The organism is Kocuria aegyptia (genome assembly GCF_039530085.1).
In the GTDB taxonomy this organism is placed as follows: domain Bacteria; phylum Actinomycetota; class Actinomycetes; order Actinomycetales; family Micrococcaceae; genus Kocuria; species Kocuria aegyptia.
The window spans coordinates 1-55,787 of the sequence record NZ_BAAAOA010000029.1 but is presented as its reverse complement, the minus strand read 5'-3'; the positions used below and the strand labels follow the sequence as shown (position 1 = coordinate 55,787).

Annotated in this window: 51 protein-coding genes (1 of these 51 running past the window's edge); 27 read left to right on the top strand and 24 right to left on the bottom strand. The window is 74.6% G+C overall.

The features are described 5' to 3' along the window. Positions 1 to 987 carry the 3' portion of an FG-GAP repeat domain-containing protein gene (locus ABD220_RS12120; protein WP_344122914.1) on the top strand. Its footprint begins 300 nt before the window's first position, so 987 of the gene's 1,287 nt are visible here — the last part of the coding sequence; its start codon lies off the left edge, out of view; it ends in the stop codon at positions 985 to 987. An 18-nt stretch (positions 988 to 1,005) separates the two neighbouring features. On the opposite strand, the gene ABD220_RS12115 is transcribed toward ABD220_RS12120, so the two are convergent. Together ABD220_RS12115 and ABD220_RS12110 are read right to left on the bottom strand one after the other, a co-directional pair. Next, complete coding sequence (locus ABD220_RS12115) at positions 1,006 to 1,431, bottom strand: ChaB family protein (protein ID WP_344122911.1); 426 nt, start codon at positions 1,429 to 1,431, stop codon at positions 1,006 to 1,008. A 36-nt stretch (positions 1,432 to 1,467) separates the two neighbouring features. Further along, complete coding sequence (locus ABD220_RS12110; protein ID WP_344122909.1) at positions 1,468 to 2,370, bottom strand: SDR family oxidoreductase; 903 nt, start codon at positions 2,368 to 2,370, stop codon at positions 1,468 to 1,470. A gap of 189 nt (positions 2,371 to 2,559) precedes the next feature. Between ABD220_RS12110 and ilvD the strand changes: the two genes are divergently transcribed. Next, a complete protein-coding gene (ilvD, locus tag ABD220_RS12105) occupies positions 2,560 to 4,251 on the top strand; it encodes a dihydroxy-acid dehydratase (protein ID WP_344122907.1) in 1,692 nt (563 codons plus the stop codon). Between the two features lie 96 nt (positions 4,252 to 4,347). Here the strand turns inward: ilvD and ABD220_RS12100 are convergent, their stop codons facing one another. From ABD220_RS12100 to ABD220_RS12085, 4 genes are all read right to left on the bottom strand, one after another. After that, complete coding sequence (locus ABD220_RS12100) at positions 4,348 to 5,205, bottom strand: SRPBCC family protein (RefSeq protein ID WP_344122905.1); 858 nt, start codon at positions 5,203 to 5,205, stop codon at positions 4,348 to 4,350. A 99-nt stretch (positions 5,206 to 5,304) separates the two neighbouring features. Then, positions 5,305 to 5,790, bottom strand: a complete 486-nt coding sequence (locus ABD220_RS12095; protein WP_344122904.1) for an Lrp/AsnC family transcriptional regulator — start codon at positions 5,788 to 5,790, stop codon at positions 5,305 to 5,307. Positions 5,791 to 6,019: 229 nt separating this feature from the next. Beyond that, entirely contained in the window at positions 6,020 to 6,811 is a 792-nt protein-coding gene (locus ABD220_RS12090; RefSeq protein WP_344122903.1) for a nitroreductase family protein, read from the bottom strand. A 25-nt stretch (positions 6,812 to 6,836) separates the two neighbouring features. Continuing rightward, positions 6,837 to 7,223, bottom strand: a complete 387-nt coding sequence (locus tag ABD220_RS12085; protein ID WP_344122902.1) for a hypothetical protein — start codon at positions 7,221 to 7,223, stop codon at positions 6,837 to 6,839. A 129-nt stretch (positions 7,224 to 7,352) separates the two neighbouring features. Here ABD220_RS12085 and ABD220_RS12080 point away from each other — a divergent pair, with 129 nt between their 5' ends. The 4 genes from ABD220_RS12080 (at position 7,353) to ABD220_RS12065 (ending at position 11,697) form a co-directional block, all read left to right on the top strand. After that, the gene (locus ABD220_RS12080) at positions 7,353 to 8,096 is read left to right on the top strand and encodes a methyltransferase domain-containing protein (RefSeq protein ID WP_344122900.1); all 744 of its coding nucleotides are present in this window, start codon (positions 7,353 to 7,355) and stop codon (positions 8,094 to 8,096) included. A 71-nt stretch (positions 8,097 to 8,167) separates the two neighbouring features. After that, positions 8,168 to 9,382: an NAD-dependent epimerase/dehydratase family protein gene (locus tag ABD220_RS12075; protein WP_344122898.1), complete on the top strand. Its 1,215-nt coding sequence runs from the start codon at positions 8,168 to 8,170 to the stop codon at positions 9,380 to 9,382. A gap of 8 nt (positions 9,383 to 9,390) precedes the next feature. After that, entirely contained in the window at positions 9,391 to 10,650 is a 1,260-nt protein-coding gene (locus ABD220_RS12070) for a glycosyltransferase family 4 protein (protein ID WP_344122896.1), read from the top strand. A gap of 222 nt (positions 10,651 to 10,872) precedes the next feature. Further along, positions 10,873 to 11,697, top strand: a complete 825-nt coding sequence (locus ABD220_RS12065; protein ID WP_344122895.1) for a hypothetical protein — start codon at positions 10,873 to 10,875, stop codon at positions 11,695 to 11,697. Between the two features lie 64 nt (positions 11,698 to 11,761). Here ABD220_RS12065 and ABD220_RS12060 read toward each other — a convergent pair whose 3' ends face one another. Beyond that, a complete protein-coding gene (locus ABD220_RS12060; protein WP_344122894.1) occupies positions 11,762 to 12,838 on the bottom strand; it encodes an FUSC family protein in 1,077 nt (358 codons plus the stop codon). A gap of 76 nt (positions 12,839 to 12,914) precedes the next feature. Between ABD220_RS12060 and ABD220_RS12055 the strand changes: the two genes are divergently transcribed. From ABD220_RS12055 to ABD220_RS12035, 5 genes are all read left to right on the top strand, one after another. Beyond that, positions 12,915 to 13,325 (top strand): FluC/FEX family fluoride channel, encoded by a 411-nt coding sequence (locus tag ABD220_RS12055; protein WP_344122892.1) that lies wholly within the window; start codon positions 12,915 to 12,917, stop codon positions 13,323 to 13,325. Further along, a complete protein-coding gene (locus tag ABD220_RS12050) occupies positions 13,322 to 13,693 on the top strand; it encodes a fluoride efflux transporter FluC (RefSeq protein ID WP_344122890.1) in 372 nt (123 codons plus the stop codon). Before ABD220_RS12055 ends, ABD220_RS12050 begins: the two co-directional genes overlap by 4 nt. 153 nt (positions 13,694 to 13,846) lie before the next feature. After that, a complete protein-coding gene (locus ABD220_RS12045; RefSeq protein ID WP_344122887.1) occupies positions 13,847 to 16,366 on the top strand; it encodes a glycoside hydrolase family 3 protein in 2,520 nt (839 codons plus the stop codon). A 62-nt stretch (positions 16,367 to 16,428) separates the two neighbouring features. Then, the gene (locus tag ABD220_RS12040; RefSeq protein ID WP_344122885.1) at positions 16,429 to 17,070 is read left to right on the top strand and encodes a TetR/AcrR family transcriptional regulator; all 642 of its coding nucleotides are present in this window, start codon (positions 16,429 to 16,431) and stop codon (positions 17,068 to 17,070) included. A 156-nt stretch (positions 17,071 to 17,226) separates the two neighbouring features. Further along, positions 17,227 to 17,484, top strand: a complete 258-nt coding sequence (locus tag ABD220_RS12035) for a hypothetical protein (RefSeq protein WP_344122884.1) — start codon at positions 17,227 to 17,229, stop codon at positions 17,482 to 17,484. 81 nt (positions 17,485 to 17,565) lie between these two features. On the opposite strand, the gene ABD220_RS12030 is transcribed toward ABD220_RS12035, so the two are convergent. Further along, complete coding sequence (locus ABD220_RS12030; protein WP_344122882.1) at positions 17,566 to 18,408, bottom strand: VOC family protein; 843 nt, start codon at positions 18,406 to 18,408, stop codon at positions 17,566 to 17,568. A 368-nt stretch (positions 18,409 to 18,776) separates the two neighbouring features. On the opposite strand from ABD220_RS12030, the gene ABD220_RS12025 reads away from it, so the two are divergent. Next, a complete protein-coding gene (locus tag ABD220_RS12025) occupies positions 18,777 to 19,775 on the top strand; it encodes a zinc-dependent alcohol dehydrogenase family protein (protein ID WP_344122880.1) in 999 nt (332 codons plus the stop codon). 107 nt (positions 19,776 to 19,882) lie between these two features. Beyond that, positions 19,883 to 21,469: a DUF4389 domain-containing protein gene (locus tag ABD220_RS12020; protein ID WP_344122879.1), complete on the top strand. Its 1,587-nt coding sequence runs from the start codon at positions 19,883 to 19,885 to the stop codon at positions 21,467 to 21,469. A 152-nt stretch (positions 21,470 to 21,621) separates the two neighbouring features. Here the strand turns inward: ABD220_RS12020 and ABD220_RS12015 are convergent, their stop codons facing one another. After that, the gene (locus tag ABD220_RS12015; protein ID WP_344122878.1) at positions 21,622 to 22,383 is read right to left on the bottom strand and encodes a DUF6920 family protein; all 762 of its coding nucleotides are present in this window, start codon (positions 22,381 to 22,383) and stop codon (positions 21,622 to 21,624) included. 392 nt (positions 22,384 to 22,775) lie between these two features. Here ABD220_RS12015 and ABD220_RS12010 point away from each other — a divergent pair, with 392 nt between their 5' ends. Both ABD220_RS12010 and ABD220_RS12005 read left to right on the top strand, forming a co-directional pair. Next, positions 22,776 to 23,009: a hypothetical protein gene (locus tag ABD220_RS12010; RefSeq protein WP_344122875.1), complete on the top strand. Its 234-nt coding sequence runs from the start codon at positions 22,776 to 22,778 to the stop codon at positions 23,007 to 23,009. A 289-nt stretch (positions 23,010 to 23,298) separates the two neighbouring features. Next, a complete protein-coding gene (locus ABD220_RS12005; RefSeq protein WP_344122874.1) occupies positions 23,299 to 24,534 on the top strand; it encodes an FG-GAP repeat domain-containing protein in 1,236 nt (411 codons plus the stop codon). A 144-nt stretch (positions 24,535 to 24,678) separates the two neighbouring features. Here ABD220_RS12005 and ABD220_RS12000 read toward each other — a convergent pair whose 3' ends face one another. The 5 genes from ABD220_RS12000 to ABD220_RS11980 all read right to left on the bottom strand — a co-directional run bounded on the left by ABD220_RS12000 (position 24,679) and on the right by ABD220_RS11980 (position 31,442). Then, positions 24,679 to 25,686: a DNA topoisomerase IB gene (locus tag ABD220_RS12000; RefSeq protein ID WP_344122873.1), complete on the bottom strand. Its 1,008-nt coding sequence runs from the start codon at positions 25,684 to 25,686 to the stop codon at positions 24,679 to 24,681. Positions 25,687 to 25,961: 275 nt separating this feature from the next. After that, positions 25,962 to 26,141: a hypothetical protein gene (locus ABD220_RS11995; protein ID WP_344122872.1), complete on the bottom strand. Its 180-nt coding sequence runs from the start codon at positions 26,139 to 26,141 to the stop codon at positions 25,962 to 25,964. 74 nt (positions 26,142 to 26,215) lie between these two features. Then, a complete protein-coding gene (locus tag ABD220_RS11990) occupies positions 26,216 to 28,591 on the bottom strand; it encodes a GNAT family N-acetyltransferase (protein ID WP_344122870.1) in 2,376 nt (791 codons plus the stop codon). After that, a complete protein-coding gene (locus tag ABD220_RS11985; RefSeq protein WP_344122868.1) occupies positions 28,588 to 29,973 on the bottom strand; it encodes a lysine N(6)-hydroxylase/L-ornithine N(5)-oxygenase family protein in 1,386 nt (461 codons plus the stop codon). Before ABD220_RS11985 ends, ABD220_RS11990 begins: the two co-directional genes overlap by 4 nt. Then, positions 29,973 to 31,442, bottom strand: coding sequence for a pyridoxal phosphate-dependent decarboxylase family protein (locus ABD220_RS11980; protein ID WP_344122866.1), 1,470 nt, complete (start codon positions 31,440 to 31,442; stop codon positions 29,973 to 29,975). Before ABD220_RS11980 ends, ABD220_RS11985 begins: the two co-directional genes overlap by 1 nt. A 212-nt stretch (positions 31,443 to 31,654) precedes the next feature. On the opposite strand from ABD220_RS11980, the gene ABD220_RS11975 reads away from it, so the two are divergent. Genes ABD220_RS11975 through ABD220_RS11955 form a run of 5 tightly spaced genes read left to right on the top strand, consistent with a single transcriptional unit; the run spans position 31,655 to position 36,926 of the window. Then, positions 31,655 to 32,755, top strand: coding sequence for an iron-siderophore ABC transporter substrate-binding protein (locus ABD220_RS11975; protein WP_425552555.1), 1,101 nt, complete (start codon positions 31,655 to 31,657; stop codon positions 32,753 to 32,755). Positions 32,756 to 32,768: 13 nt separating this feature from the next. Next, the gene (locus tag ABD220_RS11970) at positions 32,769 to 33,860 is read left to right on the top strand and encodes a FecCD family ABC transporter permease (RefSeq protein ID WP_344122861.1); all 1,092 of its coding nucleotides are present in this window, start codon (positions 32,769 to 32,771) and stop codon (positions 33,858 to 33,860) included. Next, positions 33,857 to 34,936: a FecCD family ABC transporter permease gene (locus ABD220_RS11965; protein ID WP_344122859.1), complete on the top strand. Its 1,080-nt coding sequence runs from the start codon at positions 33,857 to 33,859 to the stop codon at positions 34,934 to 34,936. The genes ABD220_RS11970 and ABD220_RS11965 overlap by 4 nt, the downstream gene beginning before the upstream one ends. Next, positions 34,933 to 35,877, top strand: a complete 945-nt coding sequence (locus ABD220_RS11960) for an ABC transporter ATP-binding protein (RefSeq protein WP_344122857.1) — start codon at positions 34,933 to 34,935, stop codon at positions 35,875 to 35,877. Before ABD220_RS11965 ends, ABD220_RS11960 begins: the two co-directional genes overlap by 4 nt. Further along, the gene (locus ABD220_RS11955; protein WP_344122855.1) at positions 35,874 to 36,926 is read left to right on the top strand and encodes a siderophore-interacting protein; all 1,053 of its coding nucleotides are present in this window, start codon (positions 35,874 to 35,876) and stop codon (positions 36,924 to 36,926) included. Before ABD220_RS11960 ends, ABD220_RS11955 begins: the two co-directional genes overlap by 4 nt. 42 nt (positions 36,927 to 36,968) lie before the next feature. Here the strand turns inward: ABD220_RS11955 and ABD220_RS11950 are convergent, their stop codons facing one another. Next, complete coding sequence (locus ABD220_RS11950; RefSeq protein WP_344122854.1) at positions 36,969 to 38,150, bottom strand: DUF418 domain-containing protein; 1,182 nt, start codon at positions 38,148 to 38,150, stop codon at positions 36,969 to 36,971. A 64-nt stretch (positions 38,151 to 38,214) separates the two neighbouring features. Then, a complete protein-coding gene (locus ABD220_RS11945) occupies positions 38,215 to 39,387 on the bottom strand; it encodes a PQQ-dependent sugar dehydrogenase (RefSeq protein ID WP_344122852.1) in 1,173 nt (390 codons plus the stop codon). 93 nt (positions 39,388 to 39,480) lie between these two features. On the opposite strand from ABD220_RS11945, the gene ABD220_RS11940 reads away from it, so the two are divergent. Then, a complete protein-coding gene (locus ABD220_RS11940) occupies positions 39,481 to 40,407 on the top strand; it encodes an EamA family transporter (protein WP_344122850.1) in 927 nt (308 codons plus the stop codon). A gap of 288 nt (positions 40,408 to 40,695) precedes the next feature. Here the strand turns inward: ABD220_RS11940 and ABD220_RS11935 are convergent, their stop codons facing one another. From ABD220_RS11935 to ABD220_RS11925, 3 genes are all read right to left on the bottom strand, one after another. Next, a complete protein-coding gene (locus tag ABD220_RS11935) occupies positions 40,696 to 42,276 on the bottom strand; it encodes an alpha/beta hydrolase (RefSeq protein WP_344122849.1) in 1,581 nt (526 codons plus the stop codon). Positions 42,277 to 42,492: 216 nt separating this feature from the next. Further along, entirely contained in the window at positions 42,493 to 43,923 is a 1,431-nt protein-coding gene (locus tag ABD220_RS11930; protein WP_344122847.1) for an MFS transporter, read from the bottom strand. Positions 43,924 to 43,945: 22 nt separating this feature from the next. After that, the gene (locus ABD220_RS11925) at positions 43,946 to 44,290 is read right to left on the bottom strand and encodes a UBP-type zinc finger domain-containing protein (RefSeq protein WP_344123111.1); all 345 of its coding nucleotides are present in this window, start codon (positions 44,288 to 44,290) and stop codon (positions 43,946 to 43,948) included. Between the two features lie 200 nt (positions 44,291 to 44,490). On the opposite strand from ABD220_RS11925, the gene ABD220_RS11920 reads away from it, so the two are divergent. Next, the gene (locus ABD220_RS11920) at positions 44,491 to 45,417 is read left to right on the top strand and encodes a DUF5996 family protein (RefSeq protein ID WP_344122845.1); all 927 of its coding nucleotides are present in this window, start codon (positions 44,491 to 44,493) and stop codon (positions 45,415 to 45,417) included. Between the two features lie 6 nt (positions 45,418 to 45,423). Here the strand turns inward: ABD220_RS11920 and ABD220_RS11915 are convergent, their stop codons facing one another. Next, the gene (locus tag ABD220_RS11915) at positions 45,424 to 45,861 is read right to left on the bottom strand and encodes a GNAT family acetyltransferase (RefSeq protein ID WP_344122843.1); all 438 of its coding nucleotides are present in this window, start codon (positions 45,859 to 45,861) and stop codon (positions 45,424 to 45,426) included. A 112-nt stretch (positions 45,862 to 45,973) separates the two neighbouring features. Further along, positions 45,974 to 46,294, bottom strand: a complete 321-nt coding sequence (locus tag ABD220_RS11910) for a putative quinol monooxygenase (RefSeq protein WP_344122840.1) — start codon at positions 46,292 to 46,294, stop codon at positions 45,974 to 45,976. 135 nt (positions 46,295 to 46,429) lie between these two features. Between ABD220_RS11910 and ABD220_RS11905 the strand changes: the two genes are divergently transcribed. Genes ABD220_RS11905 through ABD220_RS11895 form a run of 3 tightly spaced genes read left to right on the top strand, consistent with a single transcriptional unit; the run spans position 46,430 to position 49,656 of the window. Beyond that, on the top strand, positions 46,430 to 46,810 hold the full coding sequence (locus tag ABD220_RS11905) for an avidin-fold protein (RefSeq protein WP_344122838.1): 381 nt from the start codon (positions 46,430 to 46,432) through the stop codon (positions 46,808 to 46,810). Positions 46,811 to 46,853: 43 nt separating this feature from the next. Further along, complete coding sequence (locus tag ABD220_RS11900) at positions 46,854 to 47,567, top strand: FadR/GntR family transcriptional regulator (RefSeq protein ID WP_344122836.1); 714 nt, start codon at positions 46,854 to 46,856, stop codon at positions 47,565 to 47,567. A gap of 7 nt (positions 47,568 to 47,574) precedes the next feature. Next, positions 47,575 to 49,656, top strand: coding sequence for a bifunctional anthranilate synthase component I family protein/aminotransferase class IV (locus ABD220_RS11895; RefSeq protein WP_344122834.1), 2,082 nt, complete (start codon positions 47,575 to 47,577; stop codon positions 49,654 to 49,656). On the opposite strand, the gene ligM is transcribed toward ABD220_RS11895, so the two are convergent. The 3 genes from ligM to ABD220_RS11880 form a co-directional block, all read right to left on the bottom strand. Next, positions 49,653 to 51,062: a vanillate/3-O-methylgallate O-demethylase gene (gene ligM / locus ABD220_RS11890; RefSeq protein ID WP_344122832.1), complete on the bottom strand. Its 1,410-nt coding sequence runs from the start codon at positions 51,060 to 51,062 to the stop codon at positions 49,653 to 49,655. The genes ABD220_RS11895 and ligM overlap by 4 nt on opposite strands. A 61-nt stretch (positions 51,063 to 51,123) precedes the next feature. Further along, positions 51,124 to 51,978 carry a formyltetrahydrofolate deformylase gene (purU, locus tag ABD220_RS11885; protein WP_344123109.1) on the bottom strand — a complete coding sequence of 285 codons (855 nt, stop codon included), beginning with the start codon at positions 51,976 to 51,978 and terminating at the stop codon, positions 51,124 to 51,126. A gap of 17 nt (positions 51,979 to 51,995) precedes the next feature. Further along, entirely contained in the window at positions 51,996 to 52,868 is an 873-nt protein-coding gene (locus ABD220_RS11880; protein WP_344122830.1) for a methylenetetrahydrofolate reductase, read from the bottom strand. Between the two features lie 213 nt (positions 52,869 to 53,081). Between ABD220_RS11880 and ABD220_RS11875 the strand changes: the two genes are divergently transcribed. Both ABD220_RS11875 and ABD220_RS11870 read left to right on the top strand, forming a co-directional pair. After that, complete coding sequence (locus ABD220_RS11875) at positions 53,082 to 54,215, top strand: L-talarate/galactarate dehydratase (protein WP_344122828.1); 1,134 nt, start codon at positions 53,082 to 53,084, stop codon at positions 54,213 to 54,215. Between the two features lie 146 nt (positions 54,216 to 54,361). Beyond that, a complete protein-coding gene (locus ABD220_RS11870) occupies positions 54,362 to 55,636 on the top strand; it encodes an ABC transporter substrate-binding protein (RefSeq protein WP_344122826.1) in 1,275 nt (424 codons plus the stop codon). Positions 55,637 to 55,787: the final 151 nt, after the last annotated feature.

Genomic DNA, 55,787 nt, shown 5'->3' with positions numbered 1-55,787 from the left:
CGGGACTTCGGGGTGGCCCAGGGCTGGCGCACGGGTCCTCACCCCCGGATGCTGGCCGACCTCGACGGGAACGGCACGGACGACGTCGTCGGATTCGGCAACCGCGGAGTGTTCGTCTCCTACGCCGGTCCCGGTGGGACCCTGGCGGCAGCGCGGGGGCCGGCGGCGACGGTGCGCAACTTCGGGGTGGACCAGGGCTGGCGCCCCGACCGCCACCTCCGGGAGCTGGCCGACCTCCAGGGGGACGGACTGGTCGACGTCGTCGGCTTCGGGGACGACGGGATCCATGCGGCCTCCGGGAGGCCGGCCGGGAGCCCTGCCGCCTTCTCGCCCTCCACCCGCCGGCTGGCGGACTACGGCTGGAACCAGGGCTGGCGCCCCGACCGCCATGTCCGGCAGCTCGCCGACGTGACCGGCGACGGGGTGCTCGACGTCGTCGGCTTCGGGGACGCCGGGGTGCAGGCGGCCCGGGGCCGCGCCGACGGGACCTTCTCCACCCCCGCCCTCGTGCTGCGTGAGTTCGGCTGGGCCCAGGGCTGGCGCGTCGAGCACCACCCCCGGCGCGTGGCGGACGTGAACGCGGACGGCCGCGCCGACATCGTGGGCTTCGGCCACGCCGGCGTGTGGGTCTCGCACGGGACGGCGGACGGGACCTTCGGCCCGCCGTCGATGACGCTGCGGGACTTCGGGGCGGCACAGGGCTGGCGGCCCGATCGCCACCAGCGGGAGGTCCTCGACCTGAACGGTGACGGCCGGGCCGAGATCGTAGGCTTCGGCAACCCCGGCACCTTCGTGTCCTACGCCGGGTTCGACGGGAACTTCGCCGTCTCCACGCGCAACCTGAGCGACTACGGCTGGCACCAGGGCTGGCGACCGGGCCGCCACCTGCGTCAGCTGGCGGACGTCACCGGGGACGGCCTTCCGGAGGTGGTGGGCTTCGGCGAGCGCGGCACCGCGGTCACGGAGTGGCTGAGCTCCTCCCGGTGACCGCCCCGGCGCGGAGGGTCAGCCGCCCTCCCGCGCCCGGCGTGTCGCGGCGTCGCTGGCCTTGCGGATCGCGTCGACCAGCTCCTTCTTGGTCATGTAGGAGCGGCCCTCGACGCCGAGACGCTTGGCCAGCTCGTAGAGATGCTGCTTCGAGGCGTTCGCGTCGACCCCGCCGGCGGTCTCCGCGCGGGAGTCGCGGCCGCCCGCGGCGTGCTCGTCGGAGGGCCCGTACTCCTCCTTGGCCTCCCAGTGGTCCCCGACCTTCTCGTGGGTGTGCTTGAGCGCGCTGTAGGCCGTGCGCGCCGCACGCTCCTCGTCGCCGTACTCCTCGAGGGCGGAGTCGTAGGTCTTGGCGAACGTGTCCTGCGCCTTCTGGCCCGAGCGCTGCAGGGTGGAGGGCAGCTCGCTCCTCTTGGCGTGGTCGTCCTTGCCGGTCTTGGGCACGGGGTGATCCTTCCGTAGGGGGAATGGGGGCGCCGCTCAGAAGACGGGCATGCCACCGGTGACGCCGAGGACGATGCCGCTGACGTAGCTGGCCTCGGCCGGGCAGGCCAGGAAGACGTAGGCGCCGGCCAGCTCCGCGGGTTGGCCGATCCGGCCCAGGGGCGTCTCCTTGCCCATGTTCGCGACCGCCCCGGGCTCCTTGGTGGCCGGTCCGAGCGGGGTCCAGACGGGCCCGGGGGCGACCGCGTTGACGCGGATCCCCTCGGGGCCGAGCTCGGCGGCGAGGTTGGCGGTGACGTTGTTCAGCGCGGCCTTCGTGGCCGCGTAGTCGACCATCGACACGGAGGGGTCGTAGGCCTGCACGGACGTGGTGTTGATGATGCTGTCCCCGCGGCCGAGGTGCGGCAGTGCCGCACGGCTGACCCAGAGGGTGCCGTAGAGGTTGGTGCGCACGGCGCGCTCGAGGTCCTCCGTGGCGAGCCCCTTGAGCCCTGCCTCCCCGCGGGCCCAGTGGAAGCCCGCGTTGTTCACGACGACGTTGAGCCCCCCGAGGCCCTGGACCGCCCGGTCCACGATCTCCTGGCAGGTCTGCTCCTCGCGCACGTCCCCGGGGACCAGGACGGCCGTGCGGCCCGCCTTCTCGATCCACCCCGCCACGTCCTGGGCGTCCTCCTGCTCCTCGGGCAGGTAGTTGATCGCGACGTCGGCGCCCTCCCGGGCGAACGCGATCGCCACGGCCCGGCCGATCCCGGAGTCCCCGCCGGTGATCAGGGCCTTGAGCCCCTCGAGCCGGCCCCGGCCCTCCCAGGACGCCTCTCCGTGGTCGGGCACAGGGTCCATGGCGGCGGTCAGACCCGGGGGCGTCTGCTGCTGCTCGGGCATCCCGCCCTCGTCGTCGGCCATGGCGCGGGCGTGCTGGGAGACGGGTGCCTCAGGCATGTCGGGCTCCTTCAATCAGGTTGCTTAGCTTTTGTTGTTCCCACCCTAGGAGGGCGGGGCGTGCCTTGTCTTCCCCCGGGCGGCACAAACTTCCGGGCGGGACGTGGACATCCCTCGACGCTGTTCGACTTCCGTTGATAGGTTCGCGGCACGCACCCCACCGCGCACCGACGATCCGGGAGAGACCGCATGAGCCCCGACATGAAGCCCCGCAGCCGTCAGGTCACCGACGGCATCGACGCGACCGCCAGCCGGGGCATGCTCCGTGCCGTCGGCATGGGCGACGACGACTGGGAGAAGCCCCAGGTCGGCATCGCCAGCTCCTGGAACGACATCACCCCGTGCAACCTGTCCCTGGACCGGCTGGCCCAGGGCTGCCGGGAAGGAGTGCACTCCGGGGGCGGCTACCCCCTGCAGTTCGGCACGATCTCCGTCTCGGACGGCATCTCCATGGGCCACATGGGCATGCACTTCTCGCTGGTCTCCCGCGAGGTGATCGCCGACTCCGTGGAGACCGTCGTGCAGGCCGAGCGGCTCGACGGGTCCGTGCTGCTGGCCGGGTGCGACAAGTCCCTGCCGGGCATGCTGATGGCCGCCGCCCGCCTGGACCTGGCGTCCGTGTTCCTCTACGCGGGGAGCATCGCCCCGGGCTGGGTCAAGCTCGGCGACGGGACGGAGAGGGAGGTCACGCTCATCGACGGGTTCGAGGCGGTCGGCGCCTGCAAGGCGGGGCTCATGGGCAAGGCGGACCTCGACCGCATCGAGCGGGCCATCTGCCCGGGTGAGGGCGCCTGCGGCGGGATGTACACGGCGAACACCATGGCGTCGATCGCGGAGGCCATGGGGATGAGCCTGCCCGGTTCCGCGGCCCCTCCCTCGGCGGACCGGCGGCGGGACCAGTTCGCCCACCGCTCCGGGGAGGCCGTCGTCGAGATGCTGCGCCAGGGCATCACCGCGCGGGACATCATGACGCGGGAGGCCTTCGAGAACGCCGTCACGGTGCTCATGGCCCTCGGCGGGTCCACGAACGCCGTCCTGCACCTGCTCGCCATCGCGCACGAGGCGGAAGTGGACCTCGGTCTCGAGGACTTCAACCGGATCGGGGACCGCGTGCCCCACCTGGCGGACCTGAAGCCGTTCGGCCGGTACGTGATGAACGACGTCGACCGCCACGGCGGCATCCCCGTGGTCATGAGGGCCCTGCTCGACGCGGGGCTGCTGCACGGGGACGTCCTCACCGTGACCGGCCGGACGCTGGCCGAGAACCTCGCCGCCCTGGACCCCGGTCCCCTCGACGGGCAGGTGATCCGCACCCTCGACAACCCGATCCACCGCACGGGCGGGATCACGATCCTGCACGGCTCGCTGGCCCCGGAGGGGGCGGTGGTGAAGTCCGCGGGCTTCGACGCGGAGGTGTTCGAGGGCCCGGCCCGCGTCTTCGAGCGCGAGCAGGCCGCGATGGACGCCCTCGAGGCCGGGGAGATCACGGCCGGGGACGTGCTCGTCATCCGCTACGAAGGCCCCAAGGGCGGCCCCGGCATGCGCGAGATGCTGGCCATCACCGGGGCGATCAAGGGCGCCGGCCTGGGCAAGGACGTCCTGCTGCTGACCGACGGCCGGTTCTCGGGCGGGACCACGGGCCTGTGCATCGGGCACATCGCCCCCGAGGCCGTCGACGCGGGGCCGATCGCCTTCCTGCGCGACGGCGACCGCATCCGCGTGGACCTCGCCGGCCGCAGCCTCGACCTGCTGGTGGACGCCGAGGAACTCGCCGAGCGCCGCGCGGGCTGGGCCCCATTGCCGCCCCAGTACGGGGGCGGGGTCCTCGGCAAGTACGTGAAGCTGGTGCGCTCGGCGTCGCTGGGTGCCGTGACCGGCTGACCGGCCGGTGCCGCCGCTGCTCCGCACCGGGCGTCCCGCTCGCGCGCCGGGCCCCGACCGCGTGCGGTCGGGGCCCGGCGCGCGAGCGGGATCGGCTCAGAGCGGCCCGTCCGCGGGGCGGTCGTCGATGCGCCGGGTGGTGGGGTCCGCGTCCAGGTCCGTGTCGACGGTGTCGTCGGTGAGGGCCTCGTCCACGCTGGGGATCGGCGGGACCTCCCCGGTCACGGTCTCCCCGGTCACCGTCCCTCCGGGCACGGCCTCCCCGGGCGCTCCCGGTGACACGGGTGCCGCCGGCGCGGCGGGCGGTGCGGTCGACTCGAAGGTGACCGGCTCCGTGTCCGGACCGGAGTCCTTCTGCTTCGCCGCTGCGGCCACCCCGGCCGCCGCCACCCCGGCCGCGGCGACGCCCGCGGCGACCGCCTTGCCCGACACCCCGGCCTTGCCGTCGTCACCGCGGGAGGCCGCGGCGTGCTCCACACCGGGTGTGCCGACCGGGGCGCCCTCGTTGACGGAGCCCCGCCAGGCGCCGGTCGCGTAGCCCTCGTCCTCGATGAACTTCTTGAACCGCTCGAGATCGCCCTCGGCCTGGCTCTCGACCACGTTGAGCTTGTCGCCGATCTTCTCCACGAGGCCCTCGGGCTCGTACTCGAGGACCAGGTGCACCTCGGTCCGGCCGTTGCCCGCGTCCCGGAACGTCACCGCGCCGGCATTGGTGGCGCCCTCCGTCGCGGCCCAGGAGACCCGGCTGTCCGGGACCTGCTCCACGATCTTCGCCTCCCACTGCCGGCGGACGCCGCCGAGCTCGGCGACCCATTCGAGGCGGTCGTCACCGAGCTGGGTCACGCTCTTCACACCGTTCATGAAATGGGGGAAGTCCTCGAACTGGGTCCACTGGTTGTACACGGTGCTCAGCGGCACGTCGACCACGACTGTCTTCTCGACCTTGGTGCTCATGGCATCTCCTTCGATCCGTCTCGGCGATCAGGGATGGCGAACGTCCAGCATTTCGCCAGTGTGCTTACGGTACCTTCCGGTCCGGCCCCGTGGCCAGCGTCACATCCGGCCCTCGAGCAGCGGCGCCACGCGGTACGGGATGACCGTGCGCAGGAACATACTCGTGGAGGTCCGCAGGATGCCGGGGCAGAGCCGGATCTCCTCGGAGACCCGGTAGAGGTCCTCGGGATCCCTGGCCACCACCCGGCACAGCAGGTCCGTCTGACCCGCGGGGGCGAACACCTCGATGACCTGGGGAATCGCCTGCAGACCGGCGATCGCCTCGTCGAGCTGGTGCTGGTCGAGCTCCACGGCCACGCTGGCGGCCAGACCGTAGCCGAGCGCCGCGGGCGTCACCCGGGTGCTGTGCGGGCGCAGCGCGGGGCTCGCGCGATAGCGCTCGAGCCGGGCGTGGATCGTCCCGCGCGCCAGGCCGGTGCGCTGGGCCAGGGCCAGCACGGTCATCCGCGGATCCTCGTCCAGCGCCGCCAGGATCCTCCGGTCCGTCGCGTCCAGCGGACCCGCACCGGCCTCGCCGTTCGTCATGCTGACCACCGCAGCCCCACTTCCCCGTCCCGATCTGATCGATCTGACCAGTTTCAGAGTAGACGTTTGCGCACCCTGTCGGCCAGGGTGTCAACTGATGGTCATACGGTGCGCCTGCTGACCCGGTTCGGCGCATCCCGGCCGGCGCCGGCCGCCCACGAAGCGTCCCGCGTCCCGCGCTGCTCGGCACCCCGCAGCGGCACAGGCCCGCTTCCGGCCCGGACGGCGCTCAGTCGTCCCAGCCCTCCTGCGGCGTGGCGCAGGACTCCCGGAAGACGTACTGGGAGATCCTCCGCCGCTCCCGGCTGGACCAGTCGATGGCCGGACGGCGGTGCTCCTCCGGGACGTAGCCCAGGCGGTAGACGGCCATGAGCTCGAGCTCCTCGGGCACGTCCAGGAGGTCCACGATCTCGGCCCACCGGGCGGGGGCCTCCATGGGGAAGGAGATGAACTGGATGCCCATGCCGAGCTCCACGGTGGTCAGCCAGAGGTTCTCCATGGCCGCGCCCATCGAGAAGAGCGAGTAGAACCCGGACAGCTCCCCGGGCCGGTACTCGCGGCGGTCGAGCATCACACCGAGCAGCAGCGGCGCCCCGGCCACGAGCTTGTGGTTCTCCGAGCCCAGGGTCTGGGGCACCCGCAGCCGGTTCATCATCGCCTGCCCGCCCGGGGTGAACGCCTTCTTGGTGAAGGGCCGCAGCACCGCGGGCAGCTTGTCGAAGAGCATCCCGAAGCGCTGCTCCTCCATCTCCTGACTGCTGAACCGGAAGTAGCGCTTGTACCGGTCGAAGAACGTCCCCTCGGCCATCACCTGCGTCATCGACTCGGCGCTGATCCGGGCGATCCGGTCGATGGTCCCCCGGTCCTCGATCAGCACGAAGCGCCACGGCTGGCTGTTGAACTGGGAGGGCGCGGCCGCGGCCGTGCGCAGCAGCAGCTTCTGGTGGTCCGGGGACACCCGGTCCGGCAGGAACGGGCCGTTGGTGGTGCGGCGGTTGAAGACGACGTCGAGGAACTCCATGTACTCTCCGGTCAGATCGGACGGATCAGCCCGTGCGGGTGGCGCGGGCTCGGAACAGTGCGGTGGCGTAGAACGGTGCCGCGGACAGCGCCGCGAGCGCGTGGCGGCGCGGGTGCCCCTGGGCGGGCGTGCCGATGTGCGGCAGGACGGCCAGGGGCAGCAGCGCCGGCGCGAGGGCCCGGCCCGCCGCGCGCCCGGAGGCGGTGGACGAGGCGGCGGAGAGGGCCGCGGCCAGCGCCGTCGTCGTGGTGGTGGTGATGTAGAGGGCGTGGTGGATCCAGCGGAACCGGCCCGTGTGCACGAGCCCGGCGCCCACGGACGCCCCCAGGGCGGCGTTGGCGGCCCAGCACGCGCTCGCGAGACCGATCCACGGGCCGGGCCGCGAGCCCACGGCACGCACGCTGTGTCCCACGCGGTCCCCTCCTGCCGTCCGGTCGTGCCCGGCACCGGCCGGGAGCCCCAGTCTAGTGACGGCGCGGCACGCCGCTCCCGGCCCGCCGTGCTCCTTGGCGGATCTTGGCGGCCCGCGCAGAATGGGCAGATGCCCTCCGTCCTGTCCCACGCCCGGCCCGACCTCTCCCGGCGGGACGCCGAGCTGCGCGAGCTCATGGACGACCCCTGCTGCGACCTCGCCGCGCTGCGGCGCACCTACGCGCGCTTCGACGTCGTGAACTCCCTGGTCGCCGGGTGGTCCGCGACCTACCGGCGCCGGATCCGGCCCCTCGCCGAGCCCGGCCGGCCGCTGACCCTGCTGGACATCGGCTCCGGCGGCGGGGACGTGGCCCGCGACCTGGCCCGGTGGGCGCAGCGGGACGGGGTGGAGCTGCGGATCACCGGCATCGACCCGGACGCCCGCGCCCACGACTGGGCCTCGGCACGGACCGTCCGCTGGTCGGCCCGGCACCCGCGGACACCGCCCCCGGTCTTCCGGCGGGTCACCAGCCGGGAGCTGGTCGCGGCCGGCGAGACGTTCGACGTCGTGGTCTCCAACCACCTGCTCCACCACCTGGACCCCGGGCCCCTGCGGGACCTCGCCGCGGACTCGGAGCGACTGGCCCGCCGGCTCGTGGTGCACAACGACCTGGTGCGCAGCCCGGCGGCCTACCGGCTGTACTCGGTGGGCGTGCTGCCCCTGGCCCCGGGGTCCTTCCTGCGCACCGACGGGCTGCGGTCCCTGCGCCGCGCCTATCTGCCCCACGAGCTGCTCGAGCTCGCCGGGCCCGGCTGGCGGGTGCCGCCCGGGTCGTTCGCCCACCAGCAGATGACCCTGGACGTTCACCCCTGATTCATGCCTGCCCCGCAGACTGGCACCGACACGACGGGCCCGGCACCGGCCGGCCCGGGAACGGAGCACTCGTGAAGATCGCGGTCCTCGGCGGCGACGGCTTCTGCGGCTGGCCCGCCGCACTGCACCTGTCCGCGCGCGGCCACGACGTGGTGGTGGTCGACAACCTCTCCCGCCGCGCCATCGACGTCCAGCTGGGGACGGAGTCCCTGACCCCCATCCGCGGCCTCGACGAGCGCCGCGCCGCCTGGCAGGAGCGGACGGGCCGGCGGATCGGCAGTGCCCAGATCGACCTCGCCGAGGACCACGAGGCGTTCCTCGACCTCCTCGTCGTCGAGCGCCCGGACGCCGTGGTGCACTTCGCGGAGCAGCGTGCCGCGCCGTACTCCATGCGCACCCCGGCCACGAAGCGCTACACCGTGGACAACAACGTCAACGCCACGCACAACGTGCTGTGCGCGGTCGTGGAGTCCGGTCTGGACGTCCACCTCGTGCACCTGGGCACCATGGGGGTCTACGGGTACGGCACCGCCGGGATGCGGATCCCGGAGGGCTACCTGGACGTGGAGGTCCACGGGCCGCAGGGCGGCGTGACCCAGCAGATCCTCTATCCCTCCCAGCCCGGCTCGCTCTACCACATGACCAAGGTGCTGGATCAGACCATGTTCGCGTTCTACGCGAAGAACGACCGGCTGCGGATCACCGACCTGCACCAGGGCATCGTCTGGGGCACCAGCACCGCGGAGACGGCGCTCGACGAGCGGCTCGTCAACCGCTTCGACTACGACGGCGACTACGGCACCGTCCTCAACCGCTTCCTCGTCCAGGCGGCGGTCGGCCACCCGCTGACCGTGCACGGCACCGGCGGGCAGACCCGCGCGTTCATCCACATCCAGGACATGGTCCGGTGCGTGGAGCTGGCCCTGCTCCACCCCCCGGCGGCCGGGGACCGCGTGAAGATCTTCAACCAGATGACGGAGACCCACCGGGTCCGCGACCTCGCCCGGCTCGTGGCCGGGCTCACCGGCGCGGAGGTCGAGCTGGTCCCCAACCCCCGCCAGGAGTCGGCGGAGAACGAGCTGCACGTCGACAACGGCGCGTTCCTGGACCTCGGCCTGCGGCCCACGACCCTCTCGGAGGGGCTGCTACTCGAGGTCGAGCAGACCGCCGTGCGCTGGGCCCACCGCGTGGACCTCGCCCGCATCCCGGCGAGGTCCGTGTGGAACGCCCGCCGGCGCCCGGGGATCCCGGCACGGCCGGCCCGCCCCGCGGCCGTGGGCGCCTGAGCCGGCGGATGCGGATCGCGCTCTGGACGGACGTCTTCGTCCCGAACGTCGACGGCGTGGTGACGCGCCTGACGCGCACCCTCGACGAGCTCGGGCAGCTCGGCCACGAGGTGCTCGTGCTCACGCCCGGGGAGCCACCCGCGCGCTGGGGTCCGCACCGGGTGGTCAGGGCCCCGTCCGTGGCGTTCCCCTGGTACCGGGAGATCCGGGGAGGCCTGCCGTCCCCGCGCGTCGAGCGCGCCGTGTCGGCGTTCCGCCCCGACGTGGTGCACGCCGTGAACCCGGTGTGGTTCGGCGCGTGGGGCGCGCTCTCCGCCCGGACGCGGGACCTCCCGCTGCTGGCGTCCATCCACACCGACGTGCCGCAGTACATGAGCGTGCTCGGGCACGGGCTCGGCGCCCTGCGCCGGCCCGTGGAGCGGTGGATCCGCACGACCCACGATCTCGCCGAGGTCAACCTGTGCACGTCCGGGCCCATGCTGGAACGGGCCGCGGCCCTGGGGGTGCGCCGTGCGGCGCTGTGGCCCAAGGGCGTGGACACCGACCTGTTCCACCCCGCCAAGACCTCCGCGGTGATGCGGTCCCGGCTCACCGCCGGGCACCCCGGGGAGAAGCTGGTGCTCTCCGTGGGACGGCTGTCGAGGGAGAAGGACGTGGCGGCGCTGCTCGAGCCGATCCGGCGGCTACCCGGCACCCGGCTCGCCGTGGTGGGCGACGGCCCGCACCGGCCGGAGCTCGAACGGCGCTTCGCCGGCACCCCCACGGTCTTCCCGGGACGGCTGGCCGGGGAGGAGCTGGCGGCCGCGTTCGCCTCGGCGGACGTGCTCGCGTTCCCGTCCACCACGGAGACACTGGGGCTCGTGGCCCTGGAGTCCCTGGCGAGCGGGGTGCCGGTGGTCGGCGCGCGGGCCGGCGGCATCCCGTTCGCGGTGGACGACGGGCGGACCGGGCTGCTCGTGCCGCCCGGCGACGCGGACGCGCTCACCGGGGCCCTGGCCCGGCTGCTCGACGACGCGGGCCTGCGCGCACGGATGGGCGCGGCCGGCCGGGCCGAGACCGAGGGCCTCGGCTGGCGTGCCGCGACGGAGTTCCTCGTGGCCGCCTACGGCGAGGCGGCCGACCGGCACCGGCGCCGCCACCGGGGCGCGGCGTCCGGCGGATCCCCGGGCTCCGTCCTGCGCGCGCAGGACGGAGCCCGGGGACGTCCTGCCACCCCGGAGCCCCGGCGCCGGAGGTACGAGCCGTCCCTGCGCCGATCCACGCGTTAACTATTGCCAACAAAGGCTACCGGAACGTATTTTGGCGGCACAGCAGTCCGCCGGACGCGCCGGCTCTCCGCGAGCTCCACGGTGCGCGCCGCACGACCAGCAGCACGGCATTTCCTGTCGCCCCGCCACCGCGCGGATCGGCGACGCGGGGGGAGGTCAGGCCGCGCGCTGCCGGCCGCGGGGTGACCCCGGGGCGACGACCGAGCACAGGAGACACAGGACATGACTGCTGGAAAGACATGGGCGGCCGCGGGCGCCTCGGCCGCGATGCTGGCCGGAGGGCTCTTCCTCGCCGCCCCGGCCGCCGTCGCGGCCCCCGGGGACCCCGCCTGCCTGCAGGCCACCGCGCAGCTGGACGCGGCGCTGGCCGGGGCCGGCCTCACACCCGGGTCGCTCGGCGCACTCGATCTGTCGGCCGAGGCCGTGGCCGCCGCCGAGGCCCAGTACGCCGCGCTCGTCGAGGGCGCCGGCGGGCCGAGCCTGCAGGAGCTCGAGGCCGCCGCGGCCGCACTGATGGCGGCGCAGGAGTCCGGCGACCCGGCAGCCGTCGCCCAGGCCGAGGCCCGCCTCGTCGAGCTCGACCAGCAGCTCACCGCCGCGCTGGGCGCGCTCGACCCCGCCGTCGCCGAGCAGGCCCTCGCCGACGCCGCCGTGGCGTTCGAGGCGCTGCTCGCCGAGCTGGCCCTCGACGAGGCCACGGTCGACCAGCTTCTCGGACTCCTCGAGCAGGCCGTCGTGGCCTGCGAGGGACCCGCCGCTCCGGCCCCCGTGGTAGCCCCGGCGCCGGCGCTCCCCGCTCCGGTCGGGGCCGCACCGGTCGAGGCCGCCCCGGTCGAGGCCGCCCCGGTGGAGGCCGCCCCGGTGGAGGCCGCCCCGGCGCCCGTGGAGGCCCCGCCCGCGGCCGTCAACCCGGGCCTCAACATGCAGACGGCCGCCGCGGAGCACGAGCGGCGCCCGGGTGCCGGCCTGCTGGCCGGGCTGCTGGCCGCGGGGATCGCCGCGAGCGCGGCGGGCGCGCTGCGCCTGCGGCGGGGCGCCCGGTCCTGAGCCGCCCGCCGTCCCGGGGACCCACGGGCCCCGGGACGGCGCGGCCCCCGGGCCGGCGGACGCCTCAGCCGCGGGTCACCGCGCTGCTGCCGGCCGGCGGGGCGCTCGGCGGGTCCAGGACCGCCACGAGCCGGGCGAGGTCGCGGGCCGCGGCCAGCACGAGCTGGTCCTCCGTCCGGGAGAGGTCCGTGAGATCGGCGTGGAGCCGGCCGCCCAGGGAACGGACCCGTTCGGCCGCCTCCTCGGGATCCTCACCGGCGGCCCACGCGCGCACCGCGTCGGCGGCGGACTGCGCCGCCTCGGCCAGCCGGGCGCTCAGGGCCGTGGACACCAGCCAGTCGTGCTGCTCGTGGTCGTAGAGCTCCCGGACGGCATCCGTGAAGCCGCGGAGGTGGAAGACGACGTTCTCGAGCTTCAGCAGCGAGTCGTAGCCGGGGTCCCCCGGGTCCGCGGTGCGCCGCCGCCGGAGCACCATCCTCGGGTTGGCGCGGGCGCTGCGCGCGGACTCGTCGACCGCCTCGCGCACCTCGCCCGTGATCCGCACCAGGGCGTGGTTGCGCCGGCGCCAGTCCCGGCCCCCGGTGGTCCCGGGCTCCGCGAGCTCCCCGGCGACGTCCTCGAGATAGTCGACGACGACGCGCTGCAGCCGGTCGAGCTGGAGGCGGGCGGTGCGGAAGTCCAGCGGCGGGAACACCGTCACGTTGACGATCAGCCCGATCGCCACGCCCACCGACATCTGCACGAGGAAGCCCACCGAGAAGCCCTCGGCGTCCTGGCCCCCGATGATGAGCACGAACAGCGCGCCGACCGGGACGTACTCCGCGCCCGCCCCGAGCCGGCGGATGCCGGCCAGGAGCACGCCCACGCCGACCGCCACGGCCACCGTCACCAGGTTGGGGTCGCCGAGCAGCAGGACCCCGGCCGCCAGGAGGATGCCCAGGGCGATGCCGGCCACCGTCTGCAGCCCAGCGCGCACCGAGCCCAGCACGGTCGGGTACATCGCGGAGATCGCGCCCAGCGGAGCGTAGTAGGGATACTCGTCGAGCACCCCAGGCATCCGCTGTGCCACGGCCCAGGACAGGGCCACGGCGAGCGAGGTCTTGAGGGCCAGGAGGATCCGGGCGCCGCGTATCGTCTGCACCCGGACATCCTACGGACCCGCCGGTAGGATCGAGCCGCCGACCGCTCCCCCAGGAGCCCGCCCCGAGGAGCACCCCATGAGCCGACCGCCGCACCGGCGTCTGCTGCTGGTCCTCGCCGTGGGGGCGGGCGGGGCACTGGGCACCGGCGCCCGCCACGGTCTCGCCCTGCTGCTGCCGGCGGCGGCCGGCTGGCCCCTGGCCACCCTGACGGCGAACCTGCTCGGGGCGTTCCTGCTCGGGGTGCTCCTGGAGGCCCTCCTGCGGCGCGGCGAGGAGACGCCCCGCAGGATGCTGCTGCGCCTCGGCGCGGGCACCGGCGCACTGGGCGGGTTCACGACGTTCTCGTCGCTCGCCCTCGAGGCGGAGCGGCTGCTGGCCGGCGGGGCAGCAGGACAGGCGCTGGCCTACGTGGGGATCTCGCTGGGCGGCGGGTTCCTGGCCTGTCTCGCCGGCACCGTCGTCGCGGCCCGGGGGCGGCGCGCGTGACCGCCGTGCTGATCTGCCTCCTCGGCGGGCTGGGGGCGATGGCCCGGTTCGCGGTGGACGGGGCCGTGCGGCAGCGGTGGGGGACGTCCTTCCCGGCCGGCACCGTGGTCGTCAACGTGAGCGGCTCGTTCCTGGCCGGGCTCCTCTCCGGCGCCGCGCTGGCCGGGACACTGGGCGGGCCCGCGGCGGCGGCCGCCGTGACCGGCTTCTGCGGCGGATACACCACCTTCTCCACCGCGATGGCCGACACCGTGCGGCTGGCCCGGGACGGGAGACCGCACCGGGCGGTGCTCAATGCGGCGGGCACCGGCGCACTCACCGTGCTCGCCGTCGTCGCGGGGCTGACCGCGGCCGCACCGCTGCTCTGAGCGACACCTCATGACTCCCTGCCGCACCGGCAGTGCTCCGGGTCACGTGCTAGAACAGGAAGCCTTTACTATTCACGGCTCCGGAAGTGCGCGCGAGGTCCGGAGGCCCGGCCGCGGTCCTCGCGGTCCACCCGTCAGGAATGAGAAGCGATCATGGCCGACCCCCGCCGCACCCTCGACCGCACCGCCCGCCTCGCCGAGCTCGTCGGCCGCCTCTCCCTGGCGGAGAAGGTCCACCTGCTCACCGGGGAGACCGCGTTCACCCTCCCCGGCAACGACCGGATCGGCCTGGCTCCCCTGGCCTTCTCGGACGGGCCCACCGGGGTGCGCGGGCTGAAGTTCGTCGGCGGCGACGCCGTGGCGCTGCTCCCCAACGCCACCCTGATCGCCGGCTCCTTCGACGACGAGGTCGCCGCGGAGGTCGGCCGGCTGCTGGCCGAGGAGGCCCAGCGCCAGCAGATCCACGTGGTCCTCGGCCCCACCGTCAATCTGCACCGCAGCCCGCTGGGCGGGCGGCTGTTCGAGGCCTACTCCGAGGACCCGTACCTGACGGGGCGCACCGCCGCCGCCTACGTGCGCGGCATGCAGGAGCACGGGACCGCAGCGTGCCTGAAGCACCTGGTGGCCAACGAGTCCGAGACGCTGCGCAACTTCATGGACTCCCGCGTCTCCGAGACGGCGCTGCGCGAGCTGTACCTCCTCCCGTTCGAGATGGCCGTGGCGGACGCGGGCGCCTGGTCGATGATGGCCGCCTACAACGACGTCAACGGGGTGCCGGCCACGGAGCAGGACCACGTGCAGAACAGGATCGTCAAGGGCGAGTGGGACTGGGACGGGCTGATCATGAGCGACTGGTTCGCCACCAAGCGCACCGTGGCCTCGGCCAACGGCGGCCTGGACCTCGTCATGCCCGGCCCCGACGGACCGTGGGGCGCCCGCCTCGTCGCCGCCGTGCGCGCCGGCGAGGTTCCCGAGGAATCCGTGGACGACCACGTGCTGCGGCTGCTGCGCCTGGCCGACCGGGTCGGCGGGCTCACCCCCGAGGGGCAGCAGCCCCGGCGGTGGGCGCAGGACCAGCCCACGGTGGACTCGCCGGTCCGCCGGGAGCAGCTGCGGCGGATCGCCGCCCGCGGCATGACGGTCGCCACGAACAACGGCGTCCTGCCGCTGGCCGTGGACGCCGGCGGCGCCGTGGCGCTGATCGGCCGGCACGCGATCGACACCGTGGACATGGGCGGGGGCTCCGCCACGGTCAATCCGCCGTACCGGTCCACCGTGGCCGAGGGGCTGAGCGCGCTGCTCGGGGACCGCGTGCACGTGACCGACGGCGTGGCCGTGCGGGCCCGGCCCGTCGCCGCGGACCCGGCCTTCCTGACGGATCCGGTCACCGGCACCCCCGGGATGCAGGTGGTGCTGCTCGCCGCCGACGGCACCGAGCTCTCCCGCTGCCACTCGGACTCCTCCACGATCTCGATCGGCTGGGACGACGAGTTCGACCAGGACCCGGCCACCGCGGTGCTCACCACGACCCTGGCCAACGACGCCGGTCCGGTGCTGCTGGGCGCGATCGGCACCGGCGACTGGACCGTGGCCGGCGGCGGCGCCGAGGTCTCGGCACGGCTGCGCGTCGCCGGCCAGGACCCGGGCGGGACGATGCTGCGCCCGCCGGCCTTCGCCGGGACCGTGGAGCTGCCGGCCGCGGCGACCGTGACCGCCACCGTGGCCCTCCACCCGGTCGACTGGCGGGAGCTGCTCCTGCGCGAGCCCTCCCTGGGCCTGGCCGAGGAGAGCCACCTGCTGGACATGACCGCCCTGGGCCGCACGGCCCTGGTGGCCGCCCCGGCCCCGCGCCACGACGACGAGCTGATCGCCGCCGCCGAGGCCGCGGCGGCCGGTGCCGGCACGGCCGTGGTCGTCGTCGGGCTCACCGAGGAGGACGAGACCGAGGCCGCGGACAAGACGACCCTCGCCCTGCCGGGGCGCCAGGACGAGCTCGTCCACCGGGTCGCGGCCGCCGCCGGGCGGACCGTCGTGGTCGTCAACGCGGCCACCCCCGTGCTCATGCCGTGGCTGGCGGAGGTGGACGCGGTGCTGGTCGCCGGGCTGCCGGGCCAGGAGGGCGGGCACGCCGTGGCCGCCGCCCTGACCGGCGCGCTGGAGCCCACCGGGCGCCTGGTCACGAGCTGGCCCGCCGCGGACGGTGCGGCCCCGGCCTGGGACGTGGTCCCAGGCGAGGACCTGGCCCTGCCCTACGACGACGGCACGTTCATCGGCCACCGCGGCTTCCACGCCGGGCACGCCCCCGCCCCGCTGTTCTGGTTCGGGCACGGCCTGGGCTACGGCAGCTGGGAGTACGGGACCGCGCAGGCCCACGAGAGCCCGGACGGGCTCGAGGTCACGGTCGAACTCACCAACACGTCCGCCCGGGACTCGCGGGAGACCGTGCAGGTGTACCTGGATCCCGCCGAGGAGGACCAGCCGATCCGCCTGGTCGGCTACCGGGGCGCAGACGTGGCCGCCGGGGCCACCGCCGCGGTCACGGTGACCTGCGACGCCCGGCTGCTCCGCCGCTGGGACGAGGCCACCGGCACCTGGTCGCCCCTGGCCGGGGGCGGGGAGCTCGTGGTCGCCCGGGGGCTGGGCGACGTCCGGGCGCGGGTATCGTTGGCCTGAGCACCGGCCCGGGGCCGGCCGCCCCGACCGGGCCGTCCCTGCCCGTCCGTCAGGAGATCCCCATGGCCCCCGAGCCCACGTCCCCACGGCCCCGCCGCGGCCCGGGACGCCCCCGGGGCGCCGACAGCACCGCGCGGCGGGAGGACATCCTGGCGACGGCCGCGGAGGTCTTCTCCGCGGAGGGCTACCGGGGGACCTCGATGAGCGAGGTGGCCCGGGCGTGCGGGATGAGCCAGACGGGGCTCATCCACTACTTCCCCACCAAGGACGTGCTGCTGCAGGCCGTGCTGGACCGGCGAGACGAGATCGACCTCGCCCGGGTCCGGCCCCCGGGCGCCGGGCGCCCGCGCGGCTGGGCGTTCCTCGACAGCCTGGTGGAGCTCGTCCGGCACAACCAGGGCCGGCCCGGCATCGTGCGGCTGTTCACCACCGTGGCCGCCGAGGCCGTGGATCCCGGGCACCCCGCCAACCCCTGGTTGCGTCACCACCACCGCAGCACCGCGGAGCAGCTCCGCGCGGCGCTGGCCGAGGCCGACGACGACGGCCGGCTGGTGGAGGACGCACCGGTCGAGTCGATCGTGCGCTGCGTCATCGCCGCGGTGGACGGCCTGCAGGTCCAGTGGCTCGCCGATCCCGGCCACCTGGACATGGCCGAGGACTTCGCGGTGCTGGTCGACGCCCTCCGCGGCCGCTGGGGCCGCTGAGCCGCTCGTCCGGCGGTCCGGATCCCGGGCCCCGGACCCTGGCCGGGTGCCCTGGGCGGCGGCCTCCGGACGGGAGAGGGCCTGTTTCGCCAGCACGCTTGCTATCCTGCTGGAAGCACCCGTCCCAGCACGTCCGACCGGAGAAAGCAGGACCCCGTGGCCGAGATCAATCCCGAGAACGCGCGCAACGACCCGAAGAAGGCCAGCGACGCCTTGAACGAGGAGTCCGGCCTCAGCATCGAGGGGGACACCCCGCCCGACGCCGGTGTGGGCGTGGGGCCCAACAACCCCGACCTGGACGTCGACCACCCCGGGGACTCCGCGAAGGGCAAGATCGCGCTGGCGGTGATCATCGGCCTCGTGGCGCTGTTCGTGGTGCTGTGGTTCGTCGGCGCCCTCGTGGGCATGTTCTGAGGCGTCCGTCCTGAGGCGCCGGTGCGCCGGCGCCGGACACCGCGGGTCTCCCATCGGCCGAGGCCGGCGAGGGGCCCGCGCTCACGGCTGACCGTCGTCCTCGTCGGTGTCCTCGCCGTCCACCTCGGTCCAGTCCTCCGAGGACGGGCCCATCATGGCGAAGCGCTCGCCGTCCGGGCCGGCGGCGAACACGAGTTCCCCGTAGCCGAACTCCTCCGGCTCCTGGACCAGCGTGCCCCCGGCGGCGACCACCCGCTCCGCCGCGATGTCGGCGTCGTCGACCTCGAAGCAGACCCACCACAGCGGCGGCGCCTCCTGCAGGTGGTCGACGTCCTCGGCGGGCACGCCGATCCCGCCGGCCGAGCGGTCCATCCCCGGGACCGTGAACACGGCATACGCCTCGTGCCGGGTCCCGATGTCCTGGTAGGTGTAGCCGAAGACCTCGGCGTAGAACCGTTCGGCGGCGGCCTGGTCCGACGTCAGGAGGTCGCACCAGGCCACGGTCCCGTGCTTGCCCACGATGCTGAACCCGGTGTGCTCCTGCGGCTGCCACACCCCGAAGGCCGCGCCCGTGGGATCGACCCACACGCCCATGGTGCCGAAGCTGCCCACGGCCATCGGCTCGAACAGCTGCCGGGCGCCGGCCGCCACCGCGGCCCTGCCCGTGGCCACGATGTCGTCGGACGCGAGGTAGACCGCCCACGCGTGCGGGTCGTCCTCCGTCTCGGGCAGCGCCGGCGACATTCCCGCCACCGGCTCGCCGTCCACCAGGGCGTTGCAGTAGCCGCCGTAGCCCGGGTCCGAGGGCGTGAACCGCCACCCGAGCACGGTGGCGTAGAAGTCCATGGAACGGTCCAGGTCGGAGACCATGATGTCCACCCAGCACGGGGCTCCTGTGGGCCATCGGTCGATGCGCTCGGTCATCCCTGAGTCCTCTCGTCGCGGGCCGGAACAGGTTCCGCCCGGGTGACTGCGACGCCGACCGCACCCGCGCGGCCCTTCGTCCCCCCATGGTCGTCCCCCGGGCCCCGGTTGGGAACACCTCCGCCGTCATCTGCGGGGTACCGGCGCGGGGACCGGCGGTCCTGATGCTCGCGAGCGGCGCCGTCCGCCGTCGTCCTGGTGACGGTGCTCCGCGCCGTCGGCGGCGAGGAGGAGGACCGCGGTCCCCGGGGGAGCATTAACATTGCTCGTTTCCTGACGGGGCCCGCGATCCGTTCCTAGACTCGGAGCCAGGACAGAGGCCACGGCCGAGGCCGGAGCCCTCCCCGGGGGGGATCGACGAGGACAGCATGCGTGCGTGGTGGATCCATGAGCCCGGTCCCGCCTCCGGCGGGCCGATGCGGTTCGGGCAGTGTCCCGACCCCGTGCCGGGTGCCGGGGAGCTGCTCGTCCGGGTGCGGGCCTGCGGGGTGTGCCGCACCGATCTGCACCTCGTGGAGGGCGATCTCCCGCTGCACCGGGCGGGGGTGATCCCGGGCCACGAGATCGTCGGCGAGGTGGTGGACCGGGGCCCGGGCTGCGCCCGGTTCCGGAGGGGCGAGCGCGTGGGCGTCGCGTGGCTGCGGCACACCTGCGGGCGCTGCCGGTTCTGCCGACGCGGCCGGGAGAACCTCTGCACGACCCCGCGCTTCACCGGCTGGGACCAGGACGGCGGCTACGCGGAACTCACCCTGGTCCCCGAGGCCTTCGCCTACCGCCTGCCCGAGGAGTTCGACGACGAGCACGCGGCCCCGCTGCTGTGCGCCGGGATCATCGGCTACCGGGCGCTGCGGCGGGCGCAGCTGCCCCCCGGAGGCCGGCTGGGCATCTACGGCTTCGGCGCCTCCGCCCACCTGGCCGCCCAGGTGGCCCTGCACCAGGGCGCGGAGGTGCACGTCATGACCCGCTCGGAGGCGGCGCGGGAGCTGGCCCGCGAGCTGGGCGCGGCCTCCGTGGGCGAGGCCGACGAGCCTCCCCCGGCGCCGCTGGACGCGGCGATCCTCTTCGCCCCCGCAGGCACCCTCGTGCCCCCGGCGCTGCGCGCCCTGGACCGGGGCGGCACCCTCGCCCTCGCCGGGATCCACCTCAGCGACATCCCGGCCCTCGACTACGCCGCGGAGCTCTTCCAGGAGCGGCAGCTGCGCAGCGTGACCGCCAACACGAGGCAGGACGGCGAGGAGTTCCTGCGGCTGGCCGCCCGGCTGGGGCTGCGCCCCACGACCGTCCCCTATCCCCTGCGTGCGGCGGACCGGGCCCTCGCCGACCTGGCCGCGGACCGGGTCACGGGCGCCGCCGTGCTGCGCCCGTGAGCCGCGACGCCGGTCCCGCGCGCGGGGCCGTGACATCGCCGCCGACCTCTGCTGCCCGGACGCCCCGCACGGGGCTCCGCCCACCGTCCGACTCCCCAGGAGCGTCCATGAACGACCACTCCGTCTCCCGCCCATCCCATCCGTCCGACCGGCAGGGCGCCCCCCGCCGCACCAGACCCGGGCAGTGGGTGCTGCTGGTCCTGGGCGCCCTCCTGACCGCCCTGGGCCTGGCGGCCCTGGTCGGCGGTCTCGTCCTGGCCGGCGCCGCAGCGGCCCAGCAGGACGGGCGCTTCCTCACCGCGCCCCCGGACCGGCACCAGACCATCACCTACGCCCTGGTCGGCCCGCCCGCCGTGCTCGACGTCGGCGGCGCCGGGCTGTCCCCCGTGCCCTTCCTGGATCGGCTGGGTCAGGTGCAGGTGCGCGTGACGGCGGCGGATCCGCAGCAGGACATCTTCGTGGGCGTGGCCGAGACCGCCGACGTCGAGCGGTACCTCGAGGGCGTGGCCCACGCCGAGCTGGGCAGTGCCACGGAGTCCGAGGACGACACCCGCTCCCGGGTGCCCGGCGAGCGGGTGCCCGACCGGCCCGGGAACCAGACCTTCTGGACCGACTCCGACCAGGGTCCCGGCACCCGGGAGCTGACCCTGGACGTGCGCTCGGGCAGCTGGACGCTGGTGGTGATGAACGCTGACGCCACCCGGCCGGTCTGGGCGGACCTGCAGCTCGGGGCGCGCTCCGAGCTGCTGGGCCCCCTGGCCGGCGGCCAGCTGGTGGGCGGCCTGACCGGTCTGGTCGTGGGCGTCCCGCTGCTGCTGCTCGGCGCCGCCGGACTGGGCCGTGACATCGACCCGCGCACCCCGCCGCGCGGCACAGGTCCGGGCGCGGCCCTCGCCGCGGCCCCGGGGCGGGACGGGGGGACCCCGCCACCGATGTACCCGGTGCGCCTGGCCGGCTTCCTGGACGCCCGGCTGTCCCGCTGGCTATGGCTGGTCAAGTGGTTGCTGGTGATCCCGCACCTGATCGTGCTGGCCGTGCTCTGGTTCGCCCTCCTGGTGACCACGGTCGCCGCCGGGTTCGCCGTCCTGTTCACAGGCCGGTACCCGCCCTCGTGGTTCTCCTTCTGCGTGGGGGTCCTGCGGTGGAGCTGGCGGGTGGCGTTCTACTCGTACTCGGCCCTGGGCACCGACCGGTACCCGCCCTTCACCCTGGCGCGCGCGGACCATCCGGCGGAGCTCGAGGTCGCCTATCCGGAGCGCCTGTCCCGGGGCCTCGTGCTCGTGAAGTGGTGGCTCCTGGCGATCCCCCACCTGCTGATCCTGGGGGTGCTCACGGGCGGCGGCGGCACGTGGAGCACCAGCCGCAGCGGCGACGACGGCACGACGACCACCAGCTGGGGACCGTCGCTGCTCGGGCTGCTCGTGCTCGTGGCCGCCGTGATCCTGCTCTTCACGGGCCGGTACCGTCCCGAGCTGTTCGCGCTGATCATGGGCATCAACCGCTGGGTCAACCGGGTCCTCGCCTACGTCCTGCTCATGCGGGACGAGTACCCGCCGTTCCGGCTCGACCAGGGGCCCGTCGAGCCCCCGCCCCACGCGCCGGCGCCCTGGTCCGCTCCGGAGCAGGACCGGCCGCACGACCGGCCGCAGGACCGGCCCGAGGACGGGCGAGGCGGTCGGGACCCGGTCCGCTGAGCAGGACGTCCTCCCATATCGGCCGTTCCGGAAGGACCGTTCCGGGAGGGCCGTTCCGGGAGGGCCGTTCCTGGAGAGCCGTGCCCGGAGCGCGGCGCCCGGAGCGCGGCGCCCGGAGCACAGTCCCATGGCGACCGGCCCCGGAGAGCCGCTCAGCGGAAGCGGACGTCCTGGATCCGCGCCCGGAAGAACTCGCCCTCGGCCTGCCGCTCGGTGCCCCACGCCCAGCCGGCGCGCAGGACGGTGGCCACGCGCACGCCGGCGACCTCGGCCTCCTCGGACAGGGCGACCCCGAAGGGGTGGCGGCCGTATCCGGTGCCGCCGGGATCACCCCACCGCTGCATGCTCAGCTCCTGGAGCCGGCCCTCCGGGTCGACCCGGATCAGGGCGTCCTCGCGCTCCCTGTCGAGGACCCAGGACATGACGGCGGTGTCCGGCGAGGGCCCCTCCGACCAGGTGGCGCCCAGGCAGGCCGTCGGCACGGTGACCCCCTCGCCGGCGAGCCGCCCCGCGGCGCTGCGGGTGACGTCCGGCCCCGCGGCGGACAGCACGGGCAGGAGGCCCAGCAGCCGCCACCGCATCTCGCCCCCGCCGGGGCCGTACCGGTCGTAGCCCGCGGCCGGCAGGCCGCGGACCCGGGTGCGGGCGGCCCACACGAAGCCGATCCCGGGAGCGATGATCTGCCGGGCGGAGAAGGCCCGCCACGAGCCGCCGAGCCGGATCTCGCCGCGCATCGACAGCTCTGCCGCGGCCCATGCCGGGGTGCCGGGCGGCACGGCACGCCCCAGCCAGCGGCGCGCGGGCTCGGGCAGGCCGGCGATCGCCGCAGTGTCCACCGGGGGCGGCACCAGGTGGCCCGGGCGCTCCAGGTCCGCCCAGTGCCGGCGGGCGCCGCGCGGCAGCCGCCCGGTCACGGCCGGCTCCTGAGCATCACGACGGCGGCGGCCGGCAGGTACCACAGGACGGGCACGGGAGCGGAGCGCGACAACGTCCGGGACCGGGTCATGCTCCCAGGCTAGACCCGCGGCCCGCGCCGGTCCTCCCGGGGCCGCCGGACACCGCGGAGCTCCGGCATCCTCGGTCACACTCGGACACGGGCCTGTTCGTCTCCGTCAACGGCGACGGCGTCCGCGCGCTCAGCACCGCGGTGCTGCGGCAGCGCCTGGCCGGCACGATCCGGCGCCGCGGTGGCGCACCGGAGTCCGGGCGTTGACGGACCGCTGGGACCGCACCAGCATGAGTGCCACGGGCCGCCGACGGAGCGGCCGGGCGGGACTCCGGGTCCCCGAGCAGCGGGAGGACGATCATGACGCGCACCGGCACCAGGAGGAGCACCCGGTGGAAGGACCTCACGCCGGGGCAGCAGACCGCGCTGCTGACCCTGGCGTCCGTGCAGGTCTCATTGGCGGCCACCGCCTGGGCGGACCTCGCCCTGCGCCCCGCGGCGGAGGTCAACGGCAGCAAGGGGAAGTGGGCGGCGGTCATCGCCGTCAACTTCGTGGGACCGGTCCTGTACTTCCGGCGCGGCATCCGGCGCTGAGTGGCGCCGGACGGCACTCCGCACGCGCGGCCGGGGGCGCCGTCCGAGGTTACGGGATAACGATTCAGCACGGTACGGGAAGTGCTTAGCGATCGCATACGCGCGGACTAGACTGGTCCCACCTGCAGTTCCGTCCGCTCCGCAGGAGCCGGGCACCGGTGGACCGAGGTCCCGGGCCCCCTCTTGAGCGCACGGCCAGTCGCCGGCCGGTGGGGGTCGACCGGCGTACCACCTGCCGTCCGGCGACCCGGACCGAGTTCTCCGCTCCTCGGAACCTGGAGGTTCCACCATGAAACGCTCACCGACGGCCCGCCTGCTCAGCGGGCTCTCCGCGGCGGCGCTGGCCGCCACCGGCATCGCCCTCGCCGGACCGGCCCACGCCGTGTCCGCCCAGGGATTTCTCTCCTACGTGGACGGCTGGCGCGTCGGCCAGCACGTCCGCGAGCTCGCCGACGTCAACGGGGACGGCCGCGCCGACGTCGTGGCCTTCGGCGACCCCGGCGTCTTCGTCGCCTACGGCCAGGCCAACGGCACCTTCGCCGCCCCGGTCCTGAAGGTCCGCGACTTCGGCACCGCGCAGGGCTGGCGCACCGACCGGCACCCGCGACAGCTCGCCGACGTCGACGGCGACGGCCGCGACGACATCGTCGGCTTCGGCAACGCCGGCGTGATCGTGTCCTACGCGCAGCCCGACGGCAGCTTCACGGCGCCGGCCCTGAAGCTCCGCGAGTTCGGCTGGAACCAGGGCTGGCGGGTCGACCAGCACGTCCGCGAGCTGGCCGACCTCTCCGGCAACGGCACCGAGGACATCGTGGGCTTCGGCTACTCGGGCGTGACCATCTCGCACGGCCGGGCGGACCGCGCCTTCGACGGCACCGGCAAGCGGATCGACAGCTACGGCTGGGACCGCGGCTGGCGGATCGACAAGAACCCGCGGATGCTCGCCGACATGGATGGCAACGGGACCACCGACATCGTCGGCTTCGGCGACGCCGGGACGTACGTCTCCTACTTCTCGGCGCCCGGGGACACGTTCACCCAGCCCGCGCTGGAGGTCCGCGACTTCGGTCACGCCCAGGGCTGGCGGGTCGACCAGCACCCCCGGGACGTCGGCAACGTCAACGGTCACCTTCCCCCGGACGTCGTCGGGTTCGGCCACCGCGGCGTCCTCGTCGCCTACTCCCGGCCCTTCGCCCAGGGTGAGCCGAAGTACCTCCCGGTCACCCTCGAGGTCGCCGACTTCGGCGCGGCGCAGGGCTGGCGCACCGACCGGCACCCCCGGGACCTCGCCGACATCGACGGCGACGGGATCCTGGACGTGGTCGGCTTCGGCAACGGGGGCGTGCACGTGGCCTACGGGGACGACAACGCCTTCCGCGGACCCGAGCTGACGTCCACCTCGTTCGGCTGGTCGGCCGGCTGGGACCCGGCGCGGTATCCGCGCCTGCTCGGGGACGTCAACGGCGACGGCCGTGACGATGTGGTCGGCTTCGGGTACTCCGCCACCTACGTCGGACTGTCCTGAGCACGCGAGCGGGGCGGCCGCCCGGCCGTCCCGCTCCGGGCTCACCCGTGCATCGCCCTCCCGCGCCCTCGGGCCGGGCGTCGCGGGCCGGCCGTCGCGGGCCGGCCGGGGCAGCTCCGCCCGACGGGGAGGACGGGCCGCGGTTCAGGTGAGGAACGCGCGCAGCGAGCGCTCCGCCGCCCGGTAGGTGGCGGCGTCGATGGTCTCGCCGGCCAGGAACCGGTCGATCACCCGCGGGTCCGTGTAGGAGCTGCGGGCGATGGCGGGCGTGTTGCCCAGGTGCTCGGCGACCTCCCGCATCGCGGCGGAGACCGCCTTCTTCCGGGCGCTCTCGCTGGGGCGGGTGTCGGCGCGGGCGGCCAGCGCCATCGCGGCGGTCACCGTTCCCTGCCAGGTGCGGAAGTCCTTGGCGGTGAAGTCGGGCCCGCAGCGGTCCCGCACGAAGTCGTTGAGCCGGGCGCTGGTGATGCCGGCCCACTGCCCGCTCTCGTCGAGGTACGCGAGCGCGGTCTCGTCGGGGCCGCGCTCCAGCATGGGGGCGAGCGCCGCGGCGAGGTCGGCGTCCCGGACGGTCAGCGTCCAGCGGTGCCCGCTCTTGCCCGGGAAGTCGAGGTGCACGTCCTGCCCGTCCACCCGCACGTGCTGGACCAGCAGGGTCGTCACGCCGTAGGAGCCGTTCGACTGGGCGTACTCCTCGTTGCCGACGCGCAGGGCGGCCTCGTCCATGAGCCGGAAGGCCGCCGCGCACGCCTTCTCCTCCGTGGTGCCCTCCGACCGCAGCAGCCGGGTGACGGCCGGGCGGGCCTGCGGCAGCGTGTCGCCGAAGTCCAGGACGCGGTCGAACTTCTCACGGTCCTTCAGCTCCCGCCACCGGGGGTGGTAGATGTACTGGCGCCGCCCGGCGTCGTCGACGCCCGTGGCCTGGATGTGCCCGTTGGGCTGGGGGCTGATCCACACGTCCTTCCAGGCCGGCGGGATCGCGAGCCGGCGGATCCGATCCAGCTCGTCCCGGTCCTGGACCTTCGTGCCGTCAGCGTGCCGGTAGGCGAAGCCCTTCCCGTACCCGCGGCGGCTGATCCCGGGACGGTGGCAGTTGCTGCGCCGCAGTCGGGGCGTGCGGGGCTTGGCTGGGCTCTGCTGCGTGGCGGCCATCGTGTCCTTCCGGATCGGCTCCGGGACCACCCCGGGGAAACCAAGTCTACTGACTGTCGGTGCCCGTGGGGAGGCGACCGGCGGCGCCGAGCAGCCACAGGTCCGCGGCGACCAGGGCGCGCGCCGGTCGCCGCAGCCGGGGTGCGCCGGTGACCGAACGGGCCCCGGTCACTCGGGCGGGCGCGGTGGCGGTCCCGCAGGGCTGCTGCGCTCCCCGGCCCGGGGGGGCAGTAGCCCTGCGGGACCGCCGGCCGGCGGCGTTGCCCGGACTGCTCCTAGGGTTCCTCGCGGGACCCCGGGTCCGACGCTGCGCCGCGCCGGATCAACAGCTGCGCCCTGACGGCGACCGCGCAGAGGACGGCACTGATGACGACGACTCCCCAGTCGCCCCGGACGACGCTGATCACAGCGACCGTCATGGCGATCAGCGCAGCGACAGCAGGCAGGAACCTCATCGACGCTCCCCTCCTACGGTGTGCAGGGGTTCCATTCCATCATGCAGGACGCAGGCGGTGTCCGGCCGTGGCGCTCAGCGGACGGGCAACGGCGCGGCCACCGGGTTCACCAGGGTCCCGGCGTACTGCAGGGACGCGGCCTGGTCGGCGAGGTCGACCATCTGCAGGGTGTTGAGCAGCTGCAGCCGGTTGAGGCAGGAGTGCTCGAAGCGGGGCGCGAAGAGGGGCACGCGCTCCGCGCCGGCCGGGCCGGCGTCGGCGACCTCCTGCAGGCACCGCGCCGCGAGCTCCCAGAACTCGTCCGCCGCCAGCAGCCCGTCCGCCTCCAGCAGGCCCTCGAGGTGCCGCAGCACCCCGTCGAACACGTCGGTGTGCACGGACAGCGCCGCCGTGGCGGGCGGCACCACGTGCCGGATCCGCTCGATGCCCTCCGGCAGGGGCCGGTCCGTGACGACGGCGACCTCCTCGCCGATGTCCTTCATCAGCGTCCGCCGGGGGACGTGCCCGTCCAGCACGAGGACGACGTTCTCGCCGTGCGGCATGAACACGAGGTCGTGGGCGAGCAGGCACCGTGCCACCGGCGCGAGGTACACGTCGAGCAGCCGCCGCACCCAGTCCGCGGCGGGCAGCCCGGACGCGCGCACGTGCACGGAGACCAGCGGGGTGCCGCCGGCGTCGACGTGCAGGAGGGACGCGAGGGTCGCGATCCGCTCCCCGTCGGCGAGCCGGGGCACGGGGCTCTCCCGCCACAGCGCCGCGAGCATCTTGGTGTGCGGGCCCTCCTCGCCGTGGCCGGATGCCGCGGCGCGGTGGTAGGCGTCCCCCGTGTAGCCGATCGCCGCGACCTCCCGCAGGACCGAGAAGCCGGCCTCCGCGAGCACCGGGTCGGCCGCCACGACGTCGGCGACCCAGTCGTTGATCGCGGGGGTGTCCCGCATGTAGCGGGGCGAGAGACCGCGGAGGAAGCCCATGTTCTGCACGGCCAGGGCGGTCTTCACGTAGTGCCGATCGGGGCGGGAGAGGTTGAAGAACGTGCGGATCGACTGCTGCGCCCGGTGCTCGTCGTCGCCCTCGCCCAGCAGCACGAGGTCCCGGCGGGCGAGGTCGGGGGCGAACGTCACGGCGACCCGGTGCTCCCACTGGTGGGGGTGCACCGGCAGGAGGCAGTATTCCGCCGGGTCCAGGCCCAGGCCGGTGAGCCGGGCCCGGAAGCGGGCCCGCACGGCCGGGGCCAGCTCGCCGGCCCACAGCTGCTCCTCGGTGCGGCCGCGTCCGAGGTCCAGACGGCTGAGCTCCCGGCGGACCGCGAGCCACACGAGGCGCACGGGACGGGCCGCCTCGGGGGCGAAGCGGTCGTGCTCGGTGACGCCCATCCCGATCCGGCCGTTGTTGGCCACGAAGCCCGGGTGCCCCTCGGTCATGGCGGCCTCGACGTCCTGGAAGCCCGCGACCGCCAGCGCGGCCGAGGGCCGGGTGCGGTGCACCAGCTTGTACGCGGCCGAGGCGAGGGTACCGGCGATCTCCTCGAGGTAGGTCGCCAGCAGGTGCGGGGGGATGCCGAGCGCGGGGGCCAGCTCCGTGACCAGCGCCTGGGCGTCCGGCTCGGCGTCCGTGCCGTCCACGGTCCGGCGCAGCGAGCCCTCGTCCGGCACCCAGTGCTCCAGGGCGGTGCGCCGGGCCCGGAACCGGTAGCGGATCCGGTCCTCGCCGGTGCGGACCTCGAAGCACCCCTCCCCCACGGGCTCGGGGACGATCAGCCGCTCGTGGGCGAACTCGGCGAGCGCCTTGCAGCACAGGTGGCGGTGGGCGATCCGCAGGGGGTGCAGGCCGAGGTGCGCGGGCCCTCCGGCGGCCTTCTCCGCAGGGCCCACGACGGCGGCGGGGCCCAACTCGGAGGCCGCGAACTGCTCCGGGGTGCAGGTGCTGAGCAGGGCGGTCTTGCCGGGCAGCTCGAGCGGCCCGTGGACCTCGAAGCCGGCCCGGGCGTTGAGCCGGTGGACGGCGGTGTTGCGGACGTCGGGCTCGACGACGACGCGCCGGGCCCCGCGCTCGTCGAAGAGCCAGCGCAGCGTCGCGGCCATGAGGGCTGCGCTCGTGCCCGGGACGGGAGTCCGGGCGGGGGCGAGGAGCAGGTGCATCCCCACGTCACCGGTGCGGTGCGGGTAGCGGCCGGGGAGGAGCACCGCGCCGGGGTCGTAGGTCTCGACGAGTCCGAGCGGGACGCCGTCGAGGCGGGCCAGCCACGCGTCGCCGTGCGGATCCGCCGCGACGGCCTCGAAGGTGCGCCGGACATGCTCGGGATCGGCGTCGAGCATCTCCCAGAACCGGGACCGGGGGTGGGTGAGCCAGGCGTGCAGGAGCTCGACGGTGGGCGCGTCCGGCACGAGCGGGTCCAGGGTCAGGACACCGCCGGGGGTGGCGAGGCGGGCGGGCAGGGGGCGGCGGGTCATGCGGTCTCCTGGGGGATGTCACGGGGGATGTCGCGGGCGGCGTCCTGGAGGACCGTCCGGGGGACGCTCCGGACGGTGCCCTGGGGGATGCCGAAGGTCTGGAACGCGATGGCAGGCTCGATCGGGTAGACCTCCCGGCCCGTGACGGCCCGGAGGATGACGCTGTTGCGGTAGGCGCCCATGCCGAGGTCCGGGGCGGTCAGGCCGTGGGTGTGCACCTCGGCGTTCTGCACCCAGATCCGGGAGCGCTCGTGGTCGACCGCGTAGTCGCGGGAGACGTCGTAGCGGCCGGTGGCGTCCCACGCGATCCTGTCGAGGACCGGGGCGAGGAAGCCGGGGACCTCGGCGCGGTAGCCGGTGGCCAGCACCAGGGCGCCGGTCGGGTGCCGCCAGCCGCGCTCCAGCTCGTCGTCGTACAGGGAGAGGACCAGCTCGCCGCCGTCCAGCTCGCCGCCGTCCTGCTCGATGCCCGTGAGGGTGGTGTTCGTGGTCAGCAGGCCGGCGGGGCGCCCGTGCACCGATCGGCGGTAGAGCAGCTCGTGGATGTCGTTCACCAGGTCCGAGCTGATCCCCTTGTAGAGGCTCGTGTGCTCGCGGTTGAGCCGGTCCCGCCGGTCCGGGCCGAGGCCGTGGAAGTGGTCCACGTACTCGGGGGAGGTCATCTCGAGGGTGAGCTTCGTGTACTCCATGGGGAAGAACCGCGGGGAGCGGGTGATCCAGTCCACCCGGGGGCCGTCGGCGCCGGAGCGCTCGAGCAGGTCGCGGTAGACCTCTGCGGCGGACTGGCCGCTGCCGAGCACGGTGACGCTGCTCCGCCGGAGCAGCTCCTCGCGGCGGGGCAGGTAGTCGCTGGTGTGCAGGACGGGTCCGGCGGGGAGGTCCAGGCCCTCGGGCACCGCGGGCACCGTGCCGATGCCCAGGACGAGGCGGCGGGTCCGCCACTGCTCCGTCCCGGCGGCCGTCCGGGCCGTGACCACGTAGGCGTCGTCGGCGGGGTCGTGGTCGACGGCCACGACCTCCCGGCCCCAGTGCAGACTGTCGAGCTGCTCGCTCGCCCACCGGCAGTAGGCGCTGTACTCGGCGCGCAGCGGGTTGAAGTCCTCCCGGATGTAGAACGGGTACAGCCGCCCGGCCCGCTTGAGGTAGTTGAGGAACGAGTACGGGGAGGTGGGGTCGGCCAGGGTGACGAGGTCGGCGAGGAACGGGACCTGGATGGTGGCGTCCTCGAGCATCAGCCCCAGGTGCCAGTCGAAGGCGTGCTTCGCGTCGAGGAACACCGCGTCGAGGTCCTCCAGCGGGGCGGCGAGGCAGGCCAGGCCCAGGTTGAAGGGCCCGATCCCGATGCCCAGCAGGTCGTGCACGTGCCCGGTCGCGGGGGCCATCAGCGGGCTCCTGCCGCGGCCTCGAGCGGACGGGGCGCGGCGGCGTCCCGCCCGGCGGCGCGGACGAGCTCGAGCACCTGCTGCACGTCGTCCGTGGTCGTCGCCGGGTTCAGGAACGTGAGCTTCAGGCAGCGGCGGCCGTCGAGGACGGTCGAGGCGACCACGGCGCGGCCGGAGTCGAACAGCGTGTTCCGGACCGTCTCGACGAGCCGGTCGGCGGCGTCGTCGGCGCCCGGGGGCACGTGCCGGAACAGGACGGTCGAGAGCACGGGCCGGGCCACCAGCTCCAGGTCGGGGGCCTCGTCGACGATGCGTCCCGCTTCCTGGGCGAGCTCGAGCACCCGGTCGAGAGCGCGGCCGATGCCCTCGGCGCCGACGGTGCGCAGGGTCATCCACAGCTTCAGGGCGTCGAAGCGGCGCGTGGTCTGCAGGGACTTGTCCACGAGGTTGGGCTGCACCGCGTGCCGGGGGTTCAGGTACTCGGCGCTCCACGTGGAGAAGCGCAGGTTCCGCCCCTCCCGCACCAGCAGGGCGGAGGCGGCGACCGGCTGGAACCAGGACTTGTGGAAGTCCACCGTGACGGAGTCCGCCCGTTCGATCCCGTCCAGCCGGTGACGGTGGGCCGGCGAGACGAGCAGGCCGCCGCCGTAGGCGGCGTCGACGTGGAGCCAGACGTCGTGGGCGGAGCACGCCCGGGCGACGTCGGCCAGGGGGTCGATCGCCCCCAGGTCGGTGGTGCCGGCCGTGGCCACGACCGCGGCGACCTCCCCGCCGGAGGCGGCGACGTCGTGCAGGGCGCGCTCGAGGGCGACCGGGTCCATGGCCCCGTCCCGGGCGGCGGGCACGGGCACGACCGCGTCCGGGGACAGGCCCAGCAGGTGCGCCGCCTTCGCGACGCTGAAGTGGGCGTGCTCGCCGGCCACGATCCGCAGCCGCCCGAGCCGTTCCCGGCGGGACGCCGGGTGCGACCGGGACAGGCGGTCCTCCCGGGCCGTGAACAGGGCCTGGAGGTTGGACTGGGTGCCGCCGGTTGTGAACACGCCGTCCGGCTCCCCCGCCGTGGGGAAGCCGATCCGCGCGGCGGTCCAGTCCACGATCCGCTGCTCGACCAGGGTCGCGGTGGTGCTCTGGTCCCAGGTCTCGACCGCCGTGTTCACCGCGGCGGTGAGGGCCTCGGCGGCCACCGCGGGAATGGCCACGGGACAGTTGAGGTGGGCCATGTAGCCCGGGGTGTGGAAGTGCACGGCGTGGTCGAGGTACAGCCGCCGGGTCTCCTCGACCACGGCGCCGAGATCCCCGAGGGGCCGTTCGAGGTCCACGGCGGCGACCAGCTCCTCCAGCTCCTCGGGTGTGGCGGCGGAGCGGGGGCTCCGGGTGCCGGCGAGGTGGACGGCGAGCGTGTCGACGGTCTCGTGCAGGGCGTGGGCGTACTGCGCCGGGGTGTCGTGGGTCAGCAGGAAGTCGTGCATGGGCTCCTCGCAGGGGGTCGGCGGGGGCACTGGGCCCCTCGTGGGGTGAGGCAAGGCTCACCTAACCACATCGGCGGACCGATTACATCATGCTCGTGTTGCGTATTCGCCGGATCACACCCTAGGGTGATCCCTGTCTTGCTGGTTAGGCAACCCTTGCCTCACCTCGTTCCGCACCGACGGCCCCGCCGTTGACGTCCGAAAGGGTGGCCGTGGCCTCTCTGCTCCCCCGCGCTCCGCGCCCGCTGTTCCCCGCCCCGTCCACCGCCCGCCGCGCCCTCGCCCCGGCAGCCCTGCTGGCCGCGGGGGCCCTGGTTCTCACCGGGTGCTCCACCGGCCCGGCGGGCGGGCAGTCCGGGAGCGGGACCGCGTCCGCGGCGGGCGCCACCGGCGAGTTCCCGCGCACCGTCGAGCACGCGTTCGGCGAGACCACGATCGAGGAGGCCCCCGAGCGCGTGGCCACGGTGTCCTGGGTCAACCACGACGTGGCGACCGCCCTCGGCGTGGTCCCGGTCGGGGTGCCCGCCCTCGACTTCGGCGCCAACGAGAACGGGTCCACCGACTGGTTCGACGCCGCGCTGGAGGAGTCCGGCGCTGAGGCCCCGGAGACCTATCCCGAGACGGACGGCATCAACTTCGAGGCCATCGCGGCGCTGCAGCCCGACGTCATCCTGGGTGCCTACTCCGGGATGACGCAGGAGGACTACGACAAGCTCTCGAAGATCGCCCCGGTCGTCGGCTACCCCGAGGGCGCCGTGGCCTACGGGACGTCCTGGCAGGACTCCACGGAGCTCATCGGCCAGGCCCTCGGCCGGGAGGAGCGGGCCGCCGAGGTCGTCGCGGACGTGGAGCAGCAGATCGAGGACGCCGCCGCCGAGTACCCGGCGCTGGAGGGCACCTCGTTCGTGTACGGCACGCTCGACCCGTCCGCGGCCGACCAGATCTCCGCCTACACGCGGGACGACAACCGGCCGAAGTTCCTCGAGTCCCTCGGCATGGAACAGTCCGAGGCGGTCGAGCGGGCTGCCCAGGGCAAGGAGACCTTCTACCTCCCGTTGTCCTCCGAGGAGGCCGACAAGCTGACCTCCGACATCTTCGTCAGCTGGGCCGAGGACGAGGGCGTGCACAAGGCCATCGAGAACGACCCCCTGCTCAGCAAGATCCCGGCGGTCGCCGACGGCGCCCTGGTGCTCCAGACAGACCCGCAGGAGGTGCTCTCGGTCTCGGCGGCCTCCCCGCTGAGCATCCCGTGGGCGCTCGAGAACGTGCTGCCGGACATCGCCGAGGCCGCCGCCTCCGCCGGCGGCCGGTGAGACCGCGGTCCCGGTGAGCAGCACGGGCACGGTCGCCCCCGCCCGGCCGACCCGGCAGGTCCCCGGCGCCGCACCGCGGCGCCGGGGCCTCGCGCTGTCCGCGGCCGTGCTGCTGCTGGTCCTGGCCGCCGCGGCCTCCCTGTTCTGGGGGGCCCGCTCGGTGGACCCGGCCACCGTGGTCTCCGTGCTCACCGGCCTGCCGGCCGCTCTGCTCGACGGGGGCTGGTCGCAGGTCTCCGCCGGACTGGGCATCGACGCCGCCGTGGTGCAGAGCCGGATCCCGCGAACCCTGACCGCGGTGCTCGTGGGGGCGGCCCTGGCCGTGGCGGGTGCCGGCATGCAGGGGGTCAGCCGCAATCCGCTGGGCGATCCGGGACTGCTGGGGCTGACCGCCGGCGCGGCGTGCGCGGTGGTCCTCGGGATCGGCTGGCTCGGCGTGGTGGCCACGTGGCAGCTCACCGCGCTGGCCCTGACCGGCTCGGCCGTGGCCGCCGTGCTGGTCTTCGGCTCGTCCCGGCTCGGCGGCGGCGCCCCGACCCCGGTGGGCCTGGTCCTGTCCGGCGCGGCCGTCAACGCCGGCTTCACCGCGCTGACCACCTCCGTGGTGCTCGTCCTGCCCGCGGTGCTGGACCGTTACCGGTTCTGGAGCATCGGCTCGGTCGCGCGCGCCGAGACCACCGACCTCGCCGCCGTGGCGCCCCTCGTGCTGCTCGGCGTGCTCCTGGTGCTCGGCGGCTCCTCGGGACTCAACGCCATGGCCCTGGGCGACGAGCTCGCGCACGGGCTGGGCGTGGACCTGGGCGTGCAGCGCTTCCTGGTGTTCGTGGGCGTGGTCCTGCTCTCCGGCTCGGCCACGGCGCTCGCCGGACCCATCGCCTTCGTGGGGCTGCTCGTGCCCCACGCCGTGCGCCGCCTCCTCGGCGGCGACTACCGCTGGATCGTCCTGTTCAGCGTGGTCCTCGGCCCCGTGCTGATCCTGCTGGCGGACGTCCTGGGCCGGGTGCTGACCCCGCCCCAGGAGATCCATGTGGGCGTCACCACGGTGGTGCTGGGCGTGCCGGTGCTGCTGGCGCTGCTGCGCCGGGGACGGAGCGTGACCCTGTGACCCCCGCCGTGCTCGCCCCCGCGCCCGCCGCCCCCGAGGAGCCCGGCGCCGCCGAGCTCGTGCGGGGCGTGCGCCGTGACCGGTCCCGCCGCACCCGCAGGGCGATCACCCTGCTGTGCCTGGCGCTGCTCGCGGCCCTGGCCGTGCGCGTGCTGCTCGGGCGCTACACCGTGACGGTCCCCGACTTCGTCGCGATCCTCGCCGGGGAGCAGATCCCCGGGGCGAGCTTCATCGTGCTGCAGGAGAAGCTGCCGCGCGCCGTGCTGGGCGCGCTCGCCGGGACCGCCCTCGGCTGCTCCGGCGCCCTGTTCCGCCGGGTGCTCCGCAACCCCCTGGCCAGCCCGGACATCCTGGGCATCACCTACGGCGCCGCAGCGGGGGCCGTGGCCGGCACCGCGGTGTGGGGCCTGCGGGGCACGGCCGTGTCCTGGACCGCCCTGGCCGGGGCGCTGCTCGCCGCGGCCCTCATCGCCACCGCCTCGGTGCGGCTGCGCACCGGCGGGATCGTGGGCGAGCGCTTCCTGCTCGCTGGGATCGGCGTGGCCGCGCTCGCCCAGGCCCTCACCGCGGCCCTGCTGGTGCGGCTGTCGCTGAACTCCGCCCAGGACGCCGCCCTCTGGACCGCGGGCTCGCTCAACGCCGCCACGTGGGACCGGATCACCGTCCTCGGGGCGTGCCTGGCGCTGGCGGTGCCCGCGGCCGTGGCGGTGCACCGCGCGCTCGAGCCGGCCGAGCTCGGCCCGGAGCTGGCGGCGGGACTCGGGGCGCGCCCGGCGCGCAGCCGGGCCCTCGCGCTGGGCCTGGGCGTGCTGCTGGCCGCCGTGGCCACCGCCGCGACCGGCCCGCTCGCCTTCGTGGCACTGATGTCCACCCCGGTGGCCACCGCCCTGACCCGCGGACGGACCTCGATCGTGGCGTGCGCCCTCGTGGGCGCCGTGGTCGTGGTGGTCGCCGACTCCATCGGCGCGGGCCTGCCGGCGCAGGTGCAGCTGCCGGCCGGTGTGGTCACCGGCGCCGTGGGCGCCCCCGTGATGCTGTGGCTGCTCGTGCGGCAGCGGAGAGGAGCCCTGGCATGAGCCCCGAGCTGCGCCCCGACCTGCGCCCCGTGCAGGACCCCGGGGCCGACGTCCCCGCGTTCCGGATGCGCGGCCTGTCCCTGGGCTACGACGACCGCACCGTGGTCCGGGAGGTGGACCTCGACATCCCGCACGGGGCCACCACCGTGCTCATCGGCGCCAACGGCTGCGGCAAGACCACGCTGCTCAAGGGCCTGTCCCGGCAGCTGCGTCCGCTCGCCGGCACGCTCGAGGCGGACGGCCGCGGCGTGCGCGAGTGGCACGCCCGCCAGTACGCCCGCTCGGTCAGTCTCCTGCCGCAGTCGCCCGTGGTCCCGGAGGGCCTGACCGTCGCCGAGCTCGTGGAGCGCGGACGGCACCCGCACCGCCGGTGGTGGGGCGCGCCCTCCCCCGACGACGACGCGGCCGTGGCCCGGGCGATGGAGCTCACCGAGCTCACGGCCCTGGCCGGGCGGCCCGTGGAGGAGCTCTCCGGCGGGCAGCGCCAGCGGGTCTGGATCGCCCTGACCCTGGCCCAGCGCGCCCGCACGATGCTGCTCGACGAACCCACCTCCTACCTCGACCTGGCGCACCAGGTGGACCTGCTGGACATGCTCCGGGGGCTGGCGCACCCGGACGGGCCGGGTGGTGGCCGGGCGACCGTCGTCGCCGTCCTGCACGAGCTGAACCTGGCCGCGCGCGTGGCCGACCGGCTCGTGGCGATGGCCGCGGGGCGGATCGTGGCCGTGGGCACACCCGCCGAGGTGCTCACCCCCGGGCTGCTGGCCGAGGTCTTCGGGCTCCGGGCGGACGTCGCCCGGGACCCCGTGGGCGGGCGGCCCGTCGTCCTGCCCCGCGGGCGGGCCCGCGAGGGCTCCCACCCCGCGCCCATCGACGCCCCCGTGTTCCTGGACCCCGCGCCCCGAGCGGCCGCCGCCGAGATCGGAAGGACCCTGCTGTGACCGTCGCCTCCACCCCCGAGAGCACCGCCGCCCACGCCGCCCCCGTGCTGTGCGTCGAGGCCGCCGTGACGTCCGTGACCCAGCTGTGCCCGTCCTTCCGCCGGATCACCCTCGCGGGCCCGGAGCTCGCCGGCCTGTCCCCCGCCCTCGTCGGGGCCGGGGACCGGACCCGGTGCCGCGACGCCTACATCAAGCTTCTGGTCCCGCCCCCCGGCCGCGAGCCCGAACGGGCGGACCTGTCCCTGGGCCTGCGGGAGGGCTGGTTCGCCCGGCCCGCCGAGGAGCGCGGCTGGATGCGCACCTACACCGTGCGCGGCGTCCGGCGCACCACGTTCTGCGGGATGGTGGTCCCGGAGCTCGTGATCGACGTCGTGGTGCACGGCGGGCACGCCCAGGACGGCCCGGGCAGCCGGTGGGCGGCCACGGTGTCCCCCGGCGAGCGCGTGTACCTGCTCGGGCCCGGCCCGCAGGAGCGGCCCTGGGCGGCGTGGGACCACGGCGGTGCCCAGCGCGTCCTCGCCGTCGGGGACGAGACCGCCGCCCCCGCCCTGATGTCCGTCGCGGAGGAGTTCACGGACGCCCACCACGGGCTGCCCGCCGGGGGGATCCGACCCCGCCTCGACGTGGTGCTCGAGGTCCCGCACCCGGAGGACGTCACCGCCCACTGCCTGCCCGCCGACCTGCAGGACGTGCAGCTGCACGTCCTGCCCCGCGCCGGGGGCGCCGAGCCGGCCGGGCACGGGCACCGGGCCGCGGTGCGCCTGGCGAGCCTGCTCGAGCTGCCCGGCTCAGCCGTGGACGACGTCCTGGCGGGCCGCCGTCCGCAGCGCGGCCGCGCGACGCCCGCCCTGTCGGTCGCGGAGAACGCCGCCGAACCCCGGGCGTGGTCGGTGGCCGTCCCCGCCCGCGCCGACGTCCCCTACGTGTTCCTCGCCGGTGAGTCCGGCACCGTCAGGGCGCTGCGCCGGCTGTGCGTCGACGCGGCGGGCATCCCGAAGGACCACGTCTCCTTCATGGGCTACTGGCGGCAGGGCCAGGCGGAGTCCTGAGCGGGCGCGGGTCCCTGGATCCCGGCGCCGGGGACCGGGTTCTCAGCCCCCGGCGGGCGCGGCCTCGGGAACGCGCCGCGCGCCGGTGACCCGCGCCGTGATCTCCTCCAGCGGCCCCCGCGGGAACCGGCGCAGCCACAGGTGGGCGAAGCTCAGCACGGCGGCGCAGACGACCAGCCAGCCGAGGACGGTGACGGGCAGCCGGTACGACGACGCGCCCACGGCCAGACCCGCGCCCCAGCCGTAGAACAGGGCCGAGGCCACCAGGTTCTGCAGCAGATAGCAGCTCAGGGCGGTCCGCCCGACCTCCGCGAGCCGGCGGGCGGCCCAGGACGGTCGGCGGCCGGCTCGGCGCACGCCGAGGTGGGCCACGAACGCCAGCAGACCCGTCGCCACGACCGGGGCGGTGGTGTAGCGGGCGAGGAAGGCACCGGCCTGTCCGCCCAGGACGTTCAGGCCGAGGTCCAGGGGCAGAGCGGCGCCGAGGCCCAGGACCATGAGCCGTCGCCGCCACCGGCCGCCCTCCGGGGCGAAGAGACCGGCCTCCCACAGGAACCGTCCGGTGAGGAACACGGCCACCCCCAGCCCGAGGATCAGGACGGGCTCGGCGCGGAACAGGACGACGGCGTCCACGCGCAGCAGCACGAGCTCCCACCACGTGCCGTCGGCGTAGGGGTTCGGACGGGACACGGCTCGGGCCGGGTCCCCGGCGGGGACGACGACGAGGACTGCCGTCAGCGCCCCGATCGCCGCGACGTGCGCCGCGGCGCACAGCAGGGCGGCGACGCGCTGCACCCGCTCCGAGGTGGTCACCAGCCATGCCACGACCATCCCCGTCAGCGCGTAGCCCATCAGGACGTCGAACTCGATGATCAGCAGGTAGTTGACGAGCCCGTCCAGGAACAGGACCCCTGCCCGCACCCCGTAGGAACGGGGCCACGGGCGTCCGCGCCGCCGGGCGGACGCGTGCTGGACGGCGAGCCCGATCCCGAAGAGGAGCATCAGCAGGCCCAGGAACTTTCCGTTGGCCGCGGCCATCAGCAGCGCCTGGACCAGCCGTGAGACCTCGTCGACGGTCCCGGCGAGGGGGTCGATCAGATAGCCCAGGAAGCCGCCCGGATGGCTGAAGATCCAGATGTTGGTGGCGAGCGTGCCGAGGATCGCGAGGCCGCGCGCCACGTCGAGGGCCGCGACGCGGGAGGGTCCGGTGGGAGGAACGGGCATGGGTCCACCCTGCTACGTCCCCGGCCCGCTGCGGATCCAACGGAGGACGGATCTGCGGGACCGGTCAGCCGTCGGGCGGCCGCGGGGTGACGCGCAGGACGGCGTCGTCGTCGCCGTTGGAGGTGGTGACCCACAGGGCGCCCTCGTCGTCGAGGGTCAGCGAGCGCAGCCGGCCGTGCTCGTTCTCCAGCTCCGCCATGCGGGTCCCCCCGGTGACCTCGGTGTCCTCGACGCGGTAGACCCCCACGCCGGTGTTCTTCAGCTCCGCGACCGCCAGGGCACCCTCCCAGGCCCCCCACTGCTCCCCGTCGAGGAAGACCGCGCCGCTGAGCGCGACGGTGGGGCGCCCTGAGGACCACGCGGCCCGGACCGCGTCCGGGTACCTCTCGAGATCGGTCATGGGCACGGACTCGTCGTAGCCGGGCGCCGGGTCCCACCCGTAGTTGCCGCCGGGCTCGAGGACGTTGATCTCGTCGTCGGTGCCGGGGCCGTGCTCCGCCGACCACACCGTGCCCGTTCCGGGCTGCACCGCGAGGCCCTGGACGTTGCGGTGGCCCAGGGTGTGGACGGCGGCGGCGGGGCCCTCCCGGTCGGCGAACGGGTTGTCCTCCGGGACCGTGCCGTCGGGGCGGAGCCGCAGCGTCTTGCCGCCGAGCGAGTCCGGGTCCTGCGGGTTCTCGCCCTGCGCCGCGTCCCCGGTGCCCACCAGCAGGGTGCCGTCCGGGTGGAAGCGCAGCCGGCAGCCGCTGTGCCGGCCGGAGCTGATGGGCAGGCCGTCGACGACCGTCCCGGTGCGCTCGGCCGCCGCGGCGTCCTCGTCGAGCCGCCAGCGGGTGACCCGCACGTCCCGCGGCCGGCCGTCGCCGGTCCGCGTCGCGTGGCACAGGAAGATCTCCCGGGTCCGCTCGAAGTCCGGGGAGACCTCCAGGCCCATCAGCCCGGCCTCGCTGCCCACGAACAGGTCGTCCAGGTCGGCCGCGACCTCCCGTGTGCCCTGCTGGTCGTGGGCGAGCAGCCGGCCGGCCCGCTCGGTGACCAGCGCGGTGCCCTCCGGGGTGAGCGCCACGTCCCACGCGAGCTCGAGGCCGTCCACGACGACCTCGACGTCCAGCGCGGGTGCGTCCGCCGGAGCCCCCGGACGATCACCGGTCGCCATGGTCCCGCCGCCCGGTGTGCAGGCGCTCAGCAGCAGCACCAGCACGGCCGACGTGCTCACGATCCCCCCGCGGACGTCCATGGTGGCAATCTACTCCCGTCACCTCCGGACCGGGACCGTAGGATCGGGGCATCCCGCCCCGGGCGGGGCCCGGAGCGGATCGGAGGTGCACCGGTGGACCACTCCCCGGCCGGTCATGCCCGGCTGATCCTCCTGGGCGCCGTGGCACCGGTCGTGTGGGGCACGACCTACGTGGTCACCACCGAGCTGCTGCCGCCGGACCGCCCCATGACCGCGTCCCTGCTGCGGGCCCTCCCGGCCGGGCTGCTGCTGCTCGCCCTGACCCGGCAGCTGCCGCCGCGCTCCTGGTGGGGCAGGTTCGCCGTGCTCGCCCTGCTCAACTTCGCGGCGTTCTTCCCCCTGCTGTTCCTCGGCGCCTACCGCCTGCCGGGCGGTCTCGCCGCGGTCGTCGGCTCCGCCCAGCCCCTGGTCGCAGCGCTCCTGCTCCTCCTGGCCTTCCGGCAGCGCACCCCCATCCCCCGGATGCTGTGGGCCGTCGCCGCGGTGGCGGGCGTGTCCGTGGCCGTGTTCGCCGGCACCGTCACGCTGGACGCCCTGGGGCTCGCGGCGGCCTTCGCCGGGACCGCGGTCATGGCCGCCGGGGTGGTCCTGACCCGCCGGTGGGGGCTGCCCGAGGGCATGAACGGGCTCGCGGCGACCGGCTGGCAGCTGACCCTCGGCGGCCTGATGATCGCTCCGCTCGTTCCGCTGCTGGACACCGGTGCGTTCGTCCTGGACCTGCCGGCCGTGCTCGGCTACGCCTGGCTGGCGCTGCCCGGCGGCGCCATCGCCTATGCCGCGTGGTTCCACGCCGGCCGGCGCGTGCCGTCCACGAGCCTGACCCTGCTGATCCCGCTGACCCCGGTGACGGCCGCGGTCCTGGGCTGGCTGCTGCTGGACGAGACGCTCACGGGTCTCCAGGCCGCGGGATTCGGGCTGGCCCTCGTCGCGTCCCTCGCCGGGCAGCTGCCGGGCCTGCCGCGCACCGGGCTCCGCCGCGCGGGCGCCGGGCGAGGGCGCCGGTTCCGCAGTTCCCCGTGACGCCGTGGCGGGGTCCCGCGCCACGGCCCCCGCGGCCCCGCCGGAGGAGCGCGTCACGGTTCGTCACGTCCTTCCCCTCGACGGTCCGGGGCCCTGCGGTGCGTCCGGCGGCCTCATCCTGCGGCGTTCCTGACGCGGTCCGGAAAATCAAGTGGTGATCCGTGACCCGCGTCTCAGTAGGATGGGCCGAAGCCGCCGGATCTTCCTGATTTTCCTGGTGGCTGGGCCGGTGCGGGGGCGATCTCGTACCGGCCGCTTTCTGCCCGCTCCGCGCGGGACTCCCCCGGCTCAGCAGGTCCTTTCCTCCGCCGGCAGCACGCCCTCCAGGAGGTAGCCGGTGACGGTGTCGTCGACGCACCGGTTGCCGCTCAGATAGGCCCCGTGCCCCTCACCCACCCGGGTCAGCAGGTGTCCGTCCTCGAGCTGCGCGGCCAGCGCCTGCGACCACGCGTAGGGCGTGGCCGGGTCTCCCGTGGTGCCGACCACCAGGATGGGCCCGGCACCGGCGGCGTCGATCGGGGCGGGCGCGCTGACGGGTTCGTGCGGCCAGGCCCCGCAGGTGACCTGCCCGTGGCTGAACCAGTCGCCGAGGGTCGGGGACGCCTCCCGCAGCTGCGCGTCCAGCGCCGCCATCGCGGCGGGGTCGTCGTTCTCAGGGCGGTCGAGGCAGTCGATCGCGATGTTCGCCTCGTAGGAGTTGGTGTAGGTGCCGTCGGGTCCCCGGCCGTAGGCGATGTCCGCGAGGCGCATCAGCCCCGTCCCGTCCCCGTGCTCCGTGGCCAGGGCGAGGGACTGGGTCAGGAACCACCAGATGCGCGGATCGTAGAGCGGTTTGATGAGCCCGCTGACCGCGTCGTCCACGGTGAGCGGCCGTCCGTCGGCGGTCGGCAGCGGCTGCGCCTCGGTCCGCCGGAGCAGGGCCTCGATCTCGGCCAGTCCTTCGTCGACGGTCCCCTCGAACGGGCACCCGTCCAGCGGCAGACAGGACTCGACGTACACGCGCAGGGCACGCTCGAAGCCGGCGGCCTGGCCGAGGGCCAGCCCGGAGCCGTCGAGGGAGGGGTCCATGGCCGCGTCGAGGACGAACCGCCCGGTCCGCTCGGGAAAGAGGTCGGCGTACGTGGCGCCGAGGAGGGTGCCGTAGGAGAAGCCGAGGTAGTGGAGCTCGTCCTCGCCCAGCACCGCCCGGAGGATGTCCAGGTCCCGGGCTGCGCTGATCGTGTCGACCTCGCCGAGCAGCGGGCCGGTGTTCGCCGCGCACGCCGCGGCGAACCGCTCGGCCGCCGCGACGGCCTGGGCCAGGCCCTCCGGGGTGTCGGGGTCGACCGTGCCGGCACGCATCGCGTCCAGCGCCGCGTCGTCGACGCACTCCACCGCGGTGGAGCGGCCCACGCCCCGCGGGTCGAAGCCCACGATGTCGTAGGCGGCCCGGACGCGCGGGTCCAGACCGGCCGCCCACGCCTCGATCGCGGCCGTCCCGGAACCGCCCGGGCCACCGAAGTTCACGAGCAGGGCGCCCTGCCGGGCGGCGGGGCCGGTGCTCGCCACCCGGGTGACCGCCAGCTGGACCTGCCCGGCGGCCGGGTTCTCGTGGTCGAGCGGCGCCTGCACCTGGGCGCACTCCGCCGCAACGCCGCACGCGGTCCACACAGGCTGCTGAGCGTAGAAGTCCTCGAGTCCGGGCGGCGCCTGCGCGGTGACGACGACGCCGGGCGGCGGCGCGGCGACCGTGGCCGCCCCGGCCGCCGGACTGGCCGCCAGGAGCACGGCCAGTGCCAGCGCGGAGCCCGCCCGGCGCGTGCGCCGCCGCCTCCCGTCACGAGCACCGGGGATGCCGTCGGGACCGCGGTCGTTCTCGGGAGGACGCATGGATCACCACTGCTTTCGGTCGGACCGGCCGGACACCGGTGCGCGAGCACGAGCGCGGACGCGCACGTCATGGCCCTGTCACCGGCCTCGCGGCCTGCCGGGCCCCCGGACGCCCCCGCGCCCCGCAGCCTCCGCACCCCACCGCCGTGCCACCAGGGGCTTCAGGCTAGGAAGGGGCTGCTCGGGCGGTCAAGGATGTGTCGCGGCGCGAAGGCGTCACGGGTCCTCCCGCGCCGTGGGGCGGAGGACCACCGCGGACAGCACCCCTCCTCCCGCGAGCAGGCCCGCGCACAGCCCCATGACCACGGGGAAGCCCTCGCGGAGCCGGGCCGGGTCGGTGAGACCGGTCTCCCCGAGCCCGCCCACCAGCGGGATCGCCGCGACCGCGAGCAGACCCGCCGTGCGCGCCACGGCGTTGTTGACCCCGCTGGCCAGCCCGGCCTGCTCCGTGGGCAGCGCGCCGAGGACCGTGGCGGTCAGCGGCGTGACCAGGAGGGTCAGCCCGGCGCCGAACACCGTGGCCGGGACCAGCACGTCCAGGAGGTAGTGTGCCCCGGGCCCGGCCCGGCCCAGCAGGAGCACCCCGAGCCCGGCGACCAGCGGACCGGCCGTCATGGGCAGCCGCGGGCCCACCCGGTGCACCAGGGCACCGGCGGACGGTGAGAGCAGCAGCATCAGGACGGTGACGGGCAGCAGGGACAGCCCGGCGGCCACGGGCGAGAACCCCAGCCCCACCTGGAGGGCGACGACGAGGACGAAGAAGACCGCGCCCAGACCGGCGTAGACCACGAAGGTGATGGCGTTCGCCGCGACGAACAGGCGCCGTCCGAGCAGGGCGGGCGGCAGCAGCGGGGACGCCGCGCGCCGTTCCCGGAGCAGGAACGCCGCCAGCAACCCCGCCCCGCCCGCGAGCGCCCCGCCCGTGACGGGCGCCTGCGGGTCGTCCGCGGCCGCGGCCGTCAGCCCGAGCGTCAGCACCCCGAGCCCCGCCACCAGCAGCGCGGCGCCGGGCACGTCGAGCTGTGGACAGGCGCCCGGGTTCCTCGACTCGGGCACGTGTCGGCGGGCGATCAGGGCCACGGCGAGCGCCACCGGCAGGTTGACCAGGAACACCCACCGCCACGAGGTGGTCTGGACCAGCCAGCCGCCCGCGAACGGCCCCACGGCCGCGGCCACCCCCGTGAGTCCCGACCACGCGCCGATGGCGCGGGCGCGGTCTCCCGGGGCGAAGGACGACTGCAGGATCGCGAGCGCGGCCGGCACCAGGAGGGCGCCGCCGACCCCCTGGACGGCCCGCGCGGCGACGAGGACGGTGATGCCCGGGGCCAGGCCGCACAGCGCGGAGGCCACCGCGAAGCAGCCGACGCCGATCAGGAAGATCCTGCGCCGGCCGTAACGGTCCCCCAGCGAGCCGCCCAGCAGGACGAGAGATGCCAGGGTCAGCGTGTACCCGTTGACCACCCAGGTCAGGCCGGAGCTCCCCGCGCCCAGGTCGGCGCCGACGGACGGCAGGGCGATGCTCACCACGGTCGTGTCGATGAACGTCAGGGCCGAGCCGAGCACGGCGGCGGCCAGCACCCACCGGGCCCGCCGCTGCCCCCAGGACAGCAGTTCAGGCGCGGTGCCGGGGCCGTGGGGGTCCGTCACGGCGCGGAGCTCGGCGGGCGGGTCACCGGTGGACGTACCGGCGCCAGTCGGCGGGCACGGCCCCCGCGGGGCCGGGGACCGGCTGGTCCTCGGGGCGGTGCTGCGGCGGGGTCAGGTCCGGACCGCGGGCGAAGGACCCGGCGGCGTAGTCCCAGTACCAGGACTCGCCCGGCTCGAAGCTGCGCACGTACCGGTGGCCGGTCTCCCGGTAGTGGGCCGTGGCGTGCTGGGCCGGCGAGGTGTCGCAGCAGCCGATGTGGCCGCACCGCGCGCACCGTCGCAGGTGCACCCACCACCCGCCGGCCGCCAGGCACTCGGCGCATCCCGTGCCGCTCGGCGGGACGGCCTCGTCGATGTCGCCGGTCATGCCACCGGTCCTGTCGACGTTCTTGCCGTCGCGGTTCTTGCCGTCGCGGTTCTTGTCGTCGCCGTTCATGCCGGCCACCTCCACAGCGCAGGACGCCGCCCACCGCGGCCTCCCGCACCACTGTGGCACTTCCGCGGGACCGCGGACACCCCCCTGGATTCCGCGGCGGGACACCCGCACACTGGGGCCAGGAGGCGCTCATGACCCACCCCGCTCTGCCCGAGATGCCCTACGAGTCCTGGCGGGACACCCTGGACACCGTCCACCGGTTCGCGCAGGTGGTCGGCAAGGTGCGGCTCGCGGCCGCGCCGCGCCGCAACCACTGGTGGAACGTCCCGTTCCACCTCACCGGCCGCGGCCTCACCACCCGCCCCATGGGACGGGACCCGGTCTTCGCGATCGACTTCGACTTCCTGGACCACCGCCTCGATCTGAGCACCGCAGCCGGGGCACGGCACTCGTTCGCCCTGCCGGGGCTCTCTGTCGCCGAGTTCCACGCCCGGCTCCTGCGCGCCCTGGTGTCGGTGGGGGTGGTGGTGACCATCGCCCGGCCCCACCCGTTCGGCCTGCCCGACTCCGGGCGTCCGTTCAGCGCCGACGCCGAGCACGCCGCCTACGACCCCGCCGCCGTCACCCGCTACTGGCGGGTCCTCGGCCAGGTGAACCTGCTGCTGGAGGAGTTCGCCGCCGGCTGGTCCGGGAAGACCAGTCCCGTGCACCACTTCTGGCACACGTTCGACATCGCCCTGACCCGCTTCGCCGACCGCGTCGTGGATCCTCCACCCGGCACGGACCCCGTCACCCGCGAGGCGTACTCGCGGGAGGTCATCAGCTCGGGGTTCTGGTTCGGGGACCCCGCCTTCCCGGAACCGGCCTTCTACTCCTACACCGCCCCGGAGCCCGACGGGCTGGCCGACGAGCCCCTGCGGCCGGACGCCGCGTTCTGGAGCGACCGCGGCGGCGGCCACCTCGCGGTCCTGCGCTACGACGACGCGCGCGCCCTGCCCGATCCGCACCGTGCCGCCCTGGAGTTCTGGGACAGCGCCTACCGGGCCGGGGCCCGCCGCAGCGCCTGGGACTTCACGCGCTACGACTGCCCGGCCGGGGTCACCGACCCCCTGGGCTGAGCCGGGTCAGCCGCTCTGCTGGGCCTGCCGCTCGGGATCGAAGAACTTCCCGAGCACCACGGTGTCCTGGACGGCGTAGCCCATCCGCTCGTAGAACTCCCGCGTCCCCGGGTTCGTGCCGCGGACCATGAGCTGCATCTTCGGGATGCCGTGCCCGGCCACCCACCGCTCGGCCGCGGTCATCAGCTCGCGGCCCAGTCCCTGTCCCCGGCGGGACGGGTGCACGGCCACGTAGTACACCCACCCCCGGTGGCCGTCGTGGCCCACCATGGCGGTGCCGGCGAGACGACCCTCCTCGACGGCGGCCAGGACGGTGGAGGACGGGCTCCCGAGCGCCCGGTCCAGGTCCGCGCGCGGGTCGTTCCAGGGACGGGTCAGCCCCGCCTCCTCCCACAGGGACACGGCGTCCCCGTGCAGGTGCTCCGGCAGTCGTTCGACGATCACGCGGTCTCCTCCGGTCGGCCCGTGCTCCCACGGGCGCCGAGTGGTGATGGCGGCCCTGTCCACGGCCGTGCGAGCACCGGGTCGGCTCCCGGCTCACGGATGCGGTCGGCGCTCACTCGACCGTGATCTCGCTCATCCTGTTCCAGCCCGAGGCGGAGATCTGCTCGCTGATGATCCGCGGGGTCTCCACGAGCGCCTGGGGCGCCTCCGCCGTGAACTTCCTGAAGTGCTCGGTGTTCACGTGCGGGCCCGCGCCGTCGTCCGCGAACGCCTCGACGAGCACGAACTCGTGGGGGTCCTCCACGCTGCGGGACCACTCGAACCACAGGTTGCCCGGCTCCGCACGGGTGGCCTCGGTGAACTCCTTCGAGAACTCGACCCAGCGGTCGGCCCACTCCGGCTTCACCTTGAACTTGACGACGATGAAGATCATCCCTGCTCCCTTCCCGTGGACGCCCGGCAGCACCCGGGACGCTCCGTGCCGATGTCGCGGTCCGTGGATCGGCCCGCCGATGCAGGTTATCGCGGACCGATGACGACGCCGCCCGGCTCCCCGTACGGTGGTCCCATGACTGATCCCGACTCGGCGCCGCCGACCGCACCGGACACCGTGGACCTCGACGGGAGGACGTTCGTGGGCGTCAGCAACGCCGCCGGCGGGGACGTCGGGGCCGACACGGTCTTCGCCTACCGGCAGGAGGACGACCTCGTGTGGGCCGAGTACGCGGGCGGCGCGGTGCGCAGGGGCTTCCTCGTCGGCACGCGCGCCGGGGACGGGCTGAGCTTCCGCTACTCGCACCTGGACCGGGCCGGGGAGACCGCCGGCGGAGCGTGCACGTCACGCATCGAGGTGCTCGGGGACGGCAGGGTGCGCCTGCACGAGACCTGGGCCTGGGAGTCCCGGGCGGGCACCGGGCGCAGCGTGGTCGAGGAGCGCGTCCGGTCCTGAGCCCCGGGCTGCGGGGCCGCTCGCGGGGTGGGATCATGTCCTCATGAGCCGCAACCTCACCTCCGCCCTCGTGGACGACCTCCGGGCGCGCATCGTCGACGGGCGCATCTCCCCCGGCGAGCGCCTGCCCAGCGAGAGCACGCTGATCGCGGAGCACGGGGTCAGCCGCACGGTGGTGCGCGAGGCCGTCGCCCGGCTGCAGGCGGAGGGGCTCGTGCACACCCGGCGGGGCAGCGGCAGCTTCGTGCTGACGCCGCCGGCCGCGCCCGGGGGGACGAGCCGGCCGGTGCGGACGCTGCAGGACCGGCGCCGGCTGCTGGCCTTCCGCACCGGGGTCGAGTCCGAGGCCGCCGCGCTGGCGGCCACGGCCCGGGAAGAGCACCAGCTCGCCCGGATGGAGGACGCCCTGGCGCGCTCCGAGGAGGAGGTCGACAACCCGGCCGCGTCCCTGGAGAACGACTTCGAGTTCCACCGGACCGTGGCCGAGGCCAGCGGGAACCCGTACTACGTGGACGCCCTGACCGGCCTCGGGCCGGCGATGATCACCATGCCGCCGCGCCGGCTGGACGGTGCCCCCGGGGGCGGTCGAGCGTCCCGGGTCGCCGCCGAGCACCGGTCGGTCCTGGACGCGATCCGGGCCCGTGACCCGCTCGCCGCGTCGGCGGCGATGCGCGCCCACCTGGCGAACTCACTGTGGCGGCTCGAGGCGGAGGCCGGCGGCTGCGGGCCGTCCGAGACCGCCGTGGGAAAGGACTGAGAACGGCATGACGAGGCAGGAGATCCTGACCGAGGTCCGGCTGTCCCCGGTGCAGATGCTGCGGGCCCTGCGGGACGAGCCCGGGCTGGTCGGGCTGTTCGGCGACTGGCACGACGGCGACACCGTGATCGGCTTCCGGCCGCTGCGCGTACTGGGCGCCGGCGAGGATCCCTTCGCGGCCCTGGACGTCCGGGCCCCCGAGGAGGACGGTCCCCAGCAGCACGGCCCTCAGCAGGACGACCCCGGGCCTGCCTTCGGCGGTGGCTGGATCGGCTATCTCGGCTACCAGCTGGCCCGGCGGCTCGAGCGGCTCCCAGCGGCCCCGCCGCGCCCCGCCCGGCTGCCCGACCACCATCTGGGGTACTACGACCACGTCCTGCGCCACCGCGCCGCGGACGGCGCCTGGGTGCTCGAGTGGCTCCCGGGCACGGACCCGGCCCGGGTGGGGGCCGCGCGCGAGCTCGCCCGGTCGGCGCAGCACGCCTCGCACGCACCGTCGCCCTACCGGTGCGAGCCCTTCACGGCCGACGCCTCGGCGGCCGGGCACGCCGCCGCCGTGGCCGCGGTGCTGGGCCACATCCGCGACGGCGACGTCTTCCAGACCAACATCTGCCGCGGACTCGAGGCCGGTTTCGAGGGCGACCCGCTGGACCTGTTCTGCGCCGGCCAGGAGGCCCTGTCCCCACGCTTCGCCGCTTTCCTGCGCCTCCCGGAGGGGGCGGTGGCGAGCCTGTCCCCGGAGCTGTTCCTGCGCCGGAGCGGGCGCACGGTCCTGACGTCCCCGATCAAGGGCACCGCCCCCGCCGCGAGCGATCCCGCGGCGCTGCACGCCTCGGCGAAGAACCGGGCGGAGAACGTCATGATCGTGGACCTGATGCGCAACGACCTCTCCCGGGCGTGCGTGCCCGGGTCGGTGCGGGCCCCCGCCACGCCCCGGGTCGAGCCCCACACCGGGGTCCACCACCTGGTGGCGGACGTGCACGGGCTGCTGCCGCCTGGTCTCGGGGACGGGGCGCTGCTGCGGGCCACGTTCCCGCCGGGCTCCTGCACGGGCGCGCCCAAGATCCGGGCCATGGAGATCGTCAACGCGCTGGAGCCCGCGGCCCGCGAGGTCTACACCGGGGCGATCGGCTGCGCGGGCCCGGCCGGTCTCGTGCTCAACGTGGCGATCCGCACCTTCGAGTTCACCGGCGACCGGGTCCGGCTCGGGGTGGGCGGTGGGATCGTGGCCGACTCCGACCCCGCGGACGAGGCGCACGAGACGCTGGTGAAGGCGGTGCCCCTGCTCGACGCCGTCGGGGCCGAGCTGGACGAGGACCTCCGGCGGGACTGGGACGGGCACCGGCCCGCGACCGCCCTCGAGCTCCTCCCGGCCCTGCCGGTGCTCCCGCCGGTCCGCGGGGACGGGCTCTTCACCACGCTGCTCGTGCGCGAGGGCGCGCCCGTGGACCTCGAGGCCCACCTCGGGAGGCTCGGCGCCAGCTGCCTCGCCTGCTACGGCGCCGCTCTGCCCGCGGGCCTCCACGGCGAGGTGGTGGACCGGGCCGCCGGGCTCCCCGGCCCGCACCGGCTGCGGATCACCGCGGCGCCAGTCCCGGAGGGCGGGCTGACCGTCGCGGTCACGGCCACGGCCCTCCCGCCGGAGCCGGTGCCGCCGTGGCGGCTCGTGCCCGTCCGGCTGCCCGGCGGCCTCGGCGGGCACAAGTGGGCGGACCGCCGGACGCTCGCCCACGAGCCGGTGCCCGGCCTGTGGTCGCGCAGCTGCGACCCGCTGCTCGTGGACGCCGACGGCACGCTCCTGGAGACGGGCCGGGCCAACGTCTTCGTCGTCGTCGACGGCGCCGTGCTGACTCCGCCCGCGGACGGCCGGATCCTGCCCGGGGTGGTGCGTGCCCGCGTGCTGTCGGCGCTGCGCGCCGCCGGCACGGAGGTCCGTGAGCGCCCGGTGCGGTGGGAGGAGCTCGCCCGCGCCACCGAGGTGTTCGTGACCAACTCGGTGGCGGGCGTGCACCCCGTCGGGGCGGTCGACGGCGCCGGACGGTGGGAGCCCGGACCCGTGCTGCGCGCCCTGGGACCGCTGCTCGGCTAGCCCTGGGCCGCGGCGGTCCGCCAGCCGCCGTGGTAGTCCTTGCGCACCACCTCGGAGTAGGGCACGGGGCTGACCACGGCGCGGACCTCGAGCTGCTCGTGCGGCTCCACGGTCGTCTTGCGGCTGCCGCCGTCCGGCTCGCCCCAGACCACCTTCAGCTCGGTGCCCTCGGGCACGTTCGGGTCGACGGTGGCCAGGGACAGGCCCTTGCGCTCGTTGTAGCTGTACCCGGTGAACATGGACAGGCCCACGGTGCGGCCGTCGGCGTCGACCACCGCGTCGTAGTTGGACGAACCGTAGTTGGCCAGGGGCAGGTCGAAGTACTTGTAGTCCGGGCCCTCGGTGTCGAAGAGGGAGGCGAAGATCTTCGTCATGTCCTCCGCGTTCCAGGCCAGGGTCGCCTTCCGGCGCTGGGTCGAGGGGTCGACCTGCTCCAGGGCGTCTCGGCCGATGAAGTCGTGGTCGAACTTCACGAAGGACCCGTAGCCCAGCTCCCACGGCGTGAGGTAGTAGTCCTCGATGTTCTCGGAGACGAAGCTGCCGGCGAGCGCGTTGGTGGCCTCGTAGCTGTCCGCCCCGAGCCACTTCCGGTAGTCCGCCGTGCCCTCACCGGTGTAGATCGCCGGCAGCGGGGACGGGATCCAGCCCGACTCGAGGGTGTTCGAGGGGTACGCCCGGGCGCCGACGGGCACGATGCCGAACTCGGCGCCGACCTCGAGGATCGTGGCCCGGACCTGGTCATAGGACTCGTAGGGGCCCCAGATCTCGAGGCCGGGGGCGCCGGCCATGCCGTGGCGCAGGGTGCGGACGTGCGCGCCGCCGACGCTCATGCGGTCCATCGTGAAGAACTTCAGCTGCTCGAGCGGCCCGCCGTTGAGCTTTTCGATGATCTGCCACGCGCTGGGGCCCTGGATCTGGAAGCGCCAGTACTTGCGGACCACGGGCTTGCCCATCGGGCGGGACGGGGAACGGCGGTCGACCTCGATGTCGACGTCGTAGCCGCCGGTCTCGCCGTGGTAGAGCAGCCAGTTGGCGGCCGGGGCGCGGCCCACGTAGACGTACTCGTCCTCCTCCTGGTGGAACAGGATGCCGTCGCCGATGACGTGGCCGGCCGGGGTGGCCGGCACGTACTGCTTGGCCTTGTTCACGGGGAACGTCTTCGTGCTGTTGATCGCGGTGTCCGAGATCAGCCGCAGCGCGTCCTTGCCGCGGATGAACAGGTTGTCCATGTGGTGGGACTGGTCGTAGAGCACGGCGGTCTCCCGACACGCCTTCTGCTCGCTGCGCCAGTTGTGGAACTCGGGCGCGACGACGGGGTAGACGTAGGCGCCGATCTGCGAGTTGCGCAGCAGTTCGACGGTGCCGTTCGAGGCGTCGAGGACGTCCTGGAGAGTACGGGGTGCCACGGTGAACTCCTTCTCTGCGGTGGTGCCCCGGCCGCTCGCGCGGCCGGGGCGGGAACGGGGATCAGAACACGATGGTCTGGGGGTCGTGGCGGATGACGCGGTCCTGGCAGTGCCACAGCACGGCGCGGGAGAGCACCTGGCGCTCCACGTCCGCGCCGCGGCGGGCGAGCTCCTGCGCGGAGTCCCGGTGCGACACCCGGATCACGTCCTGCTCGATGATCGGGCCCTCGTCGAGGTCCTCGGTGACGTAGTGGGCGGTGGCGCCGATGATCTTCACGCCCCGCTCCTTGGCCTTCCGGTAGGGCTCGGCCCCGATGAAGGCGGGCAGGAACGAGTGGTGGATGTTGATCACCGGCACCCCGACCCCGGCCAGGAACGAGGAGGACAGGATCTGCATGTAGCGGGCGAGGACCACGAGGTCGACGTTGCCCTGCAGCAGGCGCAGGTGCTCCGCCTCGGCCGCCGCCTTGTCCCCGGTGGGGACGTGGAAGAACGGGATGCCGAAGCCGCGGACGTCCTCGGCCATGTCGGGGTGGTTGGAGACGACCATGGAGATCGTCATGGGCAGCTCGCCCCGGCGCTGGCGCCAGATGAGGTCGAGCAGGCAGTGGTCGGACTTCGAGGCGAAGATCGCCACGCGCCGCGGCACCGAGAGGTCCGTGAACCGCCACTCCAGCTCGAAGCCGTCCGCGAGGGCCGCGCCGAGGTCCTGCTCGAGCGCGGGGCGCAGCGCCGGGTAGCCGGCCAGGTGGAAGACCGTGCGCTGGAAGAACGCCCCGCCCTCAGGATCGTCCGAGTGCTGGTCGAGGGTCACGATGTTCGCGCCGTGCCGGGCGAGGACCTCGGTGACGACGGCGACGATCCCCGGCTGGTCCCGGCCGTGCACCACGAGGCTGGCGTGGTCCGGGCGGAGCATCGACGGGCCGGCCGGGCTCACGGGGTCCTCCCGTCCGCCCCGAACTCGCGGATCCACTCGGCCGTGGCCCGCAGCCCCCCGAAGGTGTAGAAGTGCAGCAGCACCCGCCCGTGGACGGCGGGGTCGTGGCCGGCGGCGAGGTCGCGCAGGAACCGGTCCGGGCCGGCGGTGCCCAGCAGGTTCGTCAGGGAGAAGCCGTACTTCTGGACGATGCCGGCCGAGGTGCCCACGCCGAAGCGGCGCGCGTAGCCGAGCAGGCGCTTGACGCCCGCCGGCCCCGGCACCCCGACCCGCACCGGGGCGTCGACGCCGCGGCGGCGCAGCTCGGCCAGCCACTTCAGGACCGGGTCCTTGTCGAAGCCGAACTGGGTGATGACCTCGGGCTCGAGGCCCTGCTCGCGGATCGCCGCCGTCTTGTCCGTGAGCGCGGACCACAGGGTGGCGTCGTCGATGCCGGGGTGGCCCTCCGGGTATCCGCTGACGCCCACCCCCCGCACGCCGTGCCGCTGGAGCACTCCGGTGCGGATGACGGACAGGGAGTCCTCGTAGGGGCCCTCCGGGGTCTCGGGGTCCCCGCCCACCACGAAGACGTGCTCGGCGGCGCCGACCTCCGCGAGCGCCTCGAGGAACTCCTCGAGTTCGGCCTGGGAGCGCAGCCTCCGCGCCGAGAGGTGGGGCACGGGGACGAACCCGTGCTCCCGCACCGCCCGGGCCGCGGCCACGCGCATGGCCAGGTCCTCGTTGCCCAGGAACGTCACGTTGACCCGGGTCCCGGAGGGGACCACGGCGGCGGCCTCCTCCAGCGCCGGCACGTCCTTGCCCGTCATCTCGAGCGAGAAGTCCCGGAGCAGCGCGGCGGCCGGTCCGGTCCGGGGCGAGTCGATCGGCATCGAGCCACATCCTTTCCCCGGTGCGTGCCCGGGAGCGCGCCCCGCGGGGCTGGGGTGTACAGGTCTCGCCGCCAGTGTCGCAGGTCACAATAACTATGTACAGAGTGTTTCGCCGGCGGACCACCCGGAGGTCGGGCGAATACTAGTCATACAAGTCATTTACTTGTACTATTCATCCTGACCGCCGCCACCGAGACCCGCGAGGATCCCGCCATGCCGTACACCCCGGACGCCGTCCGCCACGTCAAGCTCTCCACCGCCACCCTGCCGCTGAGCACCCCGATCTCCGACGCCAAGGTCTTCACCGGCCGGCAGCGCCCGATGACCGAGGTCGTGTTCCTCTTCGCCGAGATCGCCACGGAGCAGGGCCACACCGGGGTGGGCTTCAGCTACTCCAAGCGCGCCGGGGGCCCCGCCCAGTACGCGCACGCGAAGGAGGTGGCCGAGGGCCTGGTCGGCGAGGACCCCAACGACATCGCCAGGGTGTACGACAAGCTGCTGTGGGCGGGTGCTTCCGTGGGGCGCTCCGGCGTGGCCACCCAGGCGCTGGCCGCGATCGACGTGGCCCTCTGGGACCTCAAGGCCAAGCGGGCCGGGCTGCCGCTGGCCAAGCTGCTGGGCGCCCACCGGGACTCCGTGCGGACCTACAACACCTCCGGCGGGTTCCTCAACGCCTCCCTGGAGGAGGTCAAGGACCGCGCCACCCGCTCCCTCGAGGAGGGCATCGGCGGGATCAAGATCAAGGTGGGCCTGCCCGACTCCGCCGAGGACCTGCGACGGGTCGCGGGCGTCCGTGAGCACATCGGCGCGGACGTGCCCCTGATGGTCGACGCGAACCAGCAGTGGGACCGCGCCACGGCCCTGCGCATGGGCCGCCGGCTGGAGGAGTTCGACCTCGTCTGGATCGAGGAGCCCCTGGACGCCTACGACGCCGAGGGTCACGCCCAGCTGGCCGCGGCCCTGGACACCCCCATCGCCACGGGCGAGATGCTCGCCTCCGTCGCCGAGCACGTCCGCCTGATCGAGAGCCGGGCCTGCGACATCATCCAGCCCGACGCCCCGCGCGTGGGAGGCATCACCCAGTTCCTGCGCCTGGCCGCCCTCGCCGACCAGCGCGGACTGGGACTGGCCCCCCACTTCGCCATGGAGATCCACCTGCACCTGGCGGCGGCCTACCCGCGGGAGCCGTGGGTGGAGCACTTCGACTGGCTCGACCCGCTCTTCGAGGAGCGCCTGGAGACCCGGGACGGACGCATGCTCGTCCCGGACCGCCCCGGACTGGGCGTCACGCTCAGCGCCCAGGCCCGCTCGTGGACCACGGACAGCGTGGAGTTCGGCCGCGCGTAGGACCTCCGCCCCGGCGCCCGAGGGGGCGCCGGGGGGGCACGACCGGAAAACCCCGCGCGCCCCCCTTGACCCGTGAGGCAGGTCACAGCTACGCTCTGGAAAACGCTTTCCACAGCGCAGCCTCGACCCTAGGAGACATGATCAGCATGAGAAGAACGGGAACTCTCGCGAAGGCCGCCACCGTCCTCAGCGTGTCAGCGATGGCGCTGACCGGCTGCGGCGGCGCCGACGACGCAAGCGCCGACGGCAACGTCGAGCTGCGCTTCGCCTGGTGGGGCTCGGACACCCGCCACCAGCAGACGCAGGAGATCATCGACGCCTTCGAGGAGCAGAACCCGGGGATCACGATCACGGGCGAGTACGGCGACTTCGGCGGCTACTGGGACAAGCTGGCCACCCAGACGGCCTCCAGCGATGCCCCCGACATCATCCAGATGGACGAGAAGTACCTGCGCGAGTACGCGGACAACGGCGCGCTGCTGGACCTCTCCGACGTGGACGTGGCCGAGATCGACGAGGGTGTCGTGGACAGCGGCCGCACCGAGGAGGGCCTCTTCGGCGTGGCCACGGGCGTCAACGTGATGGCGATGATGGCGAACCCGACCATCTACGAGGAGGCCGGGGTCGAGCTGCCCGACGACACCACGTGGACCTGGGACGACTTCTCCGAGGTCTCCCAGCAGATCGCCGAGAACACGGACGTCCACGGCACGAGCGGCCCGAACGAGCCGGCCGGCTTCCAGATCTGGCTGCGCCAGCAGGGCAAGGAGCTGACCACGCCCGAGGGCGAGCTCGGCTTCGAGGCGAGCGACGCCGCCGGCTACCTGGGCATGTGGCACCGGATGATGAAGGACGGCGCCCTGCCCCCGGCCTCGGTGGTCACCGAGGACCAGGAGCCGGGTCCCGACCAGTCGCTGACCGGCACCAACGGCGCGGCCATGGGCATGTGGTGGACCAACCAGCTGAGCGCCCTCAACGCCGCGTCCGGCAACGAGCTGGTCCCGCTCCGGTTCCCGAGCACGGACGGCACGGAGGGCGGCGCCCAGCTCTTCCAGAAGTCGGCCATGTTCATGTCCGCCTCCGCCCGCACCGAGCACCCGGAGGAGGTCAAGGCGTTCATCGACTTCATGGTCAACAGCGAGGAGGCCGGCAAGATCAACCTCGCGGACCGCGGCCTGCCCGCCAACGAGACGGTGCGCGAGGCCGTGCTGCCCGAGCTCAGCGAGGCCGACACCGCGGCCGCGGAGTTCGTCGAGGAGATCCAGCCCGAGCTGGGCGAGGCGCTGCCGGTCCCGCCGCTGGGCTTCAGCACCCTGCAGGAGATCATCTACCGCTACGAGCTCGACGTGCTCTTCGAGCGCTCGACCCCGGAGGAGGCCGCCGAGCGCATGATCTCCGAGATGGAGTCGGCGATCGGCTGACCCGCACGCTCCGCGGGTGCCGGTCCGGCTGCTCCGGCCGGCACCCGCGGCTCCACCCGACCCGCACTCCGCGGGTCCCACCCCTTCTTCCTTCGGATCGTCCGGCACGTGCCTGCCGGGAAAGAGGCCTCGACCCATGTCTTCCGTGCGC

Excerpts from the sequence above, each read along its gene's own strand:
- ABD220_RS12080 (WP_344122900.1), top strand. The coding sequence starts at position 7,353 with ATGCCCTCCGTCCTGTCCCACGCCCGGCCCGACCTCTCCCGGCGGGAC.
- ABD220_RS11870 (WP_344122826.1), top strand. The coding sequence starts at position 54,362 with ATGAGAAGAACGGGAACTCTCGCGAAGGCCGCCACCGTCCTCAGCGTG.
- ABD220_RS11980 (WP_344122866.1), bottom strand. The coding sequence starts at position 31,442 with ATGCACGACTTCCTGCTGACCCACGACACCCCGGCGCAGTACGCCCAC.
- purU (WP_344123109.1), bottom strand. The coding sequence starts at position 51,978 with ATGCTCCGCCCGGACCACGCCAGCCTCGTGGTGCACGGCCGGGACCAG.
- ABD220_RS11935 (WP_344122849.1), bottom strand. The coding sequence starts at position 42,276 with ATGCGTCCTCCCGAGAACGACCGCGGTCCCGACGGCATCCCCGGTGCT.
- ABD220_RS12045 (WP_344122887.1), top strand. The coding sequence starts at position 13,847 with ATGGCCGACCCCCGCCGCACCCTCGACCGCACCGCCCGCCTCGCCGAG.
- ABD220_RS12000 (WP_344122873.1), bottom strand. The coding sequence starts at position 25,686 with ATGGCCGCCACGCAGCAGAGCCCAGCCAAGCCCCGCACGCCCCGACTG.
- ABD220_RS12030 (WP_344122882.1), bottom strand. The coding sequence starts at position 18,408 with ATGACCGAGCGCATCGACCGATGGCCCACAGGAGCCCCGTGCTGGGTG.
- ABD220_RS12070 (WP_344122896.1), top strand. The coding sequence starts at position 9,391 with ATGCGGATCGCGCTCTGGACGGACGTCTTCGTCCCGAACGTCGACGGC.
- ABD220_RS11950 (WP_344122854.1), bottom strand. The coding sequence starts at position 38,150 with ATGCCCGTTCCTCCCACCGGACCCTCCCGCGTCGCGGCCCTCGACGTG.
- ABD220_RS11920 (WP_344122845.1), top strand. The coding sequence starts at position 44,491 with ATGACCCACCCCGCTCTGCCCGAGATGCCCTACGAGTCCTGGCGGGAC.
- ABD220_RS12100 (WP_344122905.1), bottom strand. The coding sequence starts at position 5,205 with ATGAGCACCAAGGTCGAGAAGACAGTCGTGGTCGACGTGCCGCTGAGC.
- ABD220_RS12005 (WP_344122874.1), top strand. The coding sequence starts at position 23,299 with ATGAAACGCTCACCGACGGCCCGCCTGCTCAGCGGGCTCTCCGCGGCG.
- ABD220_RS12040 (WP_344122885.1), top strand. The coding sequence starts at position 16,429 with ATGGCCCCCGAGCCCACGTCCCCACGGCCCCGCCGCGGCCCGGGACGC.
- ABD220_RS11910 (WP_344122840.1), bottom strand. The coding sequence starts at position 46,294 with ATGATCTTCATCGTCGTCAAGTTCAAGGTGAAGCCGGAGTGGGCCGAC.
- ABD220_RS12020 (WP_344122879.1), top strand. The coding sequence starts at position 19,883 with ATGAACGACCACTCCGTCTCCCGCCCATCCCATCCGTCCGACCGGCAG.
- ABD220_RS11875 (WP_344122828.1), top strand. The coding sequence starts at position 53,082 with ATGCCGTACACCCCGGACGCCGTCCGCCACGTCAAGCTCTCCACCGCC.
- ilvD (WP_344122907.1), top strand. The coding sequence starts at position 2,560 with ATGAGCCCCGACATGAAGCCCCGCAGCCGTCAGGTCACCGACGGCATC.
- ABD220_RS11880 (WP_344122830.1), bottom strand. The coding sequence starts at position 52,868 with ATGCCGATCGACTCGCCCCGGACCGGACCGGCCGCCGCGCTGCTCCGG.
- ABD220_RS12065 (WP_344122895.1), top strand. The coding sequence starts at position 10,873 with ATGACTGCTGGAAAGACATGGGCGGCCGCGGGCGCCTCGGCCGCGATG.
- ABD220_RS11985 (WP_344122868.1), bottom strand. The coding sequence starts at position 29,973 with ATGGCCCCCGCGACCGGGCACGTGCACGACCTGCTGGGCATCGGGATC.
- ABD220_RS12055 (WP_344122892.1), top strand. The coding sequence starts at position 12,915 with ATGAGCCGACCGCCGCACCGGCGTCTGCTGCTGGTCCTCGCCGTGGGG.
- ABD220_RS11900 (WP_344122836.1), top strand. The coding sequence starts at position 46,854 with ATGAGCCGCAACCTCACCTCCGCCCTCGTGGACGACCTCCGGGCGCGC.
- ABD220_RS11990 (WP_344122870.1), bottom strand. The coding sequence starts at position 28,591 with ATGACCCGCCGCCCCCTGCCCGCCCGCCTCGCCACCCCCGGCGGTGTC.
- ABD220_RS12010 (WP_344122875.1), top strand. The coding sequence starts at position 22,776 with ATGACGCGCACCGGCACCAGGAGGAGCACCCGGTGGAAGGACCTCACG.
- ABD220_RS12025 (WP_344122880.1), top strand. The coding sequence starts at position 18,777 with ATGCGTGCGTGGTGGATCCATGAGCCCGGTCCCGCCTCCGGCGGGCCG.
- ABD220_RS12095 (WP_344122904.1), bottom strand. The coding sequence starts at position 5,790 with ATGACGAACGGCGAGGCCGGTGCGGGTCCGCTGGACGCGACGGACCGG.
- ABD220_RS12110 (WP_344122909.1), bottom strand. The coding sequence starts at position 2,370 with ATGCCTGAGGCACCCGTCTCCCAGCACGCCCGCGCCATGGCCGACGAC.
- ABD220_RS11995 (WP_344122872.1), bottom strand. The coding sequence starts at position 26,141 with ATGAGGTTCCTGCCTGCTGTCGCTGCGCTGATCGCCATGACGGTCGCT.
- ABD220_RS11925 (WP_344123111.1), bottom strand. The coding sequence starts at position 44,290 with ATGACCGGCGACATCGACGAGGCCGTCCCGCCGAGCGGCACGGGATGC.
- ABD220_RS11945 (WP_344122852.1), bottom strand. The coding sequence starts at position 39,387 with ATGGACGTCCGCGGGGGGATCGTGAGCACGTCGGCCGTGCTGGTGCTG.
- ABD220_RS12090 (WP_344122903.1), bottom strand. The coding sequence starts at position 6,811 with ATGGAGTTCCTCGACGTCGTCTTCAACCGCCGCACCACCAACGGCCCG.
- ABD220_RS11905 (WP_344122838.1), top strand. The coding sequence starts at position 46,430 with ATGACTGATCCCGACTCGGCGCCGCCGACCGCACCGGACACCGTGGAC.
- ABD220_RS11895 (WP_344122834.1), top strand. The coding sequence starts at position 47,575 with ATGACGAGGCAGGAGATCCTGACCGAGGTCCGGCTGTCCCCGGTGCAG.
- ABD220_RS11960 (WP_344122857.1), top strand. The coding sequence starts at position 34,933 with ATGAGCCCCGAGCTGCGCCCCGACCTGCGCCCCGTGCAGGACCCCGGG.